Here is a 56,856-nt window from a genome sequence, read left to right as displayed (position 1 = left end):
CAATAGACCACCGTGAATTCAAGGAAAGGCCAACACCTCAGAGAACACAGACAAAAAAACACCCGCCGAGCAGGCACAAACCCCAAATCCCCGCCAGTAACTTGCAACTACTTTGCCGTCGTCAACTCCGCCGATCATTCACCTTCACGCAGAAACAGAAACCACCTGCTCCGAACATCGCCAAACCCCAGCCCCGCGGGCAAAAACCGCGCTCTCACCCCTAGTGCAGAGCACGAAATAAACCGCTAATCTCGACCCCGCAAGCCCGCCAAGGGCCGCGCCCAGCGCAGAAAAAAGTGCGCATGAGGCTCGAAAAGGCCCTAAAAAAGCCACGCCGCGCAGCGGCAAAAAAGCACCCCGTGGAGTACCCTTTGGAAAACCCAGCACCACCATCGCCAGCCCCCGAAGATTGGATCGCCCGCAGCCTCCGAGCCGTCTGGCACCCCTGCACGCAGATGAAGCACCACGAACGCCTGCCGCTGGTGCCCGTCGCGCGCGGTCAAGGCGCGTGGCTCTACGATCGCGCCGGTCATCGTTATCTGGATGCCATCAGCTCCTGGTGGGTCAACCTGTTCGGTCACGCCAATCCGCGCATCAACGCGGCACTGAAAGACCAACTCGACACGCTCGAACACGCCATGCTCGCCGGCTGCACGCACGAACCGGCCATCGAACTCGCGGAGCGGCTCAGCGCGCTCACGAACAACACGCTGGGCCACGCATTCTTCGCGTCGGATGGCGCGTCCGCCGTCGAAATCGCCCTGAAGATGAGCTTCCACTCGTGGCGCAATCGCGGTTTCGCCGATAAGCAGGAATTCGTGTGCGTCGCCAACAGCTATCACGGCGAAACCATCGGCGCGCTCGGCGTCACCGATGTCGCGCTCTTCAAGGACGCCTACGATCCGTTGATCCGCCACGCGCACGTCGTGGCATCACCCGACGCGCGCCTCGCGCAAGCCGACGAAACCGCCGCCGATGTCGCACGCCGTGCGCTCGATCACGTTCGCTCGCTGTTCGACGCACGCGCCACGAAAATCGCCGCGCTGATCGTCGAGCCGCTGGTGCAGTGCGCGGCCGGCATGGCCATGCACGACGCGTCGTATATCGCGGGATTGCGCGCCTTGTGCGATCAATACGGCGTGCATCTGATCGCCGATGAAATCGCCGTCGGCTGCGGACGCACCGGCACCTTCTTCGCATGCGAACAGGCCGGCATCTGGCCGGACTCTCTCTGTCTGTCGAAAGGCATCAGCGGCGGCTATCTGCCGCTCTCGATCGTGCTGTCCCGTGATGAAATTTTCGAAGCCTTCTATCACGACGACACCGCGCGCGGTTTCCTGCACTCGCATTCGTACACCGGCAATCCGCTCGCCTGCCGTGCGGCGCTCGCCACGCTCGATCTGTTCGCGAGCGACAACGTGCTCGCCGTCAACGCGCAAAAATCCGCGAAGCTGAAGGCCGCGCTCGCGCCGCTCGCCGAGCACAAGCAAGTCCGCAATTTGCGTCAGTGCGGCACGATCTTGGCGTTCGACGCCGTGATCGACGATGCTCAGCAAGCCAAAACATTCTCGCGCCGCTTCTTCGAAAACGCGTTGCAGCGCGAACTGCTTCTGCGCCCGATTTCGACCACGGTGTATCTGATGCCTCCTTATATCCTCGACGACGAAGAACTCGCGCTGCTCGCCTCGCGCACGCGCGAAACCTTCGAAGCCACGCTCGCGGAGACCCGCTGATGCACCTGCTCGACACGCTCACCGAAGGCCTGAAGGAAATCGACGCGCGCGGCCTGCGCCGTCGCCGCCGCACCGCCGACACACCGTGCGCGGCGCACATGACAGTGGACGGCCGCGAAATCATCGGCTTCGCCAGTAACGACTATCTGGGCCTCGCCGCGCATCCGCAGCTCATCGCGGCGATCGCGGAAGGCGCGCAACGTTATGGCGCGGGTAGCGGCGGCTCGCATCTGCTCGGCGGCCACTCGCGCGCGCATGCGCAACTCGAAGACGATCTCGCGGAATTCGCGGGCGGCTTCGTCGACAACGCGCGCGCGCTCTACTTCAGCACCGGCTACATGGCGAATCTCGCCACCCTCACCGCGCTCGCGGGCCGCGGCACGACGCTCTTCTCCGATGCGCTGAATCACGCGTCGCTGATCGACGGCGCGCGTCTGTCACGCGCCGACGTGCAGATCTACCCGCACTGCGATACAGAAGCGCTGAGCGCGATGCTCGAAGCCTCGGACGCCGACGTCAAGGTGATCGTCTCCGATACCGTCTTCAGCATGGACGGCGATATCGCGCCACTGCCGCGCCTGCTCGAACTCGCGGAGCAACACGGCGCGTGGCTGATCGTCGACGACGCGCACGGTTTCGGCGTGCTCGGCCCGCAAGGCCGCGGCGCGATCGCGCAAGCCGCGCTGCGCTCGCCGAACCTCATTTCGATCGGCACGCTCGGCAAGGCGGCCGGCGTCTCCGGTGCGTTCGTCGCGGCACATGAGACGGTGATCGAGTGGCTCGTGCAGCGCGCGCGCCCGTACATCTTCACCACGGCATCGGTGCCGGCCGCGGCGCACGCGGTGTCGGCGAGCCTGCGCATCATCGGTGGCGAGGAAGGCGACGCGCGGCGCGCGCATCTTCAGCAATTGATCGAACGCACGCGCGCCATGCTGAAGGCGACGCCGTGGCTGCCGGTCGACTCGCATACGGCCGTGCAACCGCTCATCATCGGCGCGAACGAAGCCACGCTCGACATCGCGGCCACGCTCGATCGCGCGGGTCTGTGGGTGCCGGCGATCCGTCCGCCGACCGTGCCCACCGGCACGTCGCGTTTGCGTATTTCGCTATCGGCCGCGCACTCGCAAGCGGACCTCGACCGGCTCGAAGCAGGCTTGCAGCAACTCGGAGCGAAAGCGGCATGAGTGGCTCGAGTCAAAACGCACTGTCCTTATTCGTCACTGGCACCGATACGGAAATCGGCAAGACGTTCGTCTCGTCGGCGTTGTTGCGCGGCTTCGTCCGCGAAGGCCTGCAAGCCGCCGCGATGAAGCCGATCGCCGCCGGCGCATTCGAACTGAACGGCGTGCTGCACAACGAAGACGCGGATCAACTCGATGCCGCGTCGAACGTCCTGCTGCCGCCCGAAATGCGCACGCCCTATCTGCTGAAGGAACCGGCCGCGCCGCATATCGCGGCCGCGCTGGAAAACGTGACATTCGATCTCGACCATATCGTCGACTGTCATGCGCAAGCTCTCAAGCGCGCGGAGATCGTCGTGGTGGAAGGCGTCGGCGGCTTTCGTGTGCCGTTGACGGCCACTCAGGACACCGCCGATCTAGCCGTTGCCTTGAAGCTGCCGGTCGTGCTGGTGGTCGGCATGCGGCTCGGCTGCATCAGCCATGCGTTGCTCACCGCCGAAGCAATCGCCGCGCGCGGGCTCACGCTCGCCGGCTGGGTCGCGAACCGCATCGATCCGGACATGACGTTCCCTGATGAAAACATCGCGTCGATCCGCGAGCATCTCGCCCGCGAATACGACGCGCCGCTGCTCGGCATCGTGCCGCATCTGAGTCCGGCTTCGTCCGAACTCGCAGCGGCGCAACTCGACATCAACCGGCTTTTGCAGACGCTGCGGCACACGCAGCGCTGAAAAACTCACACATCCATCCATGAGGATTGACGACATGACACAACTGAACATCGCTCCCACGGCTGCCGACACGGCAGTGGCAAACAACAATGCCAACGCCGCGGCAACCAAGCAGGTCGCGCGCTGGCGCGTCGCCGACATCGTCGCGTTGTACGAACTGCCGTTCAACGATCTGATGTTCAAGGCACAGCAAACCCATCGCGAGCATTTCGATGCGAACACCGTGCAACTGTCGACGCTGCTGTCGATCAAGACCGGCGGCTGCGAAGAAGATTGCGCGTACTGTCCGCAGTCGGTGCATCACGACACGGGCCTGCAAGCCGATAAGCTGATGCCGGTCGACGAAGTGCTCGCCGCCGCGAAAGTCGCCAAGGAAAACGGCGCGACGCGCTTCTGCATGGGCGCCGCGTGGCGCAATCCGAAAGACCGTCACCTCGAACCGATCAAGGACATGATTCGCGGCGTAAAGGCCATGGGTCTGGAAACCTGCGTGACGCTCGGCATGCTCGAAACGCATCAGGCGCAAGGACTGCGCGAAGCGGGCCTCGACTACTACAACCACAACCTCGATACGTCGCCGGAATTCTACGGGCAGATCATTTCGACGCGCACGTATCAGGATCGCCTCGACACGCTCGAACGCGTGCGCGATGCAGGCATCAACGTGTGCTGCGGCGGGATTGTCGGCCTGGGTGAATCGCGCCGTGAGCGCGCCGGCCTGATCGCGCAACTGGCGAACATGGAGCCGTATCCGGAATCGGTGCCTATCAATAATCTGGTGCAGGTGGAAGGCACGCCGCTGACCGGCACCGAAGCGATCGACCCGTTTGAATTCGTGCGCACGATCGCGGTTGCGCGCATCACCATGCCGCGCGCGATGGTGCGTTTGTCGGCCGGACGCGAGCAGATGGACGAAGCGCTGCAGGCATTGTGCTTCCTCGCTGGCGCGAATTCGATTTTTTACGGCGATCAGTTGCTGACCACCAGCAACCCGCAAGCAGAAGCGGACCGCAAGCTGCTCGAACGTCTTGGCATTCGCGCCGAGGCCGCGCAACAGATGCCACTCGATCAAAGCGGCTGCGAGCATGGCTGCGATAAACACGCTGCGCCGAACTGAGCGTTTGTATCGCGTGAGATAAAGCACGCGCAATAAAAAAGGCTGCCTCGTTTTTGAGGCAGCCTTTTTACTTACTACACGACTAAAGCTTTACTTCTTGTCGACGATAATCTGATCAAACGTCCCGCCATCGGAGAAATGCGTTTGCTGCGCTTTCTGCCAGCTACCGAACATCTCTTCCACCGTGAACGTCTTGATCGGCTTGAACTCCGCCGCATGCTTCGCGAGCACGGTCTTGTCACGCGGACGCAGATGATGCTGCGCGATGATGTCCTGCGCGGCCGGCGACCACAGATAGTCGAGATACGCCTGCGCTTCCTTGCGCGTTCCGCGCTTGTCGACCACCTTGTCGACGATCGACACCGGCGGCGCCGCCAGCAAGCTCACCGACGGATACACCGCCTCGAAATTGCCCCCGCCCACGCCCGTGTCCATCAGCGCCACTTCGTTTTCGAAAGTCACCAGCACGTCGCCGATGCCGCGTTGCGTGAACGTGGTCGTCGCGCCGCGGCCGCCCGTGTCGAGCACCGGCACATTCTTGAAGATCTCTTTTTCGAAATCGAGCGCCTGCGCGTCGGTGCCGCCATGCTGCTTGCGATAACCCCATGCGGCGAGATACGAGTAGCGTCCGTTGCCCGATGTCTTCGGATTCGCGATGATCACCTGCACGCCCGGCTTGGCGAGATCGTCCCAGTCCTTGATGTGCTTCGGATTGCCCTTGCGTACCAGGAACACCATCGTCGTGGTGTACGGCGCGCTGTCGTCCGGCAGACGCGCGCGCCAGTTGGCCGGCACCAGTTGGCCTTTCTCGGCGAGCAGGTCGATGTCGTTCGGTTGGTTCATCGTCACCACGTCGGCCTGCAGGCCTTGCAGCACCGACAGCGCCTGCGCGCTCGACGCGCCGTGCGACTGGCGGATCGACACGTTCTCGCCGCTCTTCTGCTTATACGCCGCGATGAAGCCGGCGTTGATGTCCTTGTACAGCTCGCGCGTCACGTCGTACGACACGTTGAGCAGCGATGTATCCGCGTGCGCCGTCGACATGCCCGCCAGCGCGAGCGTGATTGCCGTCATGCCGGCTGCCAGCCAGCGCGATGTCCCCGTCTTGCCTGCCATCTTGTCCCCGCCTATCGATGATGAAAACCAGTGGCCGCACGAACGTGCAGCGTGAAGCGGGATTCTAACGGATCGCTTACTTGGCCAGCCGTCCGTTCGCGCGTGACTCGATGCGCGAACGCCGCGGCCCAATCACTCACACGAACGCGTGCTGTGCGGCCTCGAACGGCTCCTCGCGAAAACGCAGCGGCGCCGCGCAGTGCACCAGCGTATCGACGAAATACTTGGCGCGCGGCCACGGACCGAAACCGGCCGCGGTGTTGATATGCCCCGCGTCGCCGAGATTGACGAACGCGCTGCCGAAACGCTGCGCGAGATCGCGCGAACCGGCGAGCGGCATCCACGGATCGGTTTCGCTGCCGATCATAATCGAGGGCACGCCGAGACGCCGCGCGTCGAACGGTCCCGCGAAGGCGAATTTCTGCGGACTCGCGGGCGCGACGAACAGCACGCCGACCACGTCGTTCGCATATGAGGCCTGCTGCAACGCATGCGCAGTCGCGAGGCAACCGAAGCTATGCGCGGCCAGCACGAATGGCCCGCGTTCGCGCGCCAGCAGATCGCGCAGCGATTTCGACCACAGCGCGAGGTCCGGCGCGTCCCAGTCGGCTTGCTCGACGCGCAGCGAGCGCGCGAACTGCCGCTCCAGCCAGCTCTGCCAGTGCGCGCCCTCGCTGCCGTGCAAACCGGGAACGGTGACGAGCCGCGGCGGCCATGTCGATTTGGTGCATGAAAGCATGTGTGTGCCTCGCTGCGGGAATCCGGGTAATGATTGTCCCGCCGGGCGCCGCGCGGACGAACCAAGTTTTTGTGCTTTGGTTATCGGGCAAATGAGCGAGCAAAATGCGAGGATAAATGCGCAGGCAAAGGCGCCGCCACCTATGGGCCGCGCGGCGGAAAACTCACCACCGAACCGCACGCCCGTACGCAAACGCGCGCGATTCGCGTTGAAAAAGTAGAATGAAGCCTATCCATAAAAGGAGGAGGCCTCATGCCGCAAGCGTCGTCCGCAACGCCGCAGCCGTCGCGCCGGTCATGCCGTGGCTTCTTCGTCACTCGACCCGAACTCGCAGGCGCCTTCCGCACCGTATGAAAATCCTCTTCTACATGCCGCATGCCGACGCCGCAGTGTGGCTGCACGACTTCGCCCGCGCCCTGCCGGACGCCGATCTGCGTGAATGGCAGCCTGGCGACAGCGCGCCGGCCGACTTCGCGGTCGTGTGGCGTCCCCCGCGTGAGATGCTGGCCGGCCGCGACGATCTGCGCGCGATCTTCAATCTCGGCGCGGGCGTCGACGCGATCCTCGCGCTCGAACACGAACAGCCCGGCACGTTGCCGTGCAACGCGCAGTTGATCCGTCTCGAAGACACCGGCATGGCGCTGCAAATGGCCGAGTATGTGACGCACGCGGTGCTGCGCTACCTGCGCCGTTTCGACGAGTATCAGACGCTGCAGAACGAGCGCCGTTGGGAAGTGCTCGAACCGCATTCGCGCGACGCCTTCACGGTCGGCGTGCTGGGACTCGGCGTGCTCGGCACGCATGTCGCACAAGCGCTCGCGGCGTTCGGTATGCCGGTGCGCGGCTACAGCCGCAGCCCGCGGCAGATCGACGGCATCACGACGTTCGCCGGCGAAGCCCAATTCGACGCGTTTCTCGACGGCGTGAAAGTGCTGGTCAATCTGCTGCCGCATACTCCGGAGACGAGCGATGTGCTGAACGCGCGCACCTTCGCGAAGCTCGCGCACGGCGCGTATCTGATCAACGTGGCGCGCGGCGGCCATCTGGTCGAACAGGATTTGCTCGACGCGCTCGCGAGCGGGCAACTCACCGCCGCCACGCTCGACGTGTTCCGCGAGGAACCATTGCCACCGGATCATCTGTTCTGGCAAGAGCCGCGCATCACGATCACGCCGCACGTGTCCGCGCTGACGTTGCGCGAAGAAAGCGTCGCCCAGGTCGCGCGGAAGATCACCGCGCTCGTGCGCGGCGACACGGTCAGCGGCGTGGTGAATATCGAACGTGGATACTGAACCCATCGAATCCCATTGAAGGAGCGCCGCCACGCGCGGCGTCGACATAGGAGACACATCATGGCCCTACCCCAGCAAGTGAAAATCGTCGAAGTCGGTCCGCGTGACGGACTGCAGAACGAAAAAGAGTTCGTCCCTACCGCGACCAAGATCGAGTTGATCAACCGTTTGTCGGCCGCGGGCTTCCGCAACGTCGAGGCCGCTTCGTTCGTGTCGCCGAAATGGGTGCCGCAGATGGCCGACGGCGCCGACGTGATGGCCGGCATCGAACGGCGTCCCGGCACGATCTACTCGGTGCTGACACCGAACCTGCGCGGTTTCGAGGGTGCGCTCGCCGCGCGTGCCGACGAGATCGTGATCTTCGGCGCGGCCAGCGAAGCGTTTTCGCAGAAGAACATCAACTGCAGCATCGCGGAAAGCATCGACCGGTTCGCGCCTGTCGCGCAGGCGGCGAAGGAACACGGCCTGCGGATTCGCGGCAGCGTGTCGTGCGCGTTGGGCTGTCCGTATCAGGGCGAAGTGCCGGTCGCGTCGGTAGTGGATGTGGTCCAGCGTTTCGCGGCGCTCGGCTGCGACGAGATCGATATCGCCGACACGATCGGCGTCGGCACGCCGAAGCGCACACGTGAAGTGTTCGAGGCCGTCACCCAGGTATTTCCGCGCGAGCGTCTATCCGGCCACTTCCACGACACTTATGGTCAGGCGCTCGCCAACATCTACGCGGCGTTGCAGGAAGGCATCGAGATTTATCACGCGTCGGTGGCGGGCCTCGGCGGCTGTCCGTATGCGAAGGGCGCCACCGGCAACGTTGCGACCGAAGACGTGCTGTATCTGATGAACGGCCTCGGCATCGAGACCGGCATCGACCTCGCGCAAGTCGTGGCGATCGGCGATTTCATCTCGACGTCGATCGGTAAGCCCAATGTCTCGCGCGCCGGTAAAGCGCTGCTCGCCAAAGCGCGCAGCGAAGCGGCCAACTGCGTCTGACGTTGGCTCAACGCGTTGGCTGAACACTCATGCAATCAATCAGGACCTGAAACGATGACGGACCACGCTTCTCTCGAATCCGACGATCTCACCGCGCTGCCCGACTCGGCACGCCGAGTCGCGCTGCTGTTGCGCGAACGCGGTCACGCGGGCCGGATCGTGATGCTGCCGGAAACCGGCAAGACCTCCGCCGAAGCCGCGGCAGGCCTCGGCTGCTCGGTCGCGCAGATCGCCAAGTCGATCCTGTTTCGCCGCCGTGAAGACGACGTGCCGGTATTGGTGATCGCGAGCGGCGCGAATCGCGTCGACGAAAAGAAGGTCGCCGCGCAGGTCGGCGACATCGGCCGGGCGGACGCGAAGTTCGTCCGCGAAAAAACCGGCTATGCGATCGGCGGCGTTTGCCCGATCGGTCATGCGACCGAGCCGGTCACGCTGATCGACGCGGATCTGCTCGAACTAGACAGTCTGTGGGCTGCCGCGGGTCATCCGCATGCGGTGTTCAATCTGACGGCGCAGGAACTGATGGCGCTGACGGGCGCGCCGGTGATCGACGTGGCGCTGCGCGAGACGGCGTGACGCGATGACGATGATGACAGCAGGTCCCGATAACGAAGACCACCACGCCGTGCCGTCGCCATGCATCAACGTATGCAGGATGGACGCGTCGACCGGCTGGTGCGAAGGATGCCTGCGCACCATCGACGAAATTGCCGGCTGGTCGTTGTTCGACGACGACGCGAAGCGCGCGGTCTGGGACGCGATCGAGGCGCGCCACGCGGAGTTCGTCGCGAGCCAGCCGAAGGTGCGGCGATGAACGCCGCACCACGCATCGTCACGGTTGGCGAAACGTTCAGTTCGACGTTGGCGCTATCGGCGGAGTCGGTGAAATCGTTCGCTGCGCTCGTCAACGACTACAACCCGCTGCATCACGATGAAGCGTATGCCGCGCAAAGCCGCTTCGGCGGCCTGATCGCGTCCGGCACGCAACCGACCGCGCATTTCATGGCGCTGCTCGCGACGCATTATTCGACGTACGCGCAACCGCTCGGTCTGGAGTTCGATATCAAGCTGAAGAAAGCCGTCCATGCGAACGACACGCTCACGATCACCTGGCGCGTGAAGCATGCTTACTGGAAGCCGAGCCTGAACGGCGATCTGACGCATCTCGAAGGCTCGGTCGTGAATCAGCGTGGCGAGACCATGCTGGTCGGTTCGTCGACGATTCTCGTGATGCCGAAACCCGAAGCGTCCGCGAATGCGGACGCTGAGGCTAACGCAGCGCCCAACTCGCCATGATCGCGCTGCCGGAATCGATTCGGGTTTTCGAGCGCGGCTGGCTCTCGTCGAACAACGTGCTGCTGGTGGACGACGCCTGCGCCGCGCTCGTCGATACCGGCTATGCCACGCACGCGCCGCAAACGCTCGCCTTGGTGCGGCAAGCACTCGGCGCGCGGCCGCTCGATCTGATCGTCAACACGCATCTGCATTCGGATCACTGCGGCGGCAACGCGCTTTTGCAGGCGACGTGGCCGTGCCGCACCGTCATTCCGGCCTCGGAAGCCGGCGCCGTGCAGGATTGGGACGAAGCGCGCCTGACGTTTCGCGCCACCGGCCAGACCTGCGAGCGCTTCACCTTCACCGGGACGATCGCGCCCGGCGCGCAGTTGCGGCTCGGCGCGCTCAACTGGGACGTGCTCGGCGCACCCGGCCACGATCCGCATTCGCTGATGCTGTACTGCGCGAGCGAACGCATCCTGATCAGCGCGGACGCGCTCTGGGAAAACGGTTTCGGCGTGATCTTTCCCGAGCTGGAAGGCGAAAGCGGTTTCGCCGAGGAGCAAGCCGTGCTGGAAGCCATTGCGAGGCTCGACGTGCGCCTCGTGATCCCCGGCCATGGCTCACCCTTCACGAATGTCGAACAGGCGCTTGAACGCGCGTTTTCGCGTGTTGCGTGGCTGCGCGCCGATCCGGCACGCAATGCAAAGAATGCGCTGAAGGTGCTGATCGTGTTCAAGCTGCTCGAAGTCCGTGCAATGGGCTTCGACACGTTACTGCAAATGCTCGACGACGCCAGTGTGATGCGCGCCGCCGCGTCGATGCTCAAGCCGCGCGGCGAGTGGCCCGCGCTGGTGCGAGGGATCGTCGAAGAGCTGGCGGGGAAGAATGGACCGCTGGAAGTGGATGGAGCGCGCATCGTCGCGCGTGCGGCCTGACGCGCCGCCGCTGACACAGGCACGCTAGATACCGTCGCTACAAAAAGAAAGCCGCTCGACCATTACAGGCGAGCGGCGGAAATTCTGTCGGACGTGATCAGCGTCAAGACGCATGATACGCGTGCCTGTTTTTTGACCGCATCGGTGATTTCCCTACAGAAGTTTGACGCCTGCTTTTAAAGCTGCATACACGTCACGTGACGAGGCCCCGCAGTCGCGTATCTTTCGAATCATTAGTCCGCGGATATGAACAATCTGCGCATCCGGTTACTCTGGAATCCGTAGCATTGTGATTGATCGCAACGGCGCGACGCCCGTCAGGTCGACGACAGGCGCTTTTGCGGCACGATCCGCCAGCCGAGATTGACGCCGGCCGCGGCCACCAGAATCAGCACTGCGCCGAGCACCTGAATCCACGCGAGCGTTTGTCCGAACGCAACCCGGTCGACGATGATCGCCACCACCGGATAGATGAACGAGAGCGCGCCCGTCATCGAAGTCGGCAGCTTCTGGATCGCGCCGTACAGCAGCACGTACATGAGGCCGGTATTGACGATGCCGAGCACGATCAGTTCGAGCCATTGCACGCCGGTTGTGGGCAACGCGTCGAAGCGCACGAACGGCGCGAGCATCAGCACGCCGAGCGACACCTGGATCAACGCGATCAGATGCGGCGGCGTGCCCTTGAGCCGCTTCGTAATGATCGACGACACCGCATACATCGCCGCCGCGCCCACCGCGTACGCGACGCCGACCAGATATTGCCCCGGCACCGCCAACACCGCCGGCTCGACCTTCACGACGAACACGAGACCGATGAACGCGACCACCAGCCAGGCCACCGTCGACGCGCCGATGCGCTCGCGGAACACCAACGCGCCCAGCGCCACCAGCATGAACGGCTGTGTGTTGTAGACGGCCGTCGCCATCGAGATCGACGCGCGCGAATACGCGGCGAACAGCAACACCCAGTTGATGACGATCGCCGCGCCGCCGAGCAACGCGAGGCCGAGCATCTTCCACGAGAAGAGCCGGCGCCGGAACAGCCCCAGCACGGCGCACACGAGCGCGAGCGTCGCTCCGCCGAAAATGCAGCGGAAGAACACCACATTGAACGGGGTTTGCTGCGACGACACCACCAGCCAGCCGATGGTGCCGGACATCAGCATCGCCATGGTCATTTCCGCGGCTCCGCGGCGGATTTCATTTGACGCCATGATTCGATCCTCGATTGATCCCTGCATGACGAGCAGTGTAATTAATCCGATCGTCCGAATACATGGCTAAACTTAAGTATTCACGCGATGCAGTCTAATAATCGAAGGCCGTCATGACCAAACGCCTTACTCCTCCAACACCCGCCCTGCTCGACGATACGGACCGGGCGCTCCTCGCCGCGCTCGCGGAAGACGCGCGTCAGCCGGTCAGCGAACTGGCGCGTCAGGTCGGCCTGTCGGCGCCGAGCACGGCGGAGCGCGTGCGCAGGCTCGAAGCGCAAGGCGTGATCGAGCGCTTCACGGTGCAGATCGATCCGCGCGCGCTCGGCTACACGCTGCAGGCCATCGTGCGCGTGAAGCCGTTGCCCGGTCAGTTGCATCTGGTGGAAGAGGTGATCCGGCGGATTCCGGAGTTCGTCGAATGCGACAAGGTGACGGGCGACGATTGCTTCATCTGCCGCCTGTATCTCCATTCGATCGAACAGCTCGACGCAATTCTGTCGAAAGTCACCGAGCGCGCGGAAACCAGCACCGCGATCGTCAAGTCGACGCCGGTCGCGCGCCGCTTGCCGCCGCTCGGTTGAGCTACGCGCGGGCGCGGCTTCGCGTATGAGCAAACCGGAACGGACGGAAAGGCCTACTGTTCGACCGCTTCAAAGAAAGACAGCATTTCGGCGACCAGTTCGTCCGACGCTTCTTCAGGTATGTAGTGGCCGCAAGACAGCGCGCGGCCACTCACGTCACGCGCCACGTGACGCCATTCCGCCAGCGCGTCGAAGCACTTCTCGATCACGCCCTTGTCGCCCCACAGCACGCGCAGCGGACAGCCGATCTTGTGACCGCGCTCGATGTCGGCACGATCGTGTTCCAGGTCGATGCTCGCCGACGCGCGGTAGTCCTCGCACATCGCGTGCACCGCGCCCGGTTGCGCGAGGGCCGAGCGATAGGCGTCGAGCGCGGCGGGCTCGAACGGCGCCAGGCCCGCGTGACGGCTGCCCATCACCGCGTCGACATATGCCGCCGGATTCGCGCCGATCAGCGTTTCGGGCAGCGGCTCGGGCTGGATCAGGAAGAACCAGTGGAAGTAGTGCGTCGCAAAGGTGCGGTCGGTGGCCTCGTACATGGCGAGCGTCGGCGCGATGTCGAGCAGCATCAGACGCTCGACGGCATCGGCATGATCGAGCGCCATGCGATGCGCGACGCGCGCGCCGCGATCGTGCGCGCACACGAGAAAACGTTCGAAGCCGAAATGGCGCATCACGGCGACCTGATCGGCCGCCATCACGCGCTTGGAATACGGCGTGTGCGCGGCGTCGCTCGGCGGCTTGCCCGATGCGCCGTAGCCGCGCAAGTCAGTGGCGATCACCGTGAAATGCTGCGCCAGTTGCGCGGCGCACTCTTGCCAGATCAGATGCGACTGCGGATGACCGTGCAGCAACAGAAGAGGCGGCCCCGCCCCGCCCTTCACTCCGAAAATATCGACATCGCCCACGGCGACGCGAAAGGGCGTGAAATCCTCGAAGGCCATGACGTCTCTCTCGTGATTTTGGAGTCCCTGCATTGTAAAAGCCCAATGTGTCCACGCGAGGTGGGATAGCCCACGCAAACATAGAACCTGAACACTCCTTCCAACTGTTCCAAACGACCCAACCGAACGCGTACGCCGCGCTTCGCCTATAATCGAACGATCGTTCTTAAATTTTCGGATGGCTGCGGCTGGCAAAAGCGCCGCAAGCCATGTGCCGCTAAACTCAGTCATCGCCGGCGCGCAACGACGCACCGGCTCGCTTAAATCAGGAGACTCGCACTATGGCATTGCCCGCCGTCCTGCAAAAACTTGCGCTGCCCGTCGTCGCTTCGCCGATGTTCATCGTCAGTTACCCAGAGCTCGTGTTGGCTCAATGTAAGGCTGGGATCGTCGGCTCGTTCCCCGCGCTGAATGCCCGCCCGGCCGAACTGCTCGATGAATGGCTCACGCAGATTCAGGCGCAGCTCGCCGAGCACAAGGCGGCCAACCCCGAGGCGGTCATCGGGCCGATCGCCGTCAACCAGATCGTCCATCAGTCGAATACGCGGCTCGAACACGACGTGCGCGTGTGCGTCGAACACAAGGTGCCGATTTTCATCACGAGCCTGCGGGCGCCGGCGCGGGAAATCGTAGATGCGGTGCATAGCTACGGCGGCATCGTGCTGCATGACGTGATCAATCTGCGCCATGCGCAAAAGGCGCTGGAAGCAGGCGTCGACGGCCTGATCCTGGTGGCGTCCGGCGCCGGCGGCCATGCCGGCACGACCTCGCCCTTCGCGCTGGTCGGCGAAGTGCGGCGCATGTTCGACGGCCCGATCGTACTGTCGGGCTCGATCGCCAACGGCGGCTCAATTCTCGCGGCGCAGGCCATGGGCGCGGACCTCGCCTATATGGGCACGCGCTTCATCGCGACCAAGGAAGCTCACGCTGTCGACAGCTACAAGCAGGCGATCGTCAACTCCACGGCGTCGGACATCATCTACACGAACCTGTTCACCGGCGTGCATGGCAACTACATTCGCGAAAGTATCCTGAACGCGGGGCTGGACCCGGACGCGCTGCCGGAATCGGACAAGACCAAGATGAACTTCGGCAGCGACAAGGCGAAGGCGTGGAAAGACATCTGGGGCGCAGGCCAGGGCGTCGGCCTGATGGACGACGTGCCGAGCGTGAGCGAGCTGGTGCGGCGTTTGACGAAGGAATATGACGATGCGAAGGCGCGGCTGGGCATCGCGCGCTGAGCATCATGTTGGAGCGCCTCGGGTGAGGTGCCGGCGTTAAGCGGTTTCGTATGCTGCGGCTTGGCTTCACGCCAGGCCGCAGCAGCGATCGCCGCGCAGCAGGGCTTACATATTGCGGCGGTACTGCCCGCCCACTTCAAACAACGCGTGCGTGATCTGCCCGAGCGAGCAGACACGCACGACGTCCATCAGCGCCGCGAACACGTTTTCATCGTCGATCACCGCGCGCTTCAGGCGTTCGAGCGCGGCGGGCGCTGCGTCGAGATGCTGCGCCTGAAAAGCGCGCAGACGTTGCAACTGACCTTGCTTTTCATCGTCGGTGGAACGGGCCAGCGCGATCGGCTGCGGCGCCTCGTGCGGATGCGCGCTCAAAAACGTATTCACGCCGACGATCGGATACGAGCCGTCATGCTTGCGATGCTCGTACAGCATCGACTCGTCCTGGATGCGCCCGCGCTGATAGCCGGTTTCCATCGCGCCGAGCACGCCGCCGCGCTCGGTCAGCCGGTCGAATTCGGCGAGCACCGCCGCTTCCACCAAATCGGTCAGTTCCTCGATCACGAAGCTGCCCTGGTTCGGATTCTGATTCTTCGCAAGCCCCCATTCACGGTTGATGATCAACTGGATCGCCACCGCGCGGCGCACCGAATCCTCGGTGGGCGTGGTGATCGCTTCGTCGAAGGCGTTCGTGTGCAGCGAGTTGCAGTTGTCGTAGATCGCAATCAACGCCTGCAACGTGGTGCGGATATCGTTGAAGTCGATCTCCTGCGCGTGCAGGCTGCGGCCCGAAGTCTGCACGTGATACTTGAGCTTCTGGCTGCGTTCGTTCGCGCCGTAGCGCTCGCGCATGGCAACGGCCCAGACGCGTCGCGCGACTCGGCCCAGCACCGTGTACTCCGGGTCCATGCCGTTCGAAAAGAAGAACGACAGATTCGGTGCGAAGTCGTCGATCGACATGCCGCGGGCCAGATAGGCCTCGACATAGGTGAAGCCGTTCGCGAGCGTGTAGGCAAGTTGCGAGATCGGGTTCGCGCCGGCTTCGGCAATGTGATAGCCGGAGATCGACACCGAATAGAAATTGCGCACGCCGTGCTCGACGAAGTACGCCTGAATATCGCCCATCACTTTCAGGCTAAATTCGGTCGAGAAGATGCACGTGTTCTGGCCTTGGTCTTCCTTGAGGATGTCGGCCTGCACGGTGCCGCGCACGTTTTCCAGCGCCGTGCGGCGCGTCGCGGCGAGTTCGTCGTCCGTGAGCGGGCGACCTTGCTGCTGCGTCATGCGCGCAATCTGCTGATCGATCGCGACGTTAAAGAACATCGCGAGGATGGTCGGCGCGGGTCCGTTGATCGTCATCGAGACCGAGGTTTCCGGCGCGCAGAGGTCGAAGCCGTCGTAAAGCGTCTTCATGTCGTCGAGCGTCGCTACCGAGACGCCCGAATTGCCCACCTTGCCGTAGATGTCGGGGCGCTCGTCCGGTTCTTCACCGTAGAGCGTGACCGAGTCGAAGGCGGTCGACAGACGTTTGGCCGGCATGCCTTCTGAGAGCAGCTTGAAGCGGCGGTTGGTGCGCTGCGGATCGCCTTCGCCGGCGAACATCCGCGTCGGGTCTTCGTTTTCGCGGCGGAATGGGAACACGCCCGCGGTGAAGGGAAAGTAGCCGGGCAGATTGTCGAGCATCAGCCAGCGCAGAATCTCGCCGTGGTCGACGAACTTCGGCAGGGAGACTTTGCGGACCTTGGAGCCCGACAGCGTCGTGACGGTGAGCGCGGTGTGGACCTCGCGGTCGCGGATTCGGACGATGTGTTCGTCGCCTGAGTAAGCAGCGACGGTTTGCGGCCAGGCGTCCAGCAGGACGCGCTCGCGTTCGCCGAGAGAGGTGGTGCGTTGGGTGATGAGAGCGTCGAGTTGCTGAAGCGACGGATTGGCGCCAGCGCCTTCTGTGTTTGCCGCTGAACCTGCAATTGAGTTCGCCGACGTGTTTGCGACGGCGTCGGGGTTCGCAACCGCCCTCGCAGCCGCACCCGCTTCAGCCAGCATCCGACGCGCCTCGACAAGTTGCCAGCGCTCACGCGCCACGCGCGCTTGCGCGTCGGCTCGCTCGCGATAAGCGTGAACTGTCTGCGCGATATCCGCCAGATAGCGCACTCGCGCCGGCGGCACGATGGCGTTGCGGTCGCTCGAAAAGCGCAGACCTTCGGGCGCGGCCAGCCGGTCGCCGCCAGCGCGCAAGCCGTGCTTGCGCAGCGCCTCGGCGACGTGCCGGTAGAGCGCGGTCACGCCGTCGTCGTTAAAGCGCGAGGCGATCGTGCCGAACACCGGCATCGCTTCCGGCGACTTCGCGAAGTCGCCGCGATTGCGCTGCACCTGCTTGGCGACGTCGCGCAACGCGTCCGGCGCGCCCTTGCGATCGAACTTGTTGATCGCGACGAAGCCGGCGAAGTCGAGCATGTCGATCTTCTCCAACTGGCTCGCTGCGCCGAACTCCGGCGTCATCACATACAGCGATTCGTCGACGAACGGCACGATCGCCGCATTGCCTTGGCCGATGCCGGATGTTTCGACGACGATCAGATCGAAGCCCGCCGCCTTGCACAGCATCAGCGCGTCGGGCAGCGAGTCGGAGATTTCGCTCGATGCCTCGCGCGTCGCCATCGAACGCATATACACGCGCGCGCCGCCGCCCCAGTCGCCGATGGCGTTCATGCGGATGCGGTCGCCCAGCAGCGCGCCGCCGGACTTGCGGCGCGATGGGTCAATGGCGAGCACGGCGATGGTGAGAGCGTCGCCGTAGTCGAGGCGAAAGCGCCGGATCAGTTCGTCGGTGAGCGAGGATTTGCCGGCGCCGCCGGTTCCGGTGATGCCAAGGATGGGGGTTGTGGTTGCTTTGGCCTGCGCGGACAGTTTTTCGCGGGCGGACGCGTCGATGGCACCCGCTTCGAACGCGCTGATGAGTTGCGCGAGGCGGCGGAGGGTGAGGGATGCTGGGTCGGCCGCGTTAGCCGTGTCGGCAATGCTGGGCGCGTTGGCGACATCGGCGGCGCTGACGCGCGCGCCTTCGGCGCAGCGCGCGATCATATCGTCGATCATGCCTTGCAGACCAAGCCGCTGCCCGTCCTGCGGCGAATAGATCTTCTCGACGCCGTAACGCTCGAGTTCTGCAATTTCCTCAGGGACGATCACCCCACCGCCTCCACCGAACACCTTGATGCGCTCGCCGCCACGCGTCCGCAGCAAGTCGACCAGATAGCGGAAGTATTCGTTATGGCCGCCCTGGTAGCTGGACACGGCGACGCCATCGGCGTCCTCGTGCAGCGCGGCGGTGGCGACTTCATCGACGGAGCGGTTGTGGCCGAGGTGGATCACCTCGACGCCGCTCGCCTGCAGAATGCGCCGCATGATGTTGATCGACGCATCGTGGCCATCGAACAAAGCGGCCGCCGTGACAAAGCGCAGGCGCCGGCCCGCGGGCAGCTTGTGGCTGCCGGCGCGCTGCGGCGTGGACAGATCGGTCATGTCTCCCCCAGATCGTTCGCGTATGGGTGTTGCCAACCAGTATAGCGAAACGGGTCGAGACGCCTCGGTGGCGTGGGCGGCCTAGCGCACCGCCAACGCCTTGATCTGTTCGAGCGACGGCCACAGCGACTCGTTCGCGAACCGCTCGGCGAGAAAGTCGACAAACGAGCGCACCTTGGCCGACAGATGCCGGCGGCTCGCATAGACCACGTGAATGGGCAGTTCGCGCGGCGGCACGTCGTCCACCAGCAGCGGCACGAGACGCCCCGCGGCCAGATCGTCGCCGATCACCTCGGTGCCGAGCATCGCGATGCCCGCGCCTTGCAGCACGATCACGCGCTGCGCTTCCAGATGATTGACGATCAGATTGCCCGTCAGACGCACGCGTGGCGAGGCGTCGCCGGTCGCGGGCGCGATTTCGAGCGCCGACACGCCCGCGTATTGCAGATAGTTGTGGCGCGCCAGATCGGCGACGGTCTTCGGCGTGCCGTGCCGCTTCAAATACGCCGGCGACGCGCACAGCACGAGGTGCGCGGTCGCGATCTGCCGCGCGATCAATGAAGAAGACTTCAGCCCGCTCGGTGAAGCGCGGATCGCGACATCGAAACCCTCGTCGATCAACTCGACCACGCGGTCCGACAAGGTCATATCGACGGTGACCTGTGGATACTGCGCGGCGTAGTCGGCCACCGCGGCCATCACGTGGCTCAGGCCGAACGCTGACAGCGACGACACCCGCAAGCGTCCCTGCGGCACGACGCTCGCCGCGCCGACCACCTGCTCGGCCTCCTCGAGTTCGGTGAGCACCTGGCTCAGACGCTCGTAGTACTCGCGGCCCGCCTCGGTCGGCGCGACCCGCCGCGTGGTGCGGTTCAACAGACGCGCGCCGAGTTGCTGTTCGAGGTGCATCACGTGCTTGCTCGCCATGGCCGCCGACATCTCCATCCGTTCGGCCGCGCCGACAAAGCTGCCGACTTCGACCACGTGGCGGAACACTTTCATGCTGACGAGGGTATCCATCTCAATCGCTCGCTTCAGGAATCAATCGGCGTCATTTTGCCGTGTTTATCAAAGACTGGTCGGCAAAACGCTTCCCAACGAATGAATACAGCGGCGCAAAAGCAAAAAAACCCGCCTTCCGAAGAAAGCGGGCTTGGAGATCAAGCTGATGCGACCAGTGCGCGAAGCCTGCGAGCAGGCGTCGCGCGGCGCGGCCGGGACGCTTAGAACTTGGCGCGCAGGCCGACGCCGTAGGTGTTGCCGCTCGACATGCTGGAGATGTGGTCGTACATGTAGGCCGCGTAGATGTCCGTGCGCTTGGACAGCGGATAGTCGTAGCCGACCGAAGCCGTCTGACGGGTTTGGTCGAACCCGCCGCCGTCGCGCGAGTAGGCGTACGACGCCATCACCGAGCCCGGGCCGAACGGCACCGTCGCGCCGCCTTGCGCCGTGTTCACGTGCCAACTCGTGACCTGCTGGTCGTTGTACGTGTACATGTACTGGCCGAAGAACTTCACGAACTTCAGGTCGTACGACACGCCGAGTTGCGCGACGCTCTGGCTCTTCAGGCCGGGCACGCCCGACGTGCTGAAGCTGCCGAGGTCGCTCGGCACGTTGTTGAAGTTCACGTACTGATACACCGCCGTGGCCGCGAACGGGCCGTGGAAGTACAGCACCTGGCCGCTCCACTTCTTCGCGCCGTTCTCGGTCGTGTTGCCGAGCGCGTACATGGCCGTCGCCGACAGGCCGTTGAAGTTCGGCGACGAGTACGACACCGCGTTGCTCCAACCGGAGTCGCCCGTCACACCCTGATCCGTCGAGTAGGTCGGGAACGTGCCGAGGCCGAGGTACGTGTGCCAGACCATCGGCGAGAACTGGTACGAGTCGACGAACGGGTTGAACAGAATCGTCGACACGAACAGCGGCGTCGTCAGACGGCCTGCCGTCACCGTGCCGTAGGGCGATTCGATACCGACGTACGCGTTACGCGAAAACATCGTGTCGCCCGTGAAGCGGCCGTACTGGCCGTTTTGCGCCAGGAAGAACCCTTCCAGCGCGAAGATCGCCCTGTAGCCGTTGCCCAGATCCTCCGCCCCTTTCAAGCCCCAGTACGAAGTCGACATGCCGCCGCCCGCGACCTGCACCGCAGTCTTGCCGCCCGGGAATTTCTGCGCACCGACCCATTCGTCGACCTGACCGTAGAGTTGCACGCTCGATTGCGCAAAAGCAGACGATGCACTGGCCAGCAAAGCGGCACACGCGGTTGCCTTGAGGGTGGTCTTCAGCGCACTGCTGATGCTTGTTTTCATGGGTTCTCCTGTCTTTGTCAAAAAGGGTGTGGCTGTGCGAAAGGGGGAGCTCGCGCGAATCATTGTTGTTGTCCGTTCGATCATCGAGCCAATCTGGGCGGGACCATCTTTGCGGACCATTTTTATAAACAAAAATATCGTGGGTTATTGCGGGTATATCGGTCTGATTAGTTTTGTCGCTTATCGGCCTGATAAACCCTTGGCCGACAGCGCGCTCGCCGTGCCGCCGCAAATTTTGCGGCACCGCGCAAAGCGTTACTCACATTGCGGCCGACGGGTTGATAACGCCTTAAATGACACGCGGATGACGCACCGCCGCAGAAACGACCAAATTTGACGATGGGAGAGGGTCTGCTGCCGAGTGTTTTCAAAAAAGTGTGGCGTCGAAACGTCACATTGATAGCGGGCTTTGGGACGACGTTATGGCGGAAGGCCGCTGTCAAGCGGTTTGAAAGGCAGGAGCAGCGATCGAGCGAAACGGAGCGTTGAGAATTTGGGAGGACGAAATGGCAGAGATGCCGCGGACCCGGTTCGGGATGATGCAGGCGTGAAGGCGGAGTCAGATACCCGAATGGCCGGCACTCGAACAATGTCGAAGCGGCACGGGGAAGTCAGCGAAGGGAGACAGAAGTAGATGTGTACGTGCGCTGTCTGGACACAGACTAAACGACAAACATTGGTTGCTCACGCAACGAACGCAACGCATAGTCCACGAAGCACGAACGCCTAGTTCCGGTAAGGCGAGCCTTCCGGCTGACGCGGATCATCGGACTGACGCTGTATGCCGCGCGACGAACCGCGCTCCTCGTTGTAGCGGGCGACGTCGGCGCGAATCGAGCCGGCGCGAACCGGCGCATTGGCCGGTGGCCGAGGCACCGTGCGCGACTCGGCACTGACCGGCGTAATAGCGCCGGCGTACTGCATGCCGCCGCGGCCGTCGCCGGCGTATCCAGCCGGTCCGGTGACACGTCGCATGCCCGGCTTGTAGACGTCATAGCCGTCGGCGTAACTTCCGCCTGCGAAATTCGCTCCGCCACGCGCCGGGCGCGCGCTGCGATCGACCATCGTATTGCGGGCCGGTGCTGCTGCTGCGCTGTAGGAGCGGTCACCGTTATGCATTTCGCCACGCACAGCGTGATTCGCTCCGGCATGCGAATAGCCGCCACCACCGCCGTGCGGCATGCCTGGCGCTTTCGCATAGGCGAACGAGCACAGCGCAGCGATGACCGCGCCCAACGCCCAGTGCCTCGTTCTCGACAACCCGTCCACCCAGTGACTCACATGCCCGAAGACTTGCCTGAAGACCACCGTTCGAGCTGCGGTGGACTTGTTTTGGGACTGGCACGAGCGCTGCGACGATATCGCGGCGCGGGGCATCCCGATGGCCTTTGAACCGTAATTTATGGGTGCCGGCAAAGGGTGTCGAGCCAAAAAGTGTTAGGCCTCGGACGCGGATGTAACACCTTGTTACTGCGACGTTTTTCTACGACAGAGTCCTTGCGCGAAAACCCTGAAACCGCTTGCTTTCAAGGACTTGGAGAGACAACTTACGAGCTCTTGCGTATGACGAATCGCAGCCGCATTTTCACCTCAAATGTCAAAACTGCATGGACCAAACAGATCACGTCGCCAATACTGAAAACTTGGGTCGCCGCGCCGTCCAAATTTTCCGGGACGCGTCTTTCGATGCGCAGCCCTCATTAATCGATTCGGTAAATGAATTTGCATATTTAATCAAAAATCATCAACAATAGCTCTTTCCCATAGGCTGGGACGGCGCCTTCAGGCGCGCGTCCCGCGCGCTTTTCCGCATTACCGAATCGAGATTCCGACATGGCTCGCCCGAAACTGCTTCCCGACAACTTCACCTTATGCCTCGTCAGCACCGTGATCCTTGCCAGCTTGCTGCCGGTTCATGGGCAGGCCGCTGCCGGATTCAACTGGGTGACCAACGTGGCGGTCGGCCTGCTGTTTTTCCTGCACGGCGCCAAGCTCTCACGCGAAGCGATCATTGCGGGCGCGACGCATTGGCGCCTGCATCTGGTGGTGCTTCTCAGCACGTTCGCGCTCTTTCCGCTGCTCGGCCTCGCGCTTAAACCGCTCCTTTCGCCACTTGTCACGCCGGCGCTCTATGCGGGGGTCCTCTTCCTCTGCACGCTGCCGTCTACGGTTCAGTCGTCGATCGCGTTTACGTCCATCGCCAAAGGCAACGTGCCGGCTGCGGTGTGCAGCGCGTCCGCCTCGAGCCTGCTCGGCATCTTCATCACGCCCGCGCTCGTCAGCTTCGTCGTCACCAATCAGGCGGCTGGCGGCGGCGCTTCGCCGTGGCATACGGTGGGCAACATCGTGCTGCAACTGCTGGTGCCGTTCGTGGCCGGGCAGTTGCTGCGGCCGTTGATCGGCAAGTGGATCGAGCGCAATCGCGGCGTGCTCAAGTTCGTCGACCAAGGCTCGATCCTGCTGGTGGTGTACGGCGCGTTCAGCGAGGCCGTCAATGAAGGGCTGTGGCACCAGATTCCGCTCTCCGCGCTCGGCGGCCTGCTGCTGCTGTGCGTCGTGCTGCTCGCCCTGGCCCTGGCCGTGACGATGTTCGTCAGCAAGCGGCTCGGCTTTAGCCGTGCGGATCAAATCACCATCATCTTCTGCGGTTCGAAGAAGAGCCTTGCCGCCGGCGTGCCGATGGCCAAGGTGATTTTCGCCTCGCATGCGGTGGGCGCCGTAGTCTTGCCGCTGATGCTGTTCCACCAGATCCAGCTGATGGTGTGCGCCGCGCTCGCGCAGCGCTGGGGCGCGCGCGACATCAGTGGCGAGACTCACGCCGCCTCGCGCGAGCGGACCGCCGCCGCCGTCGCGCGCCGGTGAATACGCGCGCAATGCAAACAGGACATTCATAAGCGCCCTCCCTGAGCGTCATTTGAAGAAAGCCGCCTCGCGCGGCTTTTTTGTTATTTCACGCGCAAACGCCGCCGCTGTCGCCTCGGCCGGATGGCATAGGCCAATTCCTGGCAAAGCGGATCCCGCCTTCAGAATGACTCGATCGAACACAAGCGAGCGCACCATCCCAGTGCAACGGTTCACTAAAAGTTCACTTAACTCCAGGCAACCCGTGCCGATAAGCCGAAGGTCGATCGCTACGCCTACCTGCCATGCACCCTCGCTCGCCCTCCCGATCCGCCGCGCCGCGCATCGAGGAGTTGATCGCCCGGCGTGATCTGTCCGCCGTGTTCCAGCCGATCATCGATTTCGAAGACGGTGCGATCCTCGGCTACGAAGGTCTGATCCGCGGCCCGGCCGGCACGTCGCTCGAAGCGCCGTTCGCCCTGTTTTCGCAAGCGCTCGCCGAGGGCTGCACGATCGAGCTCGAACGCGCCGCCGCGCGCACTTGCATCGAAGCGTTCGCGCAGCTCGACTTCGACGGCAAGCTGTTCCTCAATTTCAGCGCGGACGCGATGCGCCAGTTGGCCGAGGCGCGCGACGACACACTCGCGCTGCTGCGTCATCGCGGCGTCGATCCGCAGCGGATCGTGATCGAGTTGACCGAGCAAAGCACGATTCTGGATGTCGGCAGTTTCCTGCCGGTGATCTCGACTCTGCGCACGGCCGGCGCGCAATTCGCGCTCGACGACTACGGCACCGCGAACGCCAGCATGAACTTGTGGGTGCGGCTGCAACCGGACGTCGTGAAGATCGACCGCTTTTTCATTCACGACATTGCCTGCGATCCGCTCAAGTTCGAGGCCGTGCGCGCGATGCAGCACTTCGCCAGCGCAAGCGGCGCGCGGCTGGTCGCAGAGGGCATCGAAAACGAAGCCGATCTGATCGTGGTGCGCGACATGGGGATCGGCTGCGGACAGGGTTTTTTCTTCGGCCGTCCGCACGCGCAGCCGGCTCGCCAGGTGACCGACGACGCCCGCGACGCACTGCGCGCCGGCCACATCGCTGTGTTCCCGGAGACAACACGCGCGGTGAGCAGTGCGTCACCTTCGGGCGGCATGGCGTCAGAAAAGATGCTGGTGCACGCGCCCGCGCTGCCGCGCCACGCGACCAACAACGACGTGCTCGAACTGTTCAACCGCCTGCCCGACCTGCATGCGGTCGCGGTGGTCGAGCAGGACGAGCCGGTCGCGCTGATCAACCGCCGCAGCTTCATGGACCGCTACGCACTGCCGTATCACCGCGAGCTGTTCGGCAAGCGCCCTTGCCTGCTGTTCGCCAATGCGTCGCCAGTCATCATCGAGAAATCGATGACGGTCGAGCAGATGGCCAAGCTCCTCGCGAGCGACGACCAGCGTTATCTCGCCGACGGCTTCGTCATCACCGACAACGGCAAGTATGTCGGCCTCGGCACCGGCGAGAAGCTCGTGCGCGCGGTGACCGAGGTGCGCATCGAAGCCGCGCGCTACGCGAACCCGCTGACCTTCCTGCCGGGCAACATTCCGATCAGCTCGCACATTGCCCGGCTGCTCGGCAACGACGCCGGTTTCTACGCGTGCTACGTCGACCTGAACCACTTCAAGCCGTTCAACGACCAGTACGGCTACTGGCAAGGTGACGAAGTACTGAAATTCGCCGCCGTCGTACTCGCCGACGTGTGCGACCCAACCCGTGACTTCCTCGGCCACGTGGGCGGCGACGACTTCCTGATTCTGTTCCAGAGCGACGACTGGCGCGATCGCGTGCTGCGTGCGATCCACGTGTTCAACGAAGGCGCGCAGCGGTTCTATGCGCCGACCGACCGCCTCGCCGGCGGCATCCACGGTGAGGACCGGCGCGGCAATCCGACCTTCTTCGGTTTCGTGACGATGGCGATCGGCTGCGTGCGCGTCGAGCCCGCCGATGGCCCATCGCTCTATAGCAGCGAGGAAATTGCGTCCGTCGCGGCGCTGGCCAAGCGGCGCGCGAAGCATGAGACAAGCGGTTTCGTGCTGATCGGCGCCGACGAAAGCGTGGCCTTGCTGCGCGGACAGGCCGAAGCCGCTCACGTTTCGCTGGAGTGAACGCGCGTCGTCGAGACTAAGCATCGGACATTGTTTAGCTAATTTTACTAAACAGCATATTCCGGGCCAACTCCAACGCCTACGGGTATTTCCCTGTGTCGTGCAAGTGTTTTTCGGGCGGTTTTAGCGCGGTTTTACTATACAATCGCCCGAACCCAAACACCGTGCGGCCGCCCTTGCGCGTCCGCTTCATTCGATGGCCACAACCATCCGCGACGTCGCCCGCGCGGCCAGCGTGTCGATCGGCACCGTCTCACGCGCATTGAAGAACCAGCCGGGCCTTTCCGAGGCCACCCGCGAGCGCGTCGTCGAAGCGGCGCGCAAGCTCGGCTATGACGCCGCCCAACTGCGCCCGCGCATTCGCCGTCTCACGTTCCTGCTGCACCGTCAGCACAACAATTTCGCCGTCAGCCCGTTCTTTTCGCACGTGCTGCACGGTGTGGAAGACGCCTGCCGCGAACGCGGCATCGTGCCGTCCGTGCTGACCGCCGGCCCCACCGAAGACGTGATCCAGCAGATGCGCCTGCACGCGCCCGACGCGGTGGCAATTGCCGGTTTCGTCGAACCGGAAACGCTAACCACGCTGGTGGCGATGCAGCGCCCACTCGTGCTGATCGACCTGTGGGCGCCCGGCATGCGCTCGGTGAATCTCGACAACGCCGCGGGCGCCACGCTCGCCATGCGGCATCTGTTCGAGCAGCAGCGCAAGCGTGTCGCGTTCATCGGCGGCTCGCTCGCGCACTTCAGCATCGCGCAGCGCGCGCTCGGCTACCGGCGCGCGTTCTTCGAAGCGGGCTTGCTGTTCGACCCGTCGCTGGAAGTGACGATAGATGCCGGCCTCGACCCCGACAGCGGCGCCGCGCGTGCGATGCATCAGTTGCTCGATGCACCGGGCACGCGCCCCGACGCCGTGTTTGCCTATAACGACGCCGCCGCGCTCGCCGCGCTGCGCGCGTGCCTCGCACGCGGACTGCGCGTGCCCGAGGACATTGCCATCATCGGTTTCGACGACATTCCCGCCGCCGCCCATGCCACGCCGCCGCTGTCGACCATTTCGGTCGACAAGGAAGCGCTCGGCCGGCGCGGCGTCGAGCTTCTGCTCGAAGACGCCCCTGCTGAACTGGAAGTCCGTTTGCCCGTCCATCTCATTGCCCGTGCCAGTACTTTGGTGAAAATGCCATGACGCAATCCGATCCGCTTCACCCTGCCAACGGTGCCACCCCGGCGCCGCCCGTCGAGAGCTTCCGCACACGCGACTTTCTGCTCGCGCATGTGGAGGACACGCTGCGCTTTTACGCACCGAACGTGTTCGATCCGAGCGGCGGCTTTTTCCATTTCTTCCGCGACGACGGTTCGGTCTACGACAAAACCACGCGGCATCTGGTGAGCAGCTGCCGCTACGTGTTCAACTACGCGATGGCGTATCGCCAGTTCGGCGACCCGCAGCATCTCGAGTACGCGCGCCACGGCTTGCAGTTCCTGCGCGAAGCGCATTGGGACGCCCAGCACGAAGGCTACGACTGGGAGCTCGAATGGCACGACGGCAAGAAGCGCACGCTCGACGCGACGCGCCACTGCTACGGCCTCGCGTTCGTGCTGCTCGCCTATTCGCATGCGGCGATGGCCGGCATCGAGGAAGCGAAGCCGATGATCGGCGCGACCTTCGAACTGATGGAACATCGCTTCTGGGACGCCGCCGCGGGCCTCTATGCCGACGAAGCGTCGCCCGAGTGGCGGGTCAGTTCGTACCGTGGGCAAAACGCGAACATGCATACCACGGAGGCCCTGCTCGCCGCGCATGAAGCGACCGGCCATCTCGTCTATCTGGATCGCGCGGAACGGGTGGCGTCGAATATCACGCTGCGTCAGGCGAAGCTGTCGCAGGGTCTGGTGTGGGAGCACTTTCACGCGGACTGGTCGGTCGACTGGCACTATAACGAGGAGGACAGCTCGAACATCTTCCGCCCGTGGGGCTTCCAGCCGGGACACCAGACGGAATGGGCGAAGCTGCTGCTGATTCTCGAGCGCTTCCGTCCATTGCCGTGGCTGCTGCCGCGCGCCATCGAACTGTTCGACGCCGCCATGACGCACGCATGGGACGAAGACCACGGCGGCCTCTATTACGGCTTCGGCCCCGACGGCACCGTGTGCGACCATGACAAGTATTTCTGGGTCCAGGCGGAAACCTTCGCCACGGCAGCGCTGCTCGGCAAGCGCACCGGCAACGAACGCTTCTGGGACTGGTACGACGAGATCTGGCGCTATAGCTGGGCGCATTTCGTCGATCACAAGTATGGTGCGTGGTACCGCATCCTCACGTGCGACAACCGCAAGTACAGCGACGAAAAGAGTCCGGCCGGCAAGACCGACTATCACACCATGGGCGCGTGCTACGAAGTACTGGCCCACGCGCTGCCCGACGGGGCGGCCGCTGCGCCCGAATCCGCGGAGCAAACAAAATGAGCAATCCCAGCGCGAACCACGAATTTCCCTTCTTCGTCTCAGCCGGCGACATCCTCACCGATCTCGTGCGCACCGGCACTTCGCAATGGCTCTCGCGCCCCGGCGGCGCCGGCTGGAACGTGGCGCGCTGCGTGGCGCGGCTCGGTCTGCCGACCGCGTGCGCCGGCTCGCTGGGCGTCGATAACTTCTCCGATGAGTTGTGGAACGCGAGCGTCGCGGCCGGGCTCGACATGCGCTTCATGCAGCGCGTCGAGCAGCCGCCCTTGCTGGCGATCGTGCATCAGACGCATCCGCCCGCGTACTTCTTCATGGGCGAGAACAGCGCCGATCTGGCCTTCGATCCGGCCCGCCTGCCGGCGGGTTGGATCGGTCAGGTGAAGTGGGCGCACTTCGGCTGCATCAGCCTCGTTCGCCAACCCATCGGCAACACGCTCGCCACTTTGGCGGCCGAGTTGCGTTCGCAAGGCGTGAAGATCAGCTTCGATCCGAACTATCGGAATCTGATGGAGCACGGCTACGAACCCACGCTGCGGAAAATGGCCGCGCTCGCCGATCTGATCAAGGTGTCGGACGAGGACTTGCGCCTGCTGTTCAAGACCGACGACGAGGCCGGCGCACTTGCGCAGTTGCGAGCCATGAATCCGGCCGCCACCGTGCTGGTGACGCGCGGACCGGAGACCGCCGTGCTGATCGACGGCGCTATGGTGAGCGAAGCGCGGCCGCCGCGCGTCGAGGTGGTCGATACGGTCGGTGCGGGCGACGCGTCGATCGGCGGCCTGCTATTCAGCCTGATGACTGCGCCGCAGCGGGCGTGGCCGGAGCACCTGGCGTTCGCGCTGGCCGCCGGCGCGGCCGCTTGCCGCCATGCCGGCGCGCACGCGCCGTCGCTCGATGAAGTCGTCGCGCTGCTGTAATTCTGTTGCCTTGTGCGGCGCGCATTGTCACCGGCATGGCGCGCCGCCAGGGCGGAGAACCGAAGCTCCGTCATCGTGCTAGGATGAAAAAACCGAAACCTTTGGAAGACGGAGAGACGCCATGGACGACATCACCTACACCAAAGGCATCTACACGGCCACGGCCTCGACCAGAGAAATAGAAAAAGATACCTGGCAAGGCGTGGTCACCCTCTCGCGCGACGAAGGCGACGCCACGGAAGATCAGGAAACCACGCTCTACGAAGTCGAAGCCACTTCGTCGACGCCGGAAGAAGCGCTCGAGGAAGCCAAAGCGCTCGCTCACCGCATCCTTGGGGAAATCGAACTCTAGGTAGAAAACCGGCGCCGCGCGTTTGCGTTCGCGTTGCGCCACCCTGAACCAACCGGCCGGAGGCGGTCATGGCTGAACAGCTCTTCCTCTACGGCGTGTATTCGATTCACGTCCGCCCACTCGAACTCAACGGTGCGCGCTGGGACGCGGAATACGAAATCCGCCATCGCGAGAAAGCCGTCAAATCGTGGACGACGGTGGGCGGCGACAACGGCTACGGCGACGAAACCGAAGCTGTCGCGGCAGCTCATCAGCAAGCCGTCGATGATATCGAACACGGCGCTGGCATTCCCAAGCCGCGAGCCTTCCCGTAAGTCCGAAGCGCGCGTACGCTGTGGCGCGCGTGCGTGATTGCGTGATTGCTTCAGTGCGCGGTACAAGCGCACCGTGAGGCCGTGTTGATATGCCTCGCTGAAACGCCGTGCATGCACGGCGAGCACACGGCAGCGGCGCGCTTTCACGCGCCCGCGCACCACGCCGAAAATCACCTTCCGCGGACGAAGCGGCGTGCTACGCTTTGGCCGTTTTCATTTCCACGAGCCTGCGATGGTGACTGAACCGTCAGACCGTCCTTCCGGCTTCGGCGACGCCGAAGCACGCGCACCGGCGCGCCGCTCGCGCGGCAGCCGCGAGTTGCGTCTGGACGATCGCGTGATCATCGCGCACGGCATGCCGACGCCGCTCTGGCAGGATCTCTATCACCGCGCTCTGGTGGTTCGGTGGCCGACGTTTTTCGTCTCGCTCGCAGTCCTGTTCGTGTTGCTCAACACGACGTTCGCCGAGCTCTATATGCTCGGCAATGCGCCGATCGCCAACCAGTTTCCAGCCGGTTTCGGCGGCGCGTTTTTCTTCAGCGTCGAAACGCTCGCGACGGTCGGATACGGCGACATGCATCCGCAAACCGTCTACGCGCACTGGATCGCCACGCTGGAAATTTTCGTCGGCATGTCCGGCATCGCGTTGGCGACGGGGCTGATCTTCGCGCGCTTTTCGCGCCCGCACGCCAAAATCATGTTCACGCGTTACGCGGTGATCCGGCCGCTCGACGGCCGCATGACGCTGATGGTGCGCTCGGCCAACGCGCGTCAGAACGTGATCGCCGAGGCCCGCGCAAGGCTGCGCATTCTGCGCCAGGAAACCACGGCCGAAGGTTATACGCTGCGCAAACTGTACGACCTCACGCTGGTGCGCGATCAACACCCGGTGTTCAAACTGGGCTGGACGGTGATGCACATCGTCGACGAAAACAGCCCGCTGTTCGGCGAAACCGCCGAAACGCTCAAGCGCCTCGACACCTCATTGATTCTCACCCTGGAAGGCGTCGACGAATCGACTTCGCAAACCATGCAGGCGCGCCATATGTGGTCGTGCGATCAGATCTACTGGCATCACCGTTTCGTGGACATCATGAGCGAGCGAGACGGCGTGAGTCATATCGATTACGCGCTGTTCGACGAAATCGTGCCGCTCGACGATACGACCCTCGCGGCCGCCAAGGCAACGGCGCCGGCACCGTAAGCCGTTCGAAAAACGCACCAGGGCATACCCGAATCCGGCCGTTGCGTGGGAGATCCATCTCAAAACGCCACTAGAACGCGTGGCTCGTCGCGCCTATTCGCGAGCGGCCGGTCAAAGTAGAAAAAATTCTCTCCCATTGCCGCTAAAAAATAGAGTCTCTTTCGCTGCGCCACCTTCGTGGTCCCCACCACTGCGCGCGGATGCAAAACAGGAGACTCACCCATGACCGCTCGCCTGCCCATCGACGGCACGCCCGCACTGGCCGATTACAAGCTTTCCGACAACCTCACCGCGACGCGCGGCCGAATCTTCCTGACCGGCACTCAGGCGCTGGTGCGCCTCGCGCTCATGCAGCGCGCCGCCGATAAGGCGCGCGGCATGAACACCGCCGGCTTCATCAGCGGCTATCGCGGCTCGCCGCTCGGCATGGTCGATCAGCAGTTGTGGAAAGCGCAAAAACTGCTCACGGCGAGTGATATTCGCTTCTTGCCCGCCATCAACGAAGAACTCGGCGGCACCGCCGTGCTCGGCACGCAGCGGGTGGAATCGGACCCGGAGCGCACCGTCGAAGGCGTGTTCGCGATGTGGTACGGCAAAGGCCCGGGCGTGGACCGCGCCGGCGACGCGCTCAAGCACGGCAACGCCTACGGGTCGTCGCCGCACGGCGGCGTGCTGGTGGTGGCGGGCGACGACCACGGCTGCGTGTCGTCGTCGATGCCGCATCAGAGCGACTTCGCGATGATGGCGTGGCACATGCCGGTCGTGAATCCGTCGAACATCGCCGACATGCTCGAGTTCGGCTTGTACGGCTGGGAGTTGTCGCGCTTCTCGGGCGCGTGGGTCGGCTACAAGGCGATCTCCGAAACGGTCGAATCGGGCTCGACGGTCGATCTCGACGCGCTGCGCACAGACTGGGCCGCGCCGCGGGATTTCGAAGCACCGGCAGGCGGCCTGCACAACCGCTGGCCCGATCTGCCCAGCCTGACGATCGAATCGCGGATGCACGCGAAGCTCGACGCGGTGCGCCACTTCGCGCGCGTGAACAGCATCGACAAATGGATCGCGCCGAGCCCGCATGCGAACGTGGGGATCGTGACCTGCGGCAAGGCGCATCTGGACCTGATGGAAACGCTGCGCCGCCTCGATCTGACGGTCGCCGATCTGGAAGCGGCCGGCGTACGGATCTACAAGGTCGGCCTGTCGTTTCCGCTGGAGATGACGCGTATCGACGCGTTCGTCTCCGGCTTGTCCGAAGTGCTGGTGATCGAAGAGAAAGGCCCGGTCATCGAACAGCAGATCAAGGACTATCTGTACAACCGCACGCAAGGCACGCGGCCGATCGTCGTCGGCAAGAACGCCGAAGACGGCACGCTGCTGCTGTCGTCGCTCGGCGAATTGCGGCCGTCGCGCATTCTGCCGGTGTTCGCCAACTGGCTCGCGAAGCACAAGCCCGCACTCGATCGCCGCGAACGCGTGGTCGATCTGGTCGCGCCGCAAATTCTCTCGAACGCCGCGGACAGCGTGAAGCGCACGCCGTACTTCTGCTCGGGTTGCCCGCACAATACCTCGACCAAAGTGCCGGAAGGATCGATCGCGCATGCGGGGATCGGCTGCCACTTCATGGCGTCGTGGATGGAACGCGACACGACCGGTCTCATCCAGATGGGCGGTGAAGGCGTCGACTGGGCGTCGCATTCGATGTTCACGAAAACGCGCCACGTGTTCCAGAATCTCGGCGACGGCACCTACTTCCACTCGGGCATTCTGGCGATCCGCCAGGCCGTAGCCGCGAAGGCCACCATCACGTACAAGATTCTCTATAACGACGCCGTCGCAATGACGGGCGGCCAACCAGTGGACGGCAGCATCTCGGTGCCGCAGATCGCGCGTCAGGTGGAAGCCGAAGGCGTGTCGCGCTTCGTCGTGGTCAGCGACGAGCCGGAGAAATACGACGGCCATCACGATCAGTTTCCGAAGGGCACCACGTTTCACCATCGCAGCGAGATGGACACCGTGCAGCGTCAATTGCGCGACACCGATGGCGTGACCGTGCTGATCTACGACCAGACCTGCGCGGCGGAAAAACGCCGGCGCCGGAAAAAGGGCGAATTCCCCGATCCGGACAAGCGCCTCTTCATCAACGAGGAAGTCTGCGAAGGTTGCGGCGATTGCGGCGTGCAGTCGAATTGCCTATCCGTGGAACCGGTTGAAACGGCATTGGGCCGCAAGCGTCGCATCGATCAATCGTCGTGCAACAAAGACTACTCGTGCGTGAACGGCTTCTGCCCGAGCTTCGTCACGGTGGAAGGCGGCAAGCTGAAGAAAGCCGCGGGCGCCGCATTCGATCCGCAAGCGCTAGCTGCGCGCGTCGACGCGTTGCCGATTCCTGCCACGCATCTCGATGCCGCGCCGTACGACATTCTGGTGACGGGTGTCGGCGGCACGGGCGTCGTGACGGTCGGCGCATTGATCAGCATGGCCGCGCATCTGGAAGGCAAGAGCGCGTCGGTGCTCGACTTCATGGGCTTCGCGCAAAAGGGCGGCTCGGTGCTGTCGTTCGTACGCTTCGCCGCGCGCGACGAGTGGCTCAATCAGGTACGCATCGACACGCAACAGGCCGACGTGCTACTCGCCTGCGATATGGTGGTGGGCGCAAGCGCCGATGCGCTGCAAACGGTGCGTCATGGCCGCACGCGCATCGTCGTGAATACGCATGCGATTCCGAACGCCACGTTCGTGACGAATCCGGACGCGACGCTGCACGCCGACGCGCTGCTCGACAAGATGCGTCACGCGGCCGGCCCGGAGCGTATGTCGACGTGCGACGCGCAGGCCCTCGCCACGCGGTTTCTCGGCGACACCATCGGCGCGAACATTCTGATGCTCGGTTATGCCTGGCAACTGGGTCTCGTGCCCGTGTCGTTCGGCGCGATGATGCGCGCGATCGAATTGAACAACGTCGCGGTGCAGATGAATCAGTTGGCGTTTTCGATCGGGCGCCTCGCCGCCGAAGATCCAGCCGCGCTCGAATCGCTGTGGCAAGCGCGGCATCTGGCGAAGCAAAGCGTGCGCGTCGATACGCTCGATGAACTGATCGCGCATCGCGAAGGCCGTCTGCAGACTTACGGCGGCGCGAGCTATGTGAAGCGTTATCGCGCGCTGGTCGACGCCGCACGCCGCGCGGAATTCGCAGTGGACGCGAAGAGCGAACGCTTGACGCGCGCGGTGGCGACCACGTTCTATCGTTTGCTTGCGGTGAAGGACGAATACGAAGTGGCGCGTCTGCACACGGATGCTGCATTCCGTGAGGCGCTGGAAGCGCAATTCGAAGGCGTGGCCGGCAAGGATTTCGGCATCAAGTTCAATCTCGCGCCGCCGACGCTCACGCGTCCTGAATCCGGCAAGAATCCAACCAAGAAAACCTTCGGTCAGTGGATGTGGCCGGTGCTCGGCACGCTGGCAAAATTCAGCAGTCTGCGCGGCACGATGCTCGATCCGTTTGGCCGCACGCTGGAGCGCAAGATGGAACGCGAACTCGCGGGCGATTACGAAACCACCTTGCAGCGTGCGCTCGCCAAGCTCAATGCCGGCAATCTGGAAGACGTGGCGAAGCTGGCCGACCTGCACGCTCGTGCGCGCGGTTATGGTCACGTGAAACTCGCGAATCTGGCGGGCGTGAAGCGTGGTGAGCGCGATCTGGCCGCACGTTTGCAGATCGATGCGGCGACGGGTGAGTCCGTGCGGAAATCGCTGGAAGAGGTGAAGGGCGCGGGGCAGTTGCGCGGGATTCCGGTGGTCGTAGCGAAGTAGTTTTTCTTGGGCACGTAGACGCAGATGAAGAAATGCCGTTTCGAGAGCGATCTCGACGCGGCATTTTTCTTTGCTTCGTTGGTTCAACTACTTGGTCATGCGTTCAGCAGTGCTCTGACCTTGGCAACTTTGTCTGCATCGACCGGCGCGAGGCCGTTGCTGTTCACGCGAACGCCTGAACCAAAATGCACCGCTTCAACTTGCGTCCTGCTCACAAAACCGGCGATGGCGTCGACTGTCAAACCCGCGCCGGCCAGCACTGTGCACTGCGAACCGGCCGCTTGCTGCACCAGCTCGCGAATGGTGGCCTCCGCGTGCAGCACTGAAGGTTGTCCACCCGAGGTCAGCACATTCGTCACGGCCTCGAAACCGAGCAGTACATCGAGCGATTGGCGCAAATCACGCGCTTCATCGAACGCACGATGGAAGGTGACAGCCAGTCCATCCGCCGCATCGATCGCACGCGCGAGGCCTTCGCGGTCGATCTCGCCAGCGGCGTTCAGCATGCCGATCACCACGCCATTCGCGCCCGTCGCTTTCACGGCCCGCACGTCGCGCAGCATCACTGCATAGTCGTCGGCGTCGTAGACGAACGAACGGCTGTGCGGCCGCACGATCACGTTCACGGGAATCTCGACCGCCGCCACCACCGCTTCGATCAAGCCGAGGCTCGGCGTCAGGCCACCCTCGCCCATCCCGGTGACAAGTTCGAGACGGTCAGCGCCGGCTTGCGCGGCGAGACGCGCGTCGGCAACAGTTGTGGCAATGACTTCGAGGAGGACGGCCATAAGCGCGGGAGAGTGTCGTTAAATATCGTTGAAAACGACATGATCTCAGAACTGCTCTTCGTCCACCCAGTCGATATCGCCGCACAGCACGCAAGTCTGCTCGCCGACACGGGTCGCCACCGAAAGCGTCACGCACGGCAACGCCTCGTTGATCGACAGATACGGCCGCGTCACATGCACACGCTCCGGCGCATTGATCGCATCGCGGAAATACGGACGACGCAGCCAGTTCGCCCCTTGCGCATCAGCGAGCGGCAGAAAGCGCGTTTCATGCGCCGCGCGATCGGCGCGCAGCACGACGTTGCGGCCCGCCTGCTTGCCCTTCGCGTCGAGCAGGAAGCAGCGCGCGGCATGGTCGAGCGCGAGAAAATTCCAGCACACTTCCTCGAGCGGTTCGCCTGCCGCGAGCCGTTCCGCCGCCCGCTCGAAAGCCCGCAAGTACGGCGCGATCCGGCTGGCATTGCGGCGCTCGCGCGCGTCGGCCTGATCGCGATAACGCTCGGTGAGTTCGCTGATACACGTCGTCGCGTGCAACGCATCGGCCGCGCCCGGGTTCGGACGGCCGAAAAAAAAGCCCTGCACGAAGTCCGCATTGCAGGCAAGCGCCATCTGCGCCTCATGCTCGGTTTCCACGCCTTCGACGAGCACGAGCTTGCCCGCTTCGTGCAGCAGCGCCACGAGGCCCGGCAGAATCGTCGCCATGTCGGCGCGATGCGCGGCGTGCGACAGCATGATGCGATCGAGCTTCACGATGTCGGGATTCAATTGCCAGATCCGTTCGACGTTCGAGTGCCCCGCGCCGAAATCGTCGAGCGCGATCAGGAAGCCACGCTCGCGGAACTGGCGCACGGCGTCGGCGAGACGTTCCAGATCTTCGGCGCGATGCTCGAGCACTTCGAGCACGATGCGCCGCGGCGGCAAATCGAGCCGCTTCAGCGTGGCCAGCAAAGCAGCGGCGAGATACGGATCGGTGAGCGCGCCGGGATGCACGTTCAGGAACAGCCACTCGCGCTCGGCGCCGAGCACCTTGAAATTTTCCAGATGCAGGGTCTGGGCCAGTTTGTCGACCTGCAACACATCGCCAAGGCGCGCGGCCTCGCCGAATACGTCGAGCGGCGACACGGGCCGGTCGAGCGCATCGTGCGCGCGCAGCAGCCCTTCGTAACCGACCGCCCGCATATGCGACAGGCTGAAAATTGGTTGAAACACGCTGCTCAGCGTGAGTTCGCCATGCTGCACCGTGAAACGTTCGAGCCCCGACGTCATCTCGACGCCGAAGCCATGTGGCGCGCTGGCCGTCCTTTCCTGTTGCGCAATCGTCATGCAGTCCTCTCACGCGAGAGCCGGGCCGGTCCGAACGCGGAAGCGAACAACTTCGGCGCCGTTTCTCAAATGTGCGTCATCGATATACCTTAAGCAAGCTCCATGCGCACGCTGACGCACATTCCGATGAAATTTGTCCGAAAGATTGCACCCGTGTAAGGGAGCATGCGCCGCGTGTGGGCGTGACTCGCACCGTTAAGGTGCGCCGGGGCGCGAAGACACGCCCGCGCCGGGTCGGCGGCGCTCCATGTCGGCCTGGGCGTGGCGCAACACGTCGTCGGGCTAAACTTCGGCCTTACGCTTCGTCAGCATCGCGTGGCCGCATCGTCGAAGATCACCGAAGTAACACCGTTATATCCCCACAAATAGACCGATGGACATTGTCTTTACCGTATTGATTCTTTTGCTCGCCGTCGCCGCGTCGGGCGTCGTCATCCGCATCCTGCCGATCGGGTTGCCGCTGCCGCTCGTGCAGATCGTGATCGGCGCGTTGCTCGCATGGCCCAGGCTCGGGCTGCACGTCACGTTCGATCCGGACATTTTCATGATGCTGTTCATTCCGCCGCTGCTGTTCGCGGACGGATGGCGCATTCCCAAGCGCGAGTTCTTCATGGCGCGACGCTCGATCCTGATGCTCGCGCTCGGCCTCGTCTTCATGACGGTGCTGGTGGTCGGTTATTTCGTGCATGCGCTGGTGCCGTCGATCTCGCTGCCAGTTGCATTCGCGCTCGCTGCAGTGTTGTCGCCGACGGATGCGGTGGCGCTGTCCGGCATCGCCGGCAAGGACAAGATTCCGGGGCGGCTCATGCATATCCTCGAAGGCGAGGCGTTGATGAACGACGCGTCGGGACTGGTCGCGTTGAAGTTCGCGATTGCCGCGGCGCTGACCGGCGTGTTTTCGTTGCGCGACGCGTCGATCAGTTTCGTGATCATCGCCGCGGGCGGCCTCGCGACGGGCGCGGCAGTGAGCTGGCTGTTCGGCTTTGTGTCGGCCCACTTTCTGAATCTCACCGAAGAAGGCGACCCGGCACCCGGCGTCGTGATGACTCTGCTGATTCCATTCGCCGCTTACCTGGTCGCCGAGCGTTTCGAGTTGTCGGGTATTCTGGCCGCGGTCGCCGCCGGCATGATGATGAACTACACGACCATTGTGACCGCCGGGCCGGCGTCATCGCGAGTGCGCGCCAGCAGCACGTGGACGATGATCGAGTTCGTCTTCAACGGCATGGTGTTCATTCTGCTGGGGCTGCAGTTTCCGCACATTCTCGGCCGGGCACTGCTCGACGCGCACGAGACCAGTAACGCGCAGGTCTGGCGGCTGGTCGGCTACGTCGCCGCAGTGGCGGGCGCCCTGTACGCAATGCGCTTCGTGTGGGTGTGGCTGCTGCGCTATTTCGCGAGCCGCAGCGCCGCGAAGCAAGGCGTGGCGAATGCCGTTCCGGGCTTGCGCACCGCCGCAGTGACGACGGTGGCCGGTGTGCGCGGGGCCGTGACGCTCGCGGGCGTGCTGTCGTTGCCAGAGGTGTTGCCGGGTGGCGCCGCGTTGCCGGGCCGCGATCTCGCGATCTTCATCGCATCCGGCGTGATCCTGGTCTCGCTGATCGTGGCGGTGGTGGCGTTGCCACTGTTGCTGAGCGGCTGGCGCCGCGGCAAGGATCCGCATGCGGCCGAGGAGGCGCTCGCACGGACCATGGCCGCGCAAGCCGCGATTCGCGCTGTTGACGAGGTGCACGACAGGGAGTGCGCGAATCTCGATGAGTCGGCTTCGGCGTATGCGGCGGATGTCACCGCACGAGTGATGGACCTCTATCAGCGCCGCCTCGCCACGCTCGATGAAGAACGCGAACCGCGCGAACTGGCGCGCCGCGCCGATGCGCTGGAGTTCAGAATGAAACTCGCGGCCATGAGAGCCGAGCGCAAGACGCTGCTTGAACTGCGCAGCAGTCAGGAGATCAACGACGAGACGTTGAACAAGCTGATGCGCGAAGTGGATTTGTCGGAGACTGCGCTGACGGCGCGAAGGAAGTAACGGGCGCTCGCACTGAGTAGTTGCGATTCCAGCGGCGAGGGCTTTTTCTTCGATCGAAACAACGTGCGTAAGAGAAAAGCCTGCGCCGCCGACGAACCTGTGGAAACGAGTGGTTCAGTGCGCGAGAAAAATCACGCCACCGGACCTTGCGCCGGTTTCCTTCTCAGGAGAGCGTAGAGAATGATCGCGCCGAAGGTCGCGGTGCCGATACCGCCCAGACCGAAGCCGCCGAGCTTCAGCGAGAAATCGCCGGCGCCGAGTACGAGCGTGACCGCGGCCACGATGAGATTGCGGTTGTCGGAGAAGTCCACCTTGTTGACGACCCAGATCCGCGCGCCGGTCACGGCGATCAGGCCGAACACGACGATCGACACGCCGCCCAGCACCGGACCCGGAATGGTCCGGATCACCGCGCCGAACTTCGGCGAAAAACCCAGCACCAGCGCGATCAACGCGGCGATCACGAACACCAGCGTCGAATAGATCTTGGTGACGGCCATCACGCCGATGTTCTCGGCATACGTCGTGACACCGGTGCCGCCGGCGAAGCCCGACACGATCGTCGCGAGTCCGTCACCGAGAAATGCACGGCCGACGTAGCGGTCCAGATTCTGGCCCGTCATCGCGCTCACCGCCTTGATATGCCCGAGGTTCTCCGCCACCAGAATCACCGCGATCGGCGCGAGCAAGGTCATCGCCTGCATGTTGAACACCGGCGCCGTGAAATGCGGCATGCCGAACCACGCGGCATTCGCGACGATGGCGAAATCGATCGGCTTGCCCATGCCGAGACCGTTGGTGACGATCGCGTAAATCACGTACGCCATCAGCAGGCCAACCAGAATCAGCAGACGCTGCAGCATGCCGCGCGCGAACACCGCGACCGCGCCCACACACAACACGGTGACGAGCGCCATCCACGAATCGAAGTTGCTGCCGCTCACGCCACGCACCGCGATCGGCGCCAGATTCAAACCGATCACGCAGACAATCGCGCCCGTCACCACCGGCGGCATCAACGTCTCGATCCATGTGGTGCCGACCGCCGACACGATCAGGCCGATGAGCGCGTACACCACCCCGCACGCGATGATCCCGCCCAGCGCGACCGGAATGTTCATGTTCGGGCCGTGGCCGCCGTACCCCGTGACCGCGATCACGAGCCCGATGAACGCGAAGCTCGAGCCGAGATAGCTCGGCACGCGGCCGCCCACCAGCACGAAGAACAACAACGTGCCGATGCCCGACATGAAGATGCACAGGTTCGGATCGAAGCCCATCAGCAACGGCGCGAGCACCGTCGAGCCGAACATCGCGACCACGTGTTGCACGCCCATCGCGAACATCTGCGGCCACGCGAGCCGCTCGTCGGTGCCGACGATGCGGCCCTCGGCAGCCGCGGACTGGGCGCGCCAGCGGGGGAAGTAGGAATCGGCCATGGCGGGGGTTCTCCTCTGTTCGGCGCTATTTATGGTGGCGCGGCGCCAGCACAAAGGCGCCGCCCAGGAATTAGGCGCGAGTGTACGGAGTGCCATTGGGCCTGGCAAGCTCGGGGAAATGCGCGGCGCTCAGCCGTGCTGCGCTTCCAGCGAAAACACCGTCACAGCCGCCTGCAACTGCCTCGCCTGATCCGCCATCGACGCCGCCGCGGCAGCCGCCTGCTCGACCAACGCCGCGTTCTGCTGGGTCACGTCGTCCATCTGCGCGACCGCGCGATTGACTTCTTCGATGCCGGTGCTTTGTTCCTGCGACGCCGACGAAATCTCGCCCATGATGTCGGTCACGCGTTTCACCGCGTGGGTGACTTCGGCCATCGTCTGCCCGGCCCGCTCGGCGAGTTCAGCGCCGCTGCCTACGCGTGCCGTCGAGCTTTCGATCAGCTCCTTGATCTCCTTCGCCGACACTGCGCTGCGCTGCGCGAGCGAGCGCACTTCGCCTGCCACCACCGCGAAGCCGCGACCTTGTTCGCCGGCGCGCGCCGCTTCGACCGCCGCGTTCAGCGCGAGGATGTTGGTCTGGAACGCGATCCCTTCGATCACCGCGATGATGTCCGTCATGCGCTTCGAGCCCGCCGCCAGCTCACGCATCGTTTCGACCACATCGCCGACGAGATGGCTGCCGCGCGCCGCGACTTCCGACGCGCCGTGCGCCACGCCGCCCGCCTGCTGCGCGTTCTCGGCGTTCATCTTCACCGTCGACGTCAGTTCCTGCATGCTCGACGCGGTTTCCTGCAACGCGGCGGCTTGCTCTTCCGTGCGTTGCGACAGATCGGTATTGCCTTGCGCGATTTCGCCCGACGCCATCAGGATCGATTCGCTCGATTCGCTGATGCCCGACACGATGCCCGCCAGCCGCTCGCGCATGTTGCGCAGCGCGAACAGCAAGCTGTGAGAGTCACCCGCGCGGGTTTCGACGCGCACGCTGAGGTCGCCGCCAGCGATGCGGTTGGCGATCTGCATCGCGTAATCCGGTTCGCCGCCGAGCTGCCCGGACAGACGACGCGCGATCACCGTGGCGAGCAGCATGCCCGCGACGATCGCGCCCAGCACCAGCGCGCTCATGACGATGCGCATGTGCTGATAGCCGGTGGACGCTTCCAGTTGCGCGTCGTTGGCTTGTTGGCGGCGATAGTCGATCAGCGCCGTGATGCGATCGCGCAGCGCCTCGCTCGACGCAATCGCGCGACGCACGAGTTCGTTGTTATCGACACCTGCCGGAATCGGTTCGAGACCGATCTGCTGATGCACGATGCCTTCCCACACCGCAGACTTGCGCAGCACGTCGTCGAACATTTCCTGGCCCTGGCTCGTCTCGATCGTCGCGCGATACTGGTCGTAGGCGGCGTGCATCTCCTTGAGTGAGCCGACAATGTTGTTCTTCAACTTTTGACGGCCGGCGTCGTCGGCGGCATAGCCGAGGTTCGCGGCGGCCAGATCCGAATCGATCTTGTGCCGGTTCGCCTCTTCCATCCAGTACAGGCCGTCCATGTGCTTATCGCCGATCGCGTCGGTAATGCCGTGCATCGCCGACAGCGTACTCAGCGACGTCGCGCCAATCACGACGCAAAAACCAACCACCACGGCAAACGCCAGCAGCAGTTTCCTGAACACGGGCATGCGGTCGAACCACTTCATTTCACCATCCTTCATGAGTCACGACGGGACGTCGGCGCCGCCACGCCGTCGCGAAACCTTCGCGATCTATCGGATACGTAGCGGCGCTCCCACCTCATTTACGGCGGCCATCACCGAGACTTGATAAGGGAAATGTCAGGAATAACCGGGACAGGATGTTGTAAGCAATGCTTAGCGCACGAGACCGGATCGCGAGAAGCCATTGCGGGCGGCGTATTGGCGATATGTTTGGGATTCGTCTGATGTATAGGGGCGAGGCAAGCTCTTAGACTTGTTTCTGCTGCGTTGACCCCATGAGTAAACGCACGCGATGTTGTTGTAACTCTCCGACTTTCCCGCTCACGCTTCCCCGGCGTGAGCGGTTTTTTTTTCGTCTGTGCGATTCGTTGTTTGCGCTCGCGAAGATGCTGCGATGCGACTGCTTTACGCGTGCGTCGCGAAAGCGGCGTCTGCGAGTTGCAAGGTGTAGTCGCGCACGTCGTCCGGCCATGTCGCGACGATCTCTTCGAAACGCAGGCGATCGTCCGCGTACAGCGCGCGGGTGGCATCCTCATAGCGCGGTAGATTGCCCGCGAGCGCGGTCATGAAGCGATACACGGCTTCCTGCGCCGCGCGCCGGCGGTCCTTGTCCTCGCCGGCAGCGCGCGCCGCATCGACCAGTTTGCGTAGCGCGACCGAAGCGCCGCCCGACTGCTCGTTCAGCCAATCCCAATGACGCGGCAACAACGTGACTTCTCTCGCCACCACGCCGAGCTTGGGCCGGCCACGACCACGCGGAGCGTCCTCCGCTGCGTCGACGGCGGCGTGAGCGGATTCGGCTTCGTCATTCTGGCTTGCGAGTCGCGCGACGATCTGCTCGGGCGTGCCGCGCAGATCGAATTCGACCGGCCGGCTGGTGATGTCGTCGAAGACCAGCACCGGCGCCTGTTCGCCGCGCGCGAGCACTTCTCTTACCGCGAGCGCTACGTCGGGCAAAGCGCCTGACGCGATGCGGCGATGGCCTTCGAACGCGGTGCAGGTTTGGGAACGGGCGGTCATGACAAACTCCAAGAAAAGAATTTGTCGAATTATATCCGGGTTAAATTAAAATGCAACATATTACCCGGGTAAATTTATGCTGCGTCTCTCAGACAGAGTTCCGCGCTTCGGTTCCAGGCGCCACCGTGGCGGCGCCTCCGGATGACGCGTGCGTCACGGTGCGATAGCACAGCACGCGATTGCGGCCCGCATCCTTGGCTTCGTATAGGGCGTCGTCGGCGGCATTCAGGAGGGCGCGGCTCGTCGCGAATGCCTGGCCTCGCGTGGTGGCGATGCCGATGCTGACCGTCAGCACATGATGCGAACTCGCGACGTGGCGAAGCTGGAGCGCCTGAACCGCGGTGCGAATCTTCTCGGCGATGAAGGTGGCGCCGGTTTCGTCGGTGTCCGGCAGCAGCACGGCGAACTCTTCGCCGCCGTAGCGCGCCGCCGTGTCGCCCGGACGCCGCACGCTCTGCGCGATGCAGCGTGCCACGCCGGTGAGCGCGTCGTCGCCCGCGGAATGGCCGTACAGGTCGTTGAAACCCTTGAAACTGTCGACGTCGATCAGCAGCATCGACAGCGGCCACGCGTTGCGCTGCGCGCGGCGCCATTCTTCTTCCGCGTGTTCCTCGAAAGTGCGGCGATTGTTCAGGCCGGTCAGCCCGTCGGTGCGCGCCAGCACGCGCAACTCTTCTTCGGCCGCGCGGCGATGCCGCAACTGATGCGAGAACAGCACCGCCAGCGCGATGATCGTGACGTCGAGCGCGGCGATCAGCGAACCGATGATCCACGCGCGCCGCCGCCACTCCACGTAGATATCGTGCGTGGATAGCGCGACGTCGAGGATCAGCGGATACATGTCGATATGGCGGAACGCATACCAGCGCTCGACGCCGTCGATCGCCGCCGTACCGAAGAAGTCCCCGCTCGGCTGCTGGGTGAAACGCGAGTAATTGGCGGTGCCGGTCAGATTGATACCGATGATTTTCGGGTCGTAAGGACGCCGCATCAACATCGTGCCGTCGCTCAGCATCAGCGCCATCGAGCCGCCGGCGCCGAGATTCATGCCGGCGAACAGGCTGCGGAAATAGGTGAGGCGCATGGTGCCGGCCACCACACCGCCGAAACTGCCGTCCGGCCGCGTAATGCGCCGGCTCAGCGCGATGCTGACTTCCTTGCCGCTGATCTTCGGCATGAACGGATGGCTGATGTACAGGCCGACGTTGGGCGAGTCCCGCTGCACCTTGAAGTAGTCGCGGTCGGCGAGATTGACGTGGCGCGGCGGAGAGGCTTGCGAGTCGAACTTGACGTTGCCGGTCTCGTCGGTCACGAGGATCGAGCCCATGTCTTTGGCGCTCGCCGAGCCGTCGAACAACACCATCTGGCGGATGGCCGGCTTCAGGTCCAGCACGCCGGGCTGTTTCAGGCCGTCGATCACCGCGCGCAGCGAGAGATCGTAAATCTCCAGATTGCGCGACACGTCGCGCTCGACCAGCAGCGACACGTTGAAGACCGAGTCCTGGGCGCGCCGCAAAGCGTCGTCGCGCATCTGCGCCAGCACCCACACGGCGATCGCAAGAATCGCACTGGCCAGCACGATACTGATCGCAATCACGATGTTCGGGCGGCGCGTCACCATGGGCGTTTCTTTCGAACATGCGCTGACCTACGCGCGTGAAGAAGAGGGCCGCGTCCGGACCGGCGCGTACCGTGAACCGGTAGCGTACCAGACGATGTGCCGCGCCGAATCATCGAAAAGACCGGTTTTTGCCGGGTCGGGCGAGCTTGCCGTTGCTCGCCCGTGCTCAGCCGGTATGCAGATCGAGCATGGGCCCGGATGCCGACCGGCTCAACGCGCGGATGTCGGCGGTCTCGAGCACCGCCTTGTCGGCGCCGTGACGGGCAACCGCCAGCATGGCGAGACCGATGTCTTCGGTGCTCAGAATCTGGTTGGGGAAAAGCGCGCGCAGCGTCGACAGGAAAGGCCGGGCCAGCGTGTAGAACAACTGGTACGAGCGGGTCTTGGAGCGCGCGCCGTTCAGCGGTTGAATCACGCCCGGACGGAACAGGTAGACGCCCTTGAACGGCAGCCGCTGCAACGCGTTCTCGGTCTTGCCCTTGACGCGCGCCCACATGCTGCGGCCTTGCTCCGTGCCGTCGGTGCTTGCACCGGACACGTAGACGAAGGTCATCTGCGGATTGAGACGGGCGAGCGTCTGCGCCGCCGCCAACGTGAGGTCATAGGTGAGGCGCGCATACTCCGCCTCCTGCATTCCCACCGACGACACGCCAAGGCAGAAGAAACATGCGTCGAAACCCTTGAGCGATGCTTCCGCCGCGCGATAGTCCATCAGGTCCGGCTGAACCACTTCGATGAGCCGTGGATCGAGCTGGCCGGTGCGAGTGCGGCCGACTGTCTGGACCACTTCGACGTCCGGCGCGCGCAAACACTCGCGCAACACGCCCTGCCCGACCATGCCGGTCGCGCCAAAAATGAGAACCTTCATGATGCATGCTCCATGGTCGCGCTGGGCCAGCGCGCGTTAGTCAGTGCTTCGGAAATCGCCCACAAACGGGCGGCGACCGCGGTTTGCGCTTTCTGCTCCTTGCGTCCGGTGAGCACGACGTCCGCGCCCGCGCCGGCCAGCACAAGCGCCGTCTCGAAACCCAGCCCTCCGGTCGCGCCGGTGATCACCGCGGGGCGGCCGCTCCGAGGCGGAATGTCCGCGGAGGTCCAGTTCGCCATGTTCATGGTTCTCATGGTTGCCTTCGGTCGGTTTCGGCCCTTGACCTGCTTGCCAGGCTCGGCTCAGCGCTCAAGCTTTCGGCGATGCGGCCGGGAATGCCGGCAGCGGCGACGGCGCGGAGAAATCCGTCGACTCACTGACGGCACGCCACGCTTGCGCGTCGGCCGCGCGTGCCTTCTCGCCTTCTCCACAGTAGTGCAATGCGTCGGTGCCCAGCAAAAGATGCGCCGGCAAAGCATCGTGATAAGCCAGCTTGAGCACCACTTGCGCGACCTTCGCCGGATCGCTGGCTTCGTGGCCGATGTACTGCGACAGCATATCGATGACGGCGCCCACCGACGGCACGTAATCCGGCCACAATTCCGGCGTGGCGCCAGCCGCCTCGTTGCCCCATTCCGTTTTCATGCCGCCCGGTTCGAGCGCGGTGACGTGAACGCCGAACGGCGCGAGTTCCTGGCGAATCACTTCAGTGAAGCCGCCCACGGCCCACTTGGCAGCCTGATAGGCGCTCAAGCCGGCAATCCCCACGCGCCCGCCCACCGACGAAATCTGGATGATGTGCCCGGCGCGCTGCTGTCGCAGCACCGGCAAGGCCGCGCGCGTCACGTTGACGACGCCATAGAAGTTGGTGTCGATCTGCGCGCGGAAGTCGTCCTCGGAGCTTTGCTCGAACGGAACCAGGTGACCGAAGCCCGCATTGTTGACCACCACGTCCAGCCGGCCGAACGCGTCAACGGCGGCTTGCACGGCTTGGCGCGCCGCCTGCGGATCCGTGACGTCGAGCGCGACCGCGCGGACCCGTTCGCCATAACGCGCCGACAGATCAGCCAACTGACGCGGGTCACGCGCGGTCGCGACAACCTGTTCGCCTGCCTGCAAAGCTGCTTCGACAATCTCGCGCCCAAGTCCACGGGCGCTACCGGTAACCAACCAGACCTTAGCCACATTACACTCCTTGAAATTAATTGAGCAAGTAATCACTCATTAATACGACAAAAAAACTTAGTGGCGGGCGATCGCGTTCCAGAACGCGTCGAAGCCAGCGCGGCGATAACGCTCGGCCTCAGCCGGTTCCCGAGCGATGAAGTCCATGGTCGTTTCCGCCAAAGCGCCCATGATCGCCGACAGAAAAGCCGGCGGATGATCCCGCAACGCGCCACTCGCCACGCTTGCCTGAATCATGTCGTTGATGTCGGCGAACGACTGCATGCCCTTCGCCCGCGTTTGGTCGGTCAAGCGCTCCGACACGGCCAGTTGCGCCACGGCGCGGCGCTTGTTCGGTTGCGCGACACCCCAGTCGACGAACTTGTTCCACACGTGTTGCGCCCGCTCGCGCACGGTGGCGTGCTTCGGATAACCGGCCACCATCACTTCGCGCAGTTCGGCCTTGATGTCGAGATACAGGACGTTCAGCAAGTCGTCTTTGTTGTCGAAGTACGTGAACAGCGTGCCTTCCGCCACACCCGCCACTTTGGCGATGCGCGACGTGGGCGCGCCCAGCCCTTGCTCGGCGATGACCTCGGCTGCAGCAGCAAGGATGGCGTTACGTTTGTCTTCGCTCTTGGGACGGGCCATGCGGATTCGGTTTTGCTGCAATCAATAAATGAGTGATTGCTCAATCATATACACGAACGGCAAATCGTTCAAGCGGTTTTCGACATCTTGCTCAACGGGATGCTTTCATCACACGCCTAAATATATTCATTTGGCACGAAATCCATTTTCCTCGGTCATCGTGTGCAAGCCTTTTAGAGATATACCCGATCTGCCTTCAGTACTCGAGTATGCGAACCGATATCCGGTAGATGGGATACCCATTTTGTGTCTCACGGCGATGCGCTTTCACTGATGCATTGACGTGAGACACCGAAGGGATAGACCGCGCAAACCCGCCGCGGTACGCGGCGGCGATCTAGACGCTCCCATACCCGGACCTGAGAGTCCATTGCGAACGCATCCACGTTTCGTTATTGGAGAAAAAAATCGTGACACTGAAGCACCTCACCATCAAAGCAAAACTCATTGCCGGTTTTGGCATGCTGTCTCTTATCATCGTCGCGGTTTCCGGGCTCTCCCTGAAAGCGCTCAGCGACTCGACCGATGGATTTTCCAGCTTCGTGCACGGCATCAACGCACGCGCGGACATGGCGGTGCAGGTGCGAACCGCTGTCGATCGCCGGGCTATCGCCGCGCGTAACCTCGTGCTCGTGACCAAACCTCAGGATCTCGACATAGAGAAAGCGGATGTGCTGCGCGCACACGAAGATGTGCAGACCGATCTGAAGAAGCTCAATGCCATGATCGCGACCGCTACCGACACGTCGGAAAAAGCGCGCAGTCTCGTCGCCGAGATCAACCAGGTCGAGGCGTCGTATGGACCGGTCGCCACCGACATCGTCAATCTCGCGCTCACCAATAAACGCGACGAAGCGATCGTCAAGATGGACGATCAATGCCGGCCGTTGCTCGCCGCGCTGATTCGCGCGACCAACGCGTATGCCGACTACACGCATACGCGCCAGGAACAGATGATCAACGAGTACGCGGCGCACTATGAGAACCAGCGCAATCTGCTGATCGCGATCAGCCTGATCGCGGTGGCGCTAGCGATCGGCGCATGCGTGCTGATCACGCGCGCGGTGACCGGACCGCTGCGCCAGGCGATCGACGTCGCGCGCACCGTATCGGAAGGCGATCTGCGCACGCGCATCACCGTCGACGGTAACGATGAGACCAGCAAGCTGCTGGGCGCATTGCGCGAAATGAACGAGCGGCTGACGACCATCGTCGGACGCGTGCGCGACAGCAGCACGAGCATCGCCGGCGCAGCGCGCGAGATTGCCGCGGGCAATATGGACCTGAGCCAGCGCACCGAACAGCAGGCAGCCTCGCTGCAGGAAACGGCGTCGAGCATGGAACAACTCACCTCGACGGTGAAGCAGAACGCCGACAACGCGCAGCAAGGCAGCATGCTGGCCGCGAATGCTTCGTCGGTTGCGCAGAAAGGCAGCGAGGTAGTCGGCCAAGTGGTGAACACGATGCACGATATCAGCGACAGCTCGACCAAGATCGCGGATATCACGGGCATCATCGAAGGCATTGCGTTTCAGACGAACATTCTCGCGCTCAACGCGGCCGTCGAAGCCGCGCGCGCCGGTGAACAGGGCCGCGGTTTCGCGGTGGTGGCGAGCGAAGTCAGAAGCCTGGCGCAGCGCTCATCGAGCGCGGCGAAGGAGATCAAGGATCTGATTGCCACCTCCGTGGACAAGATCCGCGACGGCTCGGCGCTCGCCGGCGAAGCGGGCAAGACGATGGCCGAAGTCACCCAGGCGGTGGCGCGGGTGACGGACATCATGTCGGAGATCGCGGCGGCATCGAGTGAACAAAGCCGTGGCATCGAGCAGGTCAATCTTGCGATCACGCAGATGGATAACGTCACACAACAGAATGCCGCTTTGGTGGAAGAAGCGGCGGCGGCTTCGCGGTCGATGGAAGATCAGGGGCAGCAGTTGAATGAGGCTGTGGCGTTTTTTCAGATTTTGGGTGGTGGCGGGGCCGGTTTTGTTTCTGCTGCGCCTTTGCGTGAGGGGACGGTGCGGCGGGAGGTGGCTGGTGCGCCTGTGCGGCGGGTTGTGCGTGCGACAGCTGCGCCGGTTGCGACGCCGGTTGCCGTGTTGGCGACGGCGGCGGTCGGTGCGGATGATGGGTGGGATAAGTTTTGAACGTGTTTTTCTGCTTGAGCGCCGTGGTTGTGTGCGGGTGGCGCTCTCGCAGGACATGGCTTGGCTCGGGGAGCCAAGCGGCTTAAGTGAAAAGCCTGGGCCAGAAGCGCGAAAACCGGCGTGTAGCAGGTGCGTTGTTTCTAAAGAAAAACTTGGTGGGAGGAGGAGGATCGAACTCCCGACCTTCGCATTGCGAATGTAAAAACCTTCCCATATAAATCAGGCTATCTAGCGTTGCTCTCGATTATTTGCCACAATCTTGCCACACTCCACTCGAGCGAACACCGAAAAATGCCGACTATACGAAAGCGTGGACACTCCCAATGGGAGGCCCAAGTCCGCCGGCGCGGCTACCCAGCGCAGAGCAAGACTTTTAATACAAAGGCCGAGGCGGAAGCGTGGGCCAGCATCATTGAATCGGAAATGTCGCGCGGCGTGTGGGTCAGCCGCAGTGAGGCGGAGGCAACGACGCTCTATGAGGCGCTGAAACGCTACGAAGAAGAAATCTCGCTGTCAAAGAAGGGGGCGGCTCAGGAATTGTCCGTTCTGAAAACCTGTAAAGCAGTCGACCTCTCAAAGCGGCCACTAGCAACAATTCGCAGCGCAGACGTAGCGAAGCTTCGGGATGAATGGCTGAAGGAGTACAAGCCCGCGACAGTCCTACGTCGCTTGGCGGTACTGTCCCATGTATTCAGCATCGCCCGCAAAGAATGGGGCATGGACAGTCTGTCGAATCCAATTGAACTGATCCGAAAGCCGCAGCCTAACAACGCTCGTACACGGCGCATTGCTGTCAATGCCGCGTCTGTAAGCACGGTAAGCGAGCAAGAACCCGAGTCGCGTGCCGCGGAAGACGGCGAGCTCGAACGGGTCGCCAAGGCTAGCAGCTCGGCGCTGCTGCCGTCCATTATCTGGCTGGCAGTCGAAACCGCGATGCGTCGGGGTGAGATCGTGTCCCTATTGTGGGTGAACGTGGATCTAAATCGCCGCGTCGTGCACCTGCCGTCGACGAAAAACGGAGACGCCCGCGACGTGCCACTATCTTCGCGTGCCGTTGCTGTGCTTCAGGGGCTGAAAGACGCGCGAAATCGAGCCAAGGATGACGCGAGCAAAGGTGACGAAGATAACGCCGGCCGCGTGTTCGAGATTCGCAGCGACGCGGTAACAAGAGCTTTCGAGCGCGCAGTAGCGCGCGCCCGCAAGCTTTACGTCGATGAGTCCAACGGTATCAAGCAAAGACCAGATGGCAAGTTCCTAGCGGACCTTCGTTTTCACGACCTGCGACACGAGGCGACCTCACGCTTGGCATCCATTTTCCCAATGCACGAGCTGACAAAGATAACGGGCCACAAAGACCCGCGTATGTTAATGCGTTACTACCACCCACGAGCTGAGGATCTAGCAAAGAGATTGTCCTAACTCCAACGGCAGTCTCCAGGGCGTCGTGCCCGGAGATGCCCTAGACGACTTCTCGTCTGAGCGGCCTAGCAATTCTTCAACCTAAGCCGCCGCTCGCTCTTTTATATCGTTGAGCACAGCAACGATTTGTAGAACATCGGCTTGCGGGAACAAACCGCTGACTCCCTGATCATCGAAATCGGTGAACGGGCTCTCGTACAGCCGGCGCGGATCCATCGCGCCCCGATCGGTCAGATGGTCGACGATTAGATTGATGAACTCAATCTGGTTGGCGTTGAGGTTTCTGCTCGTCAAAAAGTCAGCGAAAGCAACCTTGGCGGCATCCCGCTCAAGACCGACGAGGGAGCGAACGAACAGGCCAAGACCGCCGTCCGCGCCGAGATTGACCAGATCGTCGTTCGTCCCTACGCCCTCCTCCAAGAGGATGCGTTCCAGTTCGGACAGGTCTTGTGGCGTGAGCTGCTCGTTCCGTCGGAGCTTCTGGACGGTGATGTGGTCCGCATGGGTCTTCAGGAAATGTCGGACCTTCATTTGGAACCGTGTTTTGTCCGTGCCGACACTCACGTCAGGCAGTACGATCGCAGCACTTTCGCCGATCTCATCCTCGAAGTCGGTATAAACGATCTGACGCTCATCCGCCTCGATTAGTTTGATCAGCGAGCGAAGTTGCCGGCGCACCTGCTCCAAAGTCCAAGCATCGATATCCTGCCAGTATTCTTCGGTTTGAAGCTCCATGATCAGCGCCATCTGCGCCGCGACCATTGGCACGTTGGCGAGCAGCTCCAACCTGCTCGTCAGAGCCATGACCTTCTCCTTGCAGCTCGCGAACGTGGCTTCGCTGCGCAGCAGGGCAAGCTGACCCGTGATGACGATAAAGTCGAATTGTTTAGCGGCGGTATCGTTGTCCTCGAAGCCTGTCGGCAGACCGGCAATCTCGTGGGTTAGGATATCCCGGTCTTCCGAGCTGAAAAGCTCCCATGCCTCGCGTTGCTGGAAGCGCTCGACCGCCCGACGCTTGGCGCGCACAAGGAAGTTATCGAGCGTCATGGCGCTGACCTCCTCGTAGAGGCGCGTCCGAACATCAGCATCAAGCCGTCTGAGTTCGTCTGGCCGGTCAGTCTCCGGCAGGTCCTGGATTTCAGAAGCGAGGTCGACGCGGGCGGCAAACAGGCGCTCGCCCAAGGAACGGCCAACAGCGCCATCGGTGATCTTAGGATTCTGGCTAAAGAACTCGAAATTCTGGCAAAAGTCGAATATCAGGAAGGTCTCTTTATGCTTGCCCGGCCCAAAGAGGTCGGGGCAAAGACGAGTCCCTCGCCCGATCATCTGCCAGAATTTGGTCTTTGAGCGGACGATCTTGAAAAAGACGAGGTTCAAGACCTCGGGCACGTCGATGCCGGTGTCCAGCATGTCGACGGAGATGGCGATGTGCGGCGCTTTGTCAGGGATTGAGAAGTCGTCGATTAGGGATTGCGCATATTCGGTCTTGAAATCGATTACGCGCGCGAACTGCCCGGCCAAGTACGGGAAGCTAGTGTCGAAGCGCTCGGCGATGAACTGGGCGTGGTCGTGATTCTTAGCGAAGATGATCGTCTTGCCGAGCCTGTCGCCTTCAGCGACTTTGAGCCCGTGCGTCATCAAGTGCTCCAGCACCTTGTCGACAGTATCCTCGTTGAACAGCCACTTGTTGAGCGCGCCGGGATCGATATCGCTGCCCGGGAGCTTGTCCTCCCATTCCAGCAAATCCCACTTCTCTTTATCCGCGTCGGACAGCTCGTCGTATTTGATGCCCTGACGAATGAATTTCAGCGGGACCGAGACTGCCGTCGGCGGCACGAGGAACCCGTCGCCTACCGCGTCGTCAAGATCGTACGCGTCGGTTGGTACGCCGCGCTCCAGCTCGAACAGCGAATAGGTGTCACGATCGATTTCATCGCGGGGCGTGGCGGTAAGCCCGACCAGAAAGCTGTCGAAGTAGTCAAAGATAGCCCGATATTTGCGGTAGACCGATCTGTGCGCTTCGTCGATCACGATCAGATCGAAATGCCCGGAACCGTACTTTCGCTGCCCGCTCTGCATCTCGTCGATTAGCCCCATCATCGTTGGATAAGTCGCGACGTATACCCGCGCGCCGCTATGATCGTTCTTCCTCGGATCGTGGCGCTCGATCAGGTTTGCGCTCGGCGCAGACGGGAGGTGTTTCTTGAAGTTGTTATGCGCTTGCTTTACGAGCGCGACGCGGTCAGCCAGGAACAGCACTCGTTTCACCCAGTTGGCCCGCATGAGCTGATCAACGAGCGCAATGACCGTCCGGGTTTTACCAGAACCGGTCGCCATGACGAGGAGAGCCTTGCGGTGGCGGTCTTTCTCAAACGCCTCGCCAACGCGGCGAATGGCGCGGGTCTGATAGAAGCGCTCGACAATGGCACTATCGATGGTCGTCGCGGTGAGCCCGCGGCGCGCATCTTTGCGCTGTCGCCATAGCTCCAACTCGTCCTTCTTGAGAAAGCCGTTGACCTGACGGGGCGGATAAAGTGTGTCGTCCCAGAGCCAATGCTCATAGCCGTTGGTGTAGAAGATCAGCGGCCGGACGCCGAACTCGGCCTCAAGGCAATCGGCGTAAAGCTTCGCCTGTTGCTGGCCAACGCGTGGGTCGCGCTTGGTTCGCTTGGCCTCGACGACGGCGAGCGGCTTGCCGCCGTCGCCCCAAATCACATAGTCGACGAACCCCTCTTCGGCCTGATTAGGCATGCCTTTGATCGGGTATTCTCGATCACGCGACTGATCGAGTGCCCAGCCGGCTTCGGAAAGCAGCAGGTCGATGAAGGCGTCGCGAGTCTCAGCCTCGTTGTAGTCGTGGGTGTCAGCCGTCTGCTTGTTCGCAGCCTTGACCGCCGCAACCTCCGCCTGAAGCCGTTTGACCTCAGCGTCGAGGCTGGCCTTATCTGCCTCGCTCTTGATCCGAGCTGCCTGCTCCTCCTCCAGAAGCCGTGCAGCCGTTTCGCGCCCCTTCGCCACCGCTTCCAAATTTGCGAGCGTAGAAGCTTCGACCTGTACGGCGCGCGGTAGAGCATCGGAATTGAAGGTCAGGGCTGCGTCTGGCTTGGGTCCTCGCGCGTAGGTGCGTACCAGCCAGTAGCTGAAATGGAATAGCTCACGAACACAGGTGATAGCGTTCTGCGCGGCAACAGGGCGGGTCTCGTGAACCGCTTTGTTGCCCAAATCCTTGATGATACGTGCCTTGGTGACAAGCGCATTGCCCGCCACCGTGCGGAATGTACCTTCATGGATGAGCGCTGACAGCGTCGTGTCGTAAGGCGATCGCAGACTATGATCGTTGACGTACATCCACTTGATCGCGCCCTCGAGTGCCAGGCGCGCATAGAAACACGCGCCGCGAGGGTCGGACAGCGCCGCCACTTCTGCCTTTTGTGCCAGTTCATAAACCGCTGAAAATTCAGCTTTCAGGAAGGCGAATTGGCTCATGCACGCCCCTCAAACACGATTTGCGGATCAATCTCGTGCGAAAGGTAGGGAAGCAGCCCCACCAGCATGAGAGAAACAGAAACAAGGTCGCGCAGTTCAATTTCGCGATGTGCGCCGCCGCCGGTGCCATGCCCCATGTTCGGGTAGGCACCACGAAAAGCGTAAATCTTCTCGGCCGCCTGCTTCACTGTTGCATGAGGCCATGATTGCACCTCGCCAATCATCTCCGAGAGAACGTTTTTGCTCACTTGGGGATTTCGAGACGTAATGGCCTCGAGCATATTGAACTGCTTGATGAAGCAGCTCTTGAGCCGCCCGGCATTCGGACCAAATTTAAGATCGCGGAACGCATCGTCAAATTCTTGAATGGAGCTTTCGAGATGCGCATCCTGCAAACAAAGATCGCGCACCTCCCCCCAGACCGACGCGAAGATGCCGGGCAGATTGGGATGAAGGGAAAACGGCCTGCGTAGATCGTAGCGAATGCTGTACTTGCGCAGAAACCCATCAACAAGATTGACGTATCGGTTAGAAAGATCGTCTCCGCCAATATCATCGATGCACTGAAAAGCTTTTTCCAGTGTAATCACGGCGTCGGATTCGGTGTCCAGCGTCGCTTGGAGCCGCTCTCGCAGCCAGACCCTTGCCTCCTCCCGGCCCGCAGTCAGAGCCTTTCCGTAAGCAATCTTTTGTTGGCGATAAACTTCTAATGCCGTTTCGTAGTCTGCCTGTGCCGCGAGGTATGTAGGGTCGGTCGCGTTTCCATTATCGTCAAAATCAAGCGGTTCGCCCGGTGCAGCGGGTGGACGAGGCTTTGGCATCAAAGCCTGATAAAGCTCAGAAAATAGCTCCACCGGGGCACTTTTGCTTTCGGCCAAGCGCACCCAAATGTCACTCCACACATATGGCCAAGCTGTCTTGAGGTCGCCGCGCATTGTTAGAGCTCTGCCCTGAAAGCCCGATTCTGAATCGATAAGAAAAGATTGCCCATATAACTTAAGCTTGCGCCGTTTTCTGAAACTATTGGGCGCAGCAATGAAATTCTCGCGACAAACTCTTTCTGTAATTCAAGAGGTGGAATGAAGATGGGCGCGCTCACGATCAAACCAATGTTCAAAGTTGGCTGCGCCACGGTTCTCGTCTCAGCGGCAAAGTAACGTTGAACTAGTGGCGAGCGGATCATCTCTGCCATAAATTCACGTTCTGCGATTTGGGAGTCCACTGGCACGCGCGCAACAGCTCGGGCGATATTTGCTCCTTTGAGCCCGGAATGGGCCAACGCAACCGTGCCGATAGAACCAACGCAGCCAATTAAAATTTCATCGCCAGCCAGTCGAGAGCGACTGTAATTCGCTTCGATTTCCGATGAAATTCTCTTGGTTTCGGCAGGGTTTATAGATGGCTTGAGCAGGTCACCAACGCGTATGAGGGGAATCCCTCCCTCTACATCATCGCCGGGTTGAACGACTCCGTAGTTGATCTTGTCGCCCTTCCGGACAACGCTTCCGAGCTCGGCTTCTTTCCAACCTTTTGGATTGCAGGTCAAATCACCAAACATCTCATGAAATATGGCTTGGCCGAGTTGGTTGAGGCGGTCGATCGCGCGCCGACGCTTACGGCGCAGCTCATCCGCCTGATCCAAGATCGCTGCAATCCGCTTCTGTTCGCCAAGTGGGGGAAGCGGGATTTCAACCCGTTCAACGATTGCCTTCGAGACCTCCTTGAACGTCGCCCCATTGCCAAGTAACTCAAGCTGAGAGCGATGGCATTTTAGCCACCAATAAAGGTAGGACGCGTCGACGTTCGGGCCAGGAACCATGCTCTTGAACCCTTGGTTTGTTGCCATTGGTACGGCATTTATTGCGACGTGTCCAATCGGTGCGCGAGAGCTAAACAACACCGAATTCGCTGGTAACAGTTCAGCGGCGCAGCTTTTCAGTCCAGCAGCAGTGATCTTGCGGGGCGTGTCGCTAAGGAATTTTCCATCCAAGTCCGACAAGTCTTTCGGAGTCGTCCAAGGAACATCCCCGTCCCAAAACTCAGCGGTACCACTCTTGGGCGTGGCCCCACCGACCACACGAACGCAGTCCTTCAATGCAACTATCGGCCACGCACTCATCGCAACATCGCCTCTAGGTTGGTGAGGCCATCGCTGATTTCAGCTTCAAGCTGGCGCAATTCGTTGATGATATCGGCGGGCCTGTCGTGCGTGAC

47 protein-coding genes (1 of these 47 only partly in view) are annotated in these 56,856 nt (G+C 62.8%); 25 read left to right on the top strand and 22 right to left on the bottom strand.

Translation table 11 applies throughout. The annotated features are described in order from the left end of the window. Positions 1 to 371 precede the first annotated feature (371 nt). From bioA to bioB, 4 genes are read left to right on the top strand one after another with little or no spacing between them, the layout of a single operon-like run. On the top strand, positions 372 to 1,733 hold the full coding sequence (bioA, locus tag P0D73_RS29035) for an adenosylmethionine--8-amino-7-oxononanoate transaminase (protein WP_408433906.1): 1,362 nt from the start codon (positions 372 to 374) through the stop codon (positions 1,731 to 1,733). Beyond that, positions 1,733 to 2,917: an 8-amino-7-oxononanoate synthase gene (gene bioF, locus P0D73_RS29030; protein WP_408433903.1), complete on the top strand. Its 1,185-nt coding sequence runs from the start codon at positions 1,733 to 1,735 to the stop codon at positions 2,915 to 2,917. The genes bioA and bioF overlap by 1 nt, the downstream gene beginning before the upstream one ends. Further along, positions 2,914 to 3,645 carry a dethiobiotin synthase gene (bioD, locus tag P0D73_RS29025; protein WP_408180459.1) on the top strand — a complete coding sequence of 244 codons (732 nt, stop codon included), beginning with the start codon at positions 2,914 to 2,916 and terminating at the stop codon, positions 3,643 to 3,645. The genes bioF and bioD overlap by 4 nt, the downstream gene beginning before the upstream one ends. Positions 3,646 to 3,679: 34 nt before the next feature. Then, positions 3,680 to 4,762, top strand: coding sequence for a biotin synthase BioB (gene bioB / locus P0D73_RS29020; protein ID WP_408180458.1), 1,083 nt, complete (start codon positions 3,680 to 3,682; stop codon positions 4,760 to 4,762). A gap of 90 nt (positions 4,763 to 4,852) precedes the next feature. On the opposite strand, the gene P0D73_RS29015 is transcribed toward bioB, so the two are convergent. After that, positions 4,853 to 5,878, bottom strand: coding sequence for a sulfate ABC transporter substrate-binding protein (locus P0D73_RS29015; RefSeq protein ID WP_408180457.1), 1,026 nt, complete (start codon positions 5,876 to 5,878; stop codon positions 4,853 to 4,855). Positions 5,879 to 6,014: 136 nt separating this feature from the next. Further along, positions 6,015 to 6,617 (bottom strand): RBBP9/YdeN family alpha/beta hydrolase, encoded by a 603-nt coding sequence (locus P0D73_RS29010; RefSeq protein ID WP_408180456.1) that lies wholly within the window; start codon positions 6,615 to 6,617, stop codon positions 6,015 to 6,017. Between the two features lie 350 nt (positions 6,618 to 6,967). Here P0D73_RS29010 and P0D73_RS29005 point away from each other — a divergent pair, with 350 nt between their 5' ends. From P0D73_RS29005 to P0D73_RS28980, 6 genes are read left to right on the top strand one after another with little or no spacing between them, the layout of a single operon-like run. Next, positions 6,968 to 7,909: a 2-hydroxyacid dehydrogenase gene (locus P0D73_RS29005; RefSeq protein ID WP_408433900.1), complete on the top strand. Its 942-nt coding sequence runs from the start codon at positions 6,968 to 6,970 to the stop codon at positions 7,907 to 7,909. Positions 7,910 to 7,969: 60 nt separating this feature from the next. Then, complete coding sequence (locus P0D73_RS29000; protein WP_408180454.1) at positions 7,970 to 8,896, top strand: hydroxymethylglutaryl-CoA lyase; 927 nt, start codon at positions 7,970 to 7,972, stop codon at positions 8,894 to 8,896. Positions 8,897 to 8,950: 54 nt separating this feature from the next. After that, positions 8,951 to 9,472, top strand: coding sequence for a YbaK/EbsC family protein (locus P0D73_RS28995; protein ID WP_408433897.1), 522 nt, complete (start codon positions 8,951 to 8,953; stop codon positions 9,470 to 9,472). Positions 9,473 to 9,476: 4 nt separating this feature from the next. Continuing rightward, a complete protein-coding gene (locus P0D73_RS28990; RefSeq protein WP_408433894.1) occupies positions 9,477 to 9,710 on the top strand; it encodes a DUF1289 domain-containing protein in 234 nt (77 codons plus the stop codon). Then, a complete protein-coding gene (locus P0D73_RS28985; protein ID WP_132376277.1) occupies positions 9,707 to 10,192 on the top strand; it encodes a MaoC family dehydratase in 486 nt (161 codons plus the stop codon). The genes P0D73_RS28990 and P0D73_RS28985 overlap by 4 nt, the downstream gene beginning before the upstream one ends. Next, positions 10,189 to 11,109, top strand: a complete 921-nt coding sequence (locus P0D73_RS28980; protein ID WP_408433891.1) for an MBL fold metallo-hydrolase — start codon at positions 10,189 to 10,191, stop codon at positions 11,107 to 11,109. The genes P0D73_RS28985 and P0D73_RS28980 overlap by 4 nt, the downstream gene beginning before the upstream one ends. Positions 11,110 to 11,426: 317 nt before the next feature. Here the strand turns inward: P0D73_RS28980 and P0D73_RS28975 are convergent, their stop codons facing one another. After that, on the bottom strand, positions 11,427 to 12,326 hold the full coding sequence (locus tag P0D73_RS28975; RefSeq protein ID WP_408433888.1) for a DMT family transporter: 900 nt from the start codon (positions 12,324 to 12,326) through the stop codon (positions 11,427 to 11,429). 113 nt (positions 12,327 to 12,439) lie between these two features. On the opposite strand from P0D73_RS28975, the gene P0D73_RS28970 reads away from it, so the two are divergent. After that, entirely contained in the window at positions 12,440 to 12,910 is a 471-nt protein-coding gene (locus P0D73_RS28970) for an Lrp/AsnC family transcriptional regulator (RefSeq protein ID WP_408289683.1), read from the top strand. A gap of 53 nt (positions 12,911 to 12,963) precedes the next feature. Here the strand turns inward: P0D73_RS28970 and P0D73_RS28965 are convergent, their stop codons facing one another. Continuing rightward, a complete protein-coding gene (locus P0D73_RS28965) occupies positions 12,964 to 13,854 on the bottom strand; it encodes an alpha/beta fold hydrolase (RefSeq protein WP_408289686.1) in 891 nt (296 codons plus the stop codon). A gap of 281 nt (positions 13,855 to 14,135) precedes the next feature. On the opposite strand from P0D73_RS28965, the gene P0D73_RS28960 reads away from it, so the two are divergent. Then, entirely contained in the window at positions 14,136 to 15,095 is a 960-nt protein-coding gene (locus P0D73_RS28960) for an NAD(P)H-dependent flavin oxidoreductase (RefSeq protein ID WP_132376282.1), read from the top strand. Between the two features lie 105 nt (positions 15,096 to 15,200). Here P0D73_RS28960 and P0D73_RS28955 read toward each other — a convergent pair whose 3' ends face one another. From P0D73_RS28955 to P0D73_RS28945, 3 genes are all read right to left on the bottom strand, one after another. Continuing rightward, positions 15,201 to 18,611 (bottom strand): methylmalonyl-CoA mutase family protein, encoded by a 3,411-nt coding sequence (locus P0D73_RS28955; protein WP_408433885.1) that lies wholly within the window; start codon positions 18,609 to 18,611, stop codon positions 15,201 to 15,203. Between the two features lie 81 nt (positions 18,612 to 18,692). After that, positions 18,693 to 19,631 carry a LysR family transcriptional regulator gene (locus P0D73_RS28950; RefSeq protein WP_116143216.1) on the bottom strand — a complete coding sequence of 313 codons (939 nt, stop codon included), beginning with the start codon at positions 19,629 to 19,631 and terminating at the stop codon, positions 18,693 to 18,695. Between the two features lie 203 nt (positions 19,632 to 19,834). Beyond that, positions 19,835 to 20,920, bottom strand: coding sequence for a porin (locus tag P0D73_RS28945; RefSeq protein ID WP_408289693.1), 1,086 nt, complete (start codon positions 20,918 to 20,920; stop codon positions 19,835 to 19,837). Between P0D73_RS28945 and P0D73_RS28940 the strand changes: the two genes are divergently transcribed. After that, on the top strand, positions 20,919 to 21,257 hold the full coding sequence (locus P0D73_RS28940) for a hypothetical protein (RefSeq protein ID WP_408433882.1): 339 nt from the start codon (positions 20,919 to 20,921) through the stop codon (positions 21,255 to 21,257). The genes P0D73_RS28945 and P0D73_RS28940 overlap by 2 nt on opposite strands. Before the next feature lie 389 nt (positions 21,258 to 21,646). On the opposite strand, the gene P0D73_RS28935 is transcribed toward P0D73_RS28940, so the two are convergent. Continuing rightward, positions 21,647 to 22,189 (bottom strand): hypothetical protein, encoded by a 543-nt coding sequence (locus P0D73_RS28935; protein WP_408313008.1) that lies wholly within the window; start codon positions 22,187 to 22,189, stop codon positions 21,647 to 21,649. 564 nt (positions 22,190 to 22,753) lie between these two features. On the opposite strand from P0D73_RS28935, the gene P0D73_RS28930 reads away from it, so the two are divergent. From P0D73_RS28930 to P0D73_RS28890, 9 genes are all read left to right on the top strand, one after another. Continuing rightward, the gene (locus P0D73_RS28930) at positions 22,754 to 23,782 is read left to right on the top strand and encodes a bile acid:sodium symporter family protein (protein WP_408180445.1); all 1,029 of its coding nucleotides are present in this window, start codon (positions 22,754 to 22,756) and stop codon (positions 23,780 to 23,782) included. A gap of 284 nt (positions 23,783 to 24,066) precedes the next feature. Next, positions 24,067 to 25,917 (top strand): EAL domain-containing protein, encoded by a 1,851-nt coding sequence (locus tag P0D73_RS28925; protein WP_408312762.1) that lies wholly within the window; start codon positions 24,067 to 24,069, stop codon positions 25,915 to 25,917. A gap of 196 nt (positions 25,918 to 26,113) precedes the next feature. Next, on the top strand, positions 26,114 to 27,100 hold the full coding sequence (locus P0D73_RS28920) for a LacI family DNA-binding transcriptional regulator (RefSeq protein WP_408180443.1): 987 nt from the start codon (positions 26,114 to 26,116) through the stop codon (positions 27,098 to 27,100). Next, positions 27,097 to 28,380 (top strand): AGE family epimerase/isomerase, encoded by a 1,284-nt coding sequence (locus P0D73_RS28915; RefSeq protein ID WP_408180442.1) that lies wholly within the window; start codon positions 27,097 to 27,099, stop codon positions 28,378 to 28,380. The genes P0D73_RS28920 and P0D73_RS28915 overlap by 4 nt, the downstream gene beginning before the upstream one ends. Beyond that, positions 28,377 to 29,294, top strand: a complete 918-nt coding sequence (locus tag P0D73_RS28910; RefSeq protein WP_132376292.1) for a carbohydrate kinase family protein — start codon at positions 28,377 to 28,379, stop codon at positions 29,292 to 29,294. Before P0D73_RS28915 ends, P0D73_RS28910 begins: the two co-directional genes overlap by 4 nt. 121 nt (positions 29,295 to 29,415) lie before the next feature. Continuing rightward, the gene (locus tag P0D73_RS28905; protein ID WP_132376293.1) at positions 29,416 to 29,646 is read left to right on the top strand and encodes a hypothetical protein; all 231 of its coding nucleotides are present in this window, start codon (positions 29,416 to 29,418) and stop codon (positions 29,644 to 29,646) included. Between the two features lie 68 nt (positions 29,647 to 29,714). Continuing rightward, positions 29,715 to 29,960 (top strand): hypothetical protein, encoded by a 246-nt coding sequence (locus P0D73_RS28900; protein ID WP_012431489.1) that lies wholly within the window; start codon positions 29,715 to 29,717, stop codon positions 29,958 to 29,960. A 232-nt stretch (positions 29,961 to 30,192) separates the two neighbouring features. Next, positions 30,193 to 31,164 (top strand): ion channel, encoded by a 972-nt coding sequence (locus P0D73_RS28895; RefSeq protein ID WP_408180440.1) that lies wholly within the window; start codon positions 30,193 to 30,195, stop codon positions 31,162 to 31,164. A 222-nt stretch (positions 31,165 to 31,386) separates the two neighbouring features. Continuing rightward, positions 31,387 to 34,974, top strand: coding sequence for an indolepyruvate ferredoxin oxidoreductase family protein (locus P0D73_RS28890; RefSeq protein ID WP_408289707.1), 3,588 nt, complete (start codon positions 31,387 to 31,389; stop codon positions 34,972 to 34,974). A gap of 95 nt (positions 34,975 to 35,069) precedes the next feature. Here the strand turns inward: P0D73_RS28890 and P0D73_RS28885 are convergent, their stop codons facing one another. Then, positions 35,070 to 35,762, bottom strand: coding sequence for a copper homeostasis protein CutC (locus P0D73_RS28885; protein ID WP_408289709.1), 693 nt, complete (start codon positions 35,760 to 35,762; stop codon positions 35,070 to 35,072). 45 nt (positions 35,763 to 35,807) lie between these two features. Continuing rightward, entirely contained in the window at positions 35,808 to 37,085 is a 1,278-nt protein-coding gene (locus tag P0D73_RS28880) for a sensor domain-containing phosphodiesterase (protein ID WP_132376297.1), read from the bottom strand. 373 nt (positions 37,086 to 37,458) lie between these two features. On the opposite strand from P0D73_RS28880, the gene P0D73_RS28875 reads away from it, so the two are divergent. Beyond that, the gene (locus P0D73_RS28875; protein ID WP_408433879.1) at positions 37,459 to 39,114 is read left to right on the top strand and encodes a Na+/H+ antiporter; all 1,656 of its coding nucleotides are present in this window, start codon (positions 37,459 to 37,461) and stop codon (positions 39,112 to 39,114) included. A 131-nt stretch (positions 39,115 to 39,245) separates the two neighbouring features. Here the strand turns inward: P0D73_RS28875 and P0D73_RS28870 are convergent, their stop codons facing one another. The 8 genes from P0D73_RS28870 to P0D73_RS28835 form a co-directional block, all read right to left on the bottom strand. Then, complete coding sequence (locus P0D73_RS28870) at positions 39,246 to 40,553, bottom strand: solute carrier family 23 protein (protein WP_408289713.1); 1,308 nt, start codon at positions 40,551 to 40,553, stop codon at positions 39,246 to 39,248. Positions 40,554 to 40,682: 129 nt separating this feature from the next. After that, complete coding sequence (locus P0D73_RS28865; RefSeq protein ID WP_408289715.1) at positions 40,683 to 42,248, bottom strand: methyl-accepting chemotaxis protein; 1,566 nt, start codon at positions 42,246 to 42,248, stop codon at positions 40,683 to 40,685. Between the two features lie 423 nt (positions 42,249 to 42,671). Then, the gene (locus P0D73_RS28860) at positions 42,672 to 43,286 is read right to left on the bottom strand and encodes a DUF2239 family protein (RefSeq protein WP_408433876.1); all 615 of its coding nucleotides are present in this window, start codon (positions 43,284 to 43,286) and stop codon (positions 42,672 to 42,674) included. A gap of 88 nt (positions 43,287 to 43,374) precedes the next feature. Further along, positions 43,375 to 44,907, bottom strand: a complete 1,533-nt coding sequence (locus P0D73_RS28855; RefSeq protein WP_408433873.1) for a sensor domain-containing diguanylate cyclase — start codon at positions 44,905 to 44,907, stop codon at positions 43,375 to 43,377. Positions 44,908 to 45,073: 166 nt separating this feature from the next. Beyond that, positions 45,074 to 45,775: an NAD-dependent epimerase/dehydratase family protein gene (locus P0D73_RS28850; protein WP_408180432.1), complete on the bottom strand. Its 702-nt coding sequence runs from the start codon at positions 45,773 to 45,775 to the stop codon at positions 45,074 to 45,076. Beyond that, a complete protein-coding gene (locus P0D73_RS28845) occupies positions 45,772 to 46,029 on the bottom strand; it encodes an SDR family NAD(P)-dependent oxidoreductase (RefSeq protein WP_408289722.1) in 258 nt (85 codons plus the stop codon). The genes P0D73_RS28850 and P0D73_RS28845 overlap by 4 nt, the downstream gene beginning before the upstream one ends. A 55-nt stretch (positions 46,030 to 46,084) precedes the next feature. After that, positions 46,085 to 46,960 (bottom strand): SDR family NAD(P)-dependent oxidoreductase, encoded by an 876-nt coding sequence (locus tag P0D73_RS28840; RefSeq protein ID WP_408289724.1) that lies wholly within the window; start codon positions 46,958 to 46,960, stop codon positions 46,085 to 46,087. Positions 46,961 to 47,017: 57 nt separating this feature from the next. Then, positions 47,018 to 47,590, bottom strand: coding sequence for a TetR/AcrR family transcriptional regulator (locus P0D73_RS28835; RefSeq protein ID WP_408433870.1), 573 nt, complete (start codon positions 47,588 to 47,590; stop codon positions 47,018 to 47,020). 461 nt (positions 47,591 to 48,051) lie between these two features. Between P0D73_RS28835 and P0D73_RS28830 the strand changes: the two genes are divergently transcribed. Together P0D73_RS28830 and P0D73_RS28825 are read left to right on the top strand one after the other, a co-directional pair. Continuing rightward, a complete protein-coding gene (locus tag P0D73_RS28830; protein WP_408433925.1) occupies positions 48,052 to 49,737 on the top strand; it encodes a methyl-accepting chemotaxis protein in 1,686 nt (561 codons plus the stop codon). A 291-nt stretch (positions 49,738 to 50,028) separates the two neighbouring features. Further along, the gene (locus P0D73_RS28825) at positions 50,029 to 51,156 is read left to right on the top strand and encodes an integrase (RefSeq protein WP_408433922.1); all 1,128 of its coding nucleotides are present in this window, start codon (positions 50,029 to 50,031) and stop codon (positions 51,154 to 51,156) included. 81 nt (positions 51,157 to 51,237) lie between these two features. On the opposite strand, the gene P0D73_RS28820 is transcribed toward P0D73_RS28825, so the two are convergent. The 4 genes in view from P0D73_RS28820 to P0D73_RS28805 are tightly spaced (at most 2 nt apart) and all read right to left on the bottom strand, a layout consistent with a single transcriptional unit that may run on beyond the window. Further along, positions 51,238 to 54,642 carry a DEAD/DEAH box helicase family protein gene (locus P0D73_RS28820; RefSeq protein WP_408433867.1) on the bottom strand — a complete coding sequence of 1,135 codons (3,405 nt, stop codon included), beginning with the start codon at positions 54,640 to 54,642 and terminating at the stop codon, positions 51,238 to 51,240. After that, positions 54,639 to 55,577: a hypothetical protein gene (locus P0D73_RS28815; protein ID WP_408433865.1), complete on the bottom strand. Its 939-nt coding sequence runs from the start codon at positions 55,575 to 55,577 to the stop codon at positions 54,639 to 54,641. Before P0D73_RS28815 ends, P0D73_RS28820 begins: the two co-directional genes overlap by 4 nt. A gap of 2 nt (positions 55,578 to 55,579) precedes the next feature. Continuing rightward, positions 55,580 to 56,761, bottom strand: a complete 1,182-nt coding sequence (locus P0D73_RS28810) for a restriction endonuclease subunit S (protein WP_408433862.1) — start codon at positions 56,759 to 56,761, stop codon at positions 55,580 to 55,582. Continuing rightward, positions 56,758 to 56,856, bottom strand: the 3' end of a protein-coding gene (locus P0D73_RS28805; RefSeq protein ID WP_408433919.1) for a type I restriction-modification system subunit M. 1,443 nt of this gene lie beyond the right edge of the window; 99 of the gene's 1,542 nt are visible here — the last part of the coding sequence; the start codon falls outside the window, past its right edge — the gene reads right to left on this strand; its stop codon occupies positions 56,758 to 56,760. The genes P0D73_RS28810 and P0D73_RS28805 overlap by 4 nt, the downstream gene beginning before the upstream one ends.

It is taken from the genome of Paraburkholderia sp. RL18-101-BIB-B (genome assembly GCF_046026985.1).
Lineage (GTDB): Bacteria > Pseudomonadota > Gammaproteobacteria > Burkholderiales > Burkholderiaceae > Paraburkholderia.
This window is presented reverse-complemented; position numbering and strand designations above follow the sequence as displayed.

Excerpts from the sequence above, each read along its gene's own strand:
- P0D73_RS28820 (WP_408433867.1), bottom strand. The coding sequence starts at position 54,642 with ATGAGCCAATTCGCCTTCCTGAAAGCTGAATTTTCAGCGGTTTATGAA.
- P0D73_RS28900 (WP_012431489.1), top strand. The coding sequence starts at position 29,715 with ATGGCTGAACAGCTCTTCCTCTACGGCGTGTATTCGATTCACGTCCGC.
- P0D73_RS28885 (WP_408289709.1), bottom strand. The coding sequence starts at position 35,762 with ATGGCCGTCCTCCTCGAAGTCATTGCCACAACTGTTGCCGACGCGCGT.
- P0D73_RS28865 (WP_408289715.1), bottom strand. The coding sequence starts at position 42,248 with ATGAAGTGGTTCGACCGCATGCCCGTGTTCAGGAAACTGCTGCTGGCG.
- bioB (WP_408180458.1), top strand. The coding sequence starts at position 3,680 with ATGACACAACTGAACATCGCTCCCACGGCTGCCGACACGGCAGTGGCA.
- P0D73_RS28965 (WP_408289686.1), bottom strand. The coding sequence starts at position 13,854 with ATGGCCTTCGAGGATTTCACGCCCTTTCGCGTCGCCGTGGGCGATGTC.
- P0D73_RS28970 (WP_408289683.1), top strand. The coding sequence starts at position 12,440 with ATGACCAAACGCCTTACTCCTCCAACACCCGCCCTGCTCGACGATACG.
- P0D73_RS28890 (WP_408289707.1), top strand. The coding sequence starts at position 31,387 with ATGACCGCTCGCCTGCCCATCGACGGCACGCCCGCACTGGCCGATTAC.
- P0D73_RS28850 (WP_408180432.1), bottom strand. The coding sequence starts at position 45,775 with ATGAAGGTTCTCATTTTTGGCGCGACCGGCATGGTCGGGCAGGGCGTG.
- P0D73_RS28990 (WP_408433894.1), top strand. The coding sequence starts at position 9,477 with ATGACGATGATGACAGCAGGTCCCGATAACGAAGACCACCACGCCGTG.
- P0D73_RS29000 (WP_408180454.1), top strand. The coding sequence starts at position 7,970 with ATGGCCCTACCCCAGCAAGTGAAAATCGTCGAAGTCGGTCCGCGTGAC.
- P0D73_RS29015 (WP_408180457.1), bottom strand. The coding sequence starts at position 5,878 with ATGGCAGGCAAGACGGGGACATCGCGCTGGCTGGCAGCCGGCATGACG.
- P0D73_RS28940 (WP_408433882.1), top strand. The coding sequence starts at position 20,919 with ATGGGTTCTCCTGTCTTTGTCAAAAAGGGTGTGGCTGTGCGAAAGGGG.
- P0D73_RS28960 (WP_132376282.1), top strand. The coding sequence starts at position 14,136 with ATGGCATTGCCCGCCGTCCTGCAAAAACTTGCGCTGCCCGTCGTCGCT.
- P0D73_RS28895 (WP_408180440.1), top strand. The coding sequence starts at position 30,193 with ATGGTGACTGAACCGTCAGACCGTCCTTCCGGCTTCGGCGACGCCGAA.
- P0D73_RS29010 (WP_408180456.1), bottom strand. The coding sequence starts at position 6,617 with ATGCTTTCATGCACCAAATCGACATGGCCGCCGCGGCTCGTCACCGTT.
- P0D73_RS28950 (WP_116143216.1), bottom strand. The coding sequence starts at position 19,631 with ATGGATACCCTCGTCAGCATGAAAGTGTTCCGCCACGTGGTCGAAGTC.
- P0D73_RS28925 (WP_408312762.1), top strand. The coding sequence starts at position 24,067 with ATGCACCCTCGCTCGCCCTCCCGATCCGCCGCGCCGCGCATCGAGGAG.
- P0D73_RS28930 (WP_408180445.1), top strand. The coding sequence starts at position 22,754 with ATGGCTCGCCCGAAACTGCTTCCCGACAACTTCACCTTATGCCTCGTC.
- P0D73_RS28830 (WP_408433925.1), top strand. The coding sequence starts at position 48,052 with ATGCTGTCTCTTATCATCGTCGCGGTTTCCGGGCTCTCCCTGAAAGCG.
- P0D73_RS28825 (WP_408433922.1), top strand. The coding sequence starts at position 50,029 with ATGCCGACTATACGAAAGCGTGGACACTCCCAATGGGAGGCCCAAGTC.
- P0D73_RS28985 (WP_132376277.1), top strand. The coding sequence starts at position 9,707 with ATGAACGCCGCACCACGCATCGTCACGGTTGGCGAAACGTTCAGTTCG.
- P0D73_RS28810 (WP_408433862.1), bottom strand. The coding sequence starts at position 56,761 with ATGAGTGCGTGGCCGATAGTTGCATTGAAGGACTGCGTTCGTGTGGTC.
- P0D73_RS28860 (WP_408433876.1), bottom strand. The coding sequence starts at position 43,286 with ATGACCGCCCGTTCCCAAACCTGCACCGCGTTCGAAGGCCATCGCCGC.
- P0D73_RS28845 (WP_408289722.1), bottom strand. The coding sequence starts at position 46,029 with ATGAGAACCATGAACATGGCGAACTGGACCTCCGCGGACATTCCGCCT.
- P0D73_RS28945 (WP_408289693.1), bottom strand. The coding sequence starts at position 20,920 with ATGAAAACAAGCATCAGCAGTGCGCTGAAGACCACCCTCAAGGCAACC.
- P0D73_RS28955 (WP_408433885.1), bottom strand. The coding sequence starts at position 18,611 with ATGACCGATCTGTCCACGCCGCAGCGCGCCGGCAGCCACAAGCTGCCC.
- P0D73_RS28835 (WP_408433870.1), bottom strand. The coding sequence starts at position 47,590 with ATGGCCCGTCCCAAGAGCGAAGACAAACGTAACGCCATCCTTGCTGCT.
- P0D73_RS28995 (WP_408433897.1), top strand. The coding sequence starts at position 8,951 with ATGACGGACCACGCTTCTCTCGAATCCGACGATCTCACCGCGCTGCCC.
- P0D73_RS28855 (WP_408433873.1), bottom strand. The coding sequence starts at position 44,907 with ATGGTGACGCGCCGCCCGAACATCGTGATTGCGATCAGTATCGTGCTG.
- P0D73_RS28910 (WP_132376292.1), top strand. The coding sequence starts at position 28,377 with ATGAGCAATCCCAGCGCGAACCACGAATTTCCCTTCTTCGTCTCAGCC.
- P0D73_RS28875 (WP_408433879.1), top strand. The coding sequence starts at position 37,459 with ATGGACATTGTCTTTACCGTATTGATTCTTTTGCTCGCCGTCGCCGCG.
- P0D73_RS28915 (WP_408180442.1), top strand. The coding sequence starts at position 27,097 with ATGACGCAATCCGATCCGCTTCACCCTGCCAACGGTGCCACCCCGGCG.
- P0D73_RS28905 (WP_132376293.1), top strand. The coding sequence starts at position 29,416 with ATGGACGACATCACCTACACCAAAGGCATCTACACGGCCACGGCCTCG.
- P0D73_RS28975 (WP_408433888.1), bottom strand. The coding sequence starts at position 12,326 with ATGGCGTCAAATGAAATCCGCCGCGGAGCCGCGGAAATGACCATGGCG.
- P0D73_RS28980 (WP_408433891.1), top strand. The coding sequence starts at position 10,189 with ATGATCGCGCTGCCGGAATCGATTCGGGTTTTCGAGCGCGGCTGGCTC.
- bioD (WP_408180459.1), top strand. The coding sequence starts at position 2,914 with ATGAGTGGCTCGAGTCAAAACGCACTGTCCTTATTCGTCACTGGCACC.
- P0D73_RS28870 (WP_408289713.1), bottom strand. The coding sequence starts at position 40,553 with ATGGCCGATTCCTACTTCCCCCGCTGGCGCGCCCAGTCCGCGGCTGCC.
- bioF (WP_408433903.1), top strand. The coding sequence starts at position 1,733 with ATGCACCTGCTCGACACGCTCACCGAAGGCCTGAAGGAAATCGACGCG.
- P0D73_RS29005 (WP_408433900.1), top strand. The coding sequence starts at position 6,968 with ATGAAAATCCTCTTCTACATGCCGCATGCCGACGCCGCAGTGTGGCTG.
- P0D73_RS28920 (WP_408180443.1), top strand. The coding sequence starts at position 26,114 with ATGGCCACAACCATCCGCGACGTCGCCCGCGCGGCCAGCGTGTCGATC.
- P0D73_RS28815 (WP_408433865.1), bottom strand. The coding sequence starts at position 55,577 with ATGCGCGGCGACCTCAAGACAGCTTGGCCATATGTGTGGAGTGACATT.
- P0D73_RS28880 (WP_132376297.1), bottom strand. The coding sequence starts at position 37,085 with ATGACGATTGCGCAACAGGAAAGGACGGCCAGCGCGCCACATGGCTTC.